At 60.4% G+C, this 42975-nt stretch carries 44 protein-coding genes and 1 tRNA gene (1 of these 45 only partly in view); 15 read left to right on the top strand and 30 right to left on the bottom strand.

Annotated elements, in window-relative coordinates:
* From ACTG4B_RS02065 to ACTG4B_RS02040, 6 genes are all read right to left on the bottom strand, one after another.
* Positions 1 to 1142, bottom strand: a 1142-nt coding sequence (locus ACTG4B_RS02065) for an NAD(P)/FAD-dependent oxidoreductase (RefSeq protein WP_439154012.1), incomplete at its 3' end; no start/stop codon positions are given.
* Positions 1142 to 2023, bottom strand: a complete 882-nt coding sequence (locus ACTG4B_RS02060) for a homocysteine S-methyltransferase family protein (RefSeq protein ID WP_439154011.1) — start codon at positions 2021 to 2023, stop codon at positions 1142 to 1144. The genes ACTG4B_RS02060 and ACTG4B_RS02065, both read right to left, overlap by 1 nt.
* Entirely contained in the window at positions 2020 to 4485 is a 2466-nt protein-coding gene (locus ACTG4B_RS02055) for a GcvT family protein (protein ID WP_439154010.1), read from the bottom strand. Before ACTG4B_RS02055 ends, ACTG4B_RS02060 begins: the two co-directional genes overlap by 4 nt.
* Before the next feature lie 13 nt (positions 4486 to 4498).
* Positions 4499 to 5068 (bottom strand): helix-turn-helix domain-containing protein, encoded by a 570-nt coding sequence (locus tag ACTG4B_RS02050; RefSeq protein WP_439154009.1) that lies wholly within the window; start codon positions 5066 to 5068, stop codon positions 4499 to 4501.
* A gap of 112 nt (positions 5069 to 5180) precedes the next feature.
* On the bottom strand, positions 5181 to 5636 hold the full coding sequence (locus ACTG4B_RS02045) for a GAF domain-containing protein (protein WP_439154008.1): 456 nt from the start codon (positions 5634 to 5636) through the stop codon (positions 5181 to 5183).
* 90 nt (positions 5637 to 5726) lie between these two features.
* Positions 5727 to 6887 carry an acetyl-CoA C-acyltransferase gene (locus ACTG4B_RS02040; RefSeq protein WP_439154007.1) on the bottom strand — a complete coding sequence of 387 codons (1161 nt, stop codon included), beginning with the start codon at positions 6885 to 6887 and terminating at the stop codon, positions 5727 to 5729.
* A gap of 142 nt (positions 6888 to 7029) precedes the next feature.
* Between ACTG4B_RS02040 and ACTG4B_RS02035 the strand changes: the two genes are divergently transcribed.
* Positions 7030 to 8607, top strand: a complete 1578-nt coding sequence (locus ACTG4B_RS02035) for a gamma-glutamyltransferase family protein (protein ID WP_439154006.1) — start codon at positions 7030 to 7032, stop codon at positions 8605 to 8607.
* 29 nt (positions 8608 to 8636) lie between these two features.
* Here the strand turns inward: ACTG4B_RS02035 and ACTG4B_RS02030 are convergent, their stop codons facing one another.
* The 7 genes from ACTG4B_RS02030 to ACTG4B_RS02000 all read right to left on the bottom strand — a co-directional run bounded on the left by ACTG4B_RS02030 (position 8637) and on the right by ACTG4B_RS02000 (position 16156).
* Positions 8637 to 9461, bottom strand: coding sequence for a bifunctional allantoicase/(S)-ureidoglycine aminohydrolase (locus ACTG4B_RS02030; RefSeq protein WP_439154005.1), 825 nt, complete (start codon positions 9459 to 9461; stop codon positions 8637 to 8639).
* 94 nt (positions 9462 to 9555) lie between these two features.
* On the bottom strand, positions 9556 to 10224 hold the full coding sequence (locus ACTG4B_RS02025; RefSeq protein ID WP_439154004.1) for a cupin domain-containing protein: 669 nt from the start codon (positions 10222 to 10224) through the stop codon (positions 9556 to 9558).
* 9 nt (positions 10225 to 10233) lie between these two features.
* Positions 10234 to 10992: a LamB/YcsF family protein gene (locus ACTG4B_RS02020; protein ID WP_439154003.1), complete on the bottom strand. Its 759-nt coding sequence runs from the start codon at positions 10990 to 10992 to the stop codon at positions 10234 to 10236.
* Position 10993: 1 nt separating this feature from the next.
* The gene (locus ACTG4B_RS02015; RefSeq protein WP_439154002.1) at positions 10994 to 12016 is read right to left on the bottom strand and encodes a biotin-dependent carboxyltransferase family protein; all 1023 of its coding nucleotides are present in this window, start codon (positions 12014 to 12016) and stop codon (positions 10994 to 10996) included.
* Positions 12013 to 12747 carry a 5-oxoprolinase subunit B family protein gene (locus ACTG4B_RS02010; RefSeq protein WP_439154001.1) on the bottom strand — a complete coding sequence of 245 codons (735 nt, stop codon included), beginning with the start codon at positions 12745 to 12747 and terminating at the stop codon, positions 12013 to 12015. Before ACTG4B_RS02010 ends, ACTG4B_RS02015 begins: the two co-directional genes overlap by 4 nt.
* Positions 12748 to 13018: 271 nt before the next feature.
* Positions 13019 to 13924 carry a LysR family transcriptional regulator gene (locus tag ACTG4B_RS02005; RefSeq protein ID WP_439154000.1) on the bottom strand — a complete coding sequence of 302 codons (906 nt, stop codon included), beginning with the start codon at positions 13922 to 13924 and terminating at the stop codon, positions 13019 to 13021.
* 207 nt (positions 13925 to 14131) lie between these two features.
* Positions 14132 to 16156 (bottom strand): FAD-dependent oxidoreductase, encoded by a 2025-nt coding sequence (locus ACTG4B_RS02000; protein WP_439153999.1) that lies wholly within the window; start codon positions 16154 to 16156, stop codon positions 14132 to 14134.
* A 407-nt stretch (positions 16157 to 16563) separates the two neighbouring features.
* Between ACTG4B_RS02000 and ACTG4B_RS01995 the strand changes: the two genes are divergently transcribed.
* A complete protein-coding gene (locus ACTG4B_RS01995; RefSeq protein WP_439153998.1) occupies positions 16564 to 17604 on the top strand; it encodes a trans-3-hydroxy-L-proline dehydratase in 1041 nt (346 codons plus the stop codon).
* Between the two features lie 47 nt (positions 17605 to 17651).
* Here ACTG4B_RS01995 and ACTG4B_RS01990 read toward each other — a convergent pair whose 3' ends face one another.
* The 4 genes from ACTG4B_RS01990 to ACTG4B_RS01975 are packed head-to-tail and all read right to left on the bottom strand — an operon-like array spanning position 17652 to position 21320.
* Entirely contained in the window at positions 17652 to 18155 is a 504-nt protein-coding gene (locus ACTG4B_RS01990) for a hypothetical protein (RefSeq protein WP_439153997.1), read from the bottom strand.
* Positions 18152 to 19393: a bifunctional folylpolyglutamate synthase/dihydrofolate synthase gene (locus ACTG4B_RS01985; RefSeq protein WP_439154086.1), complete on the bottom strand. Its 1242-nt coding sequence runs from the start codon at positions 19391 to 19393 to the stop codon at positions 18152 to 18154. Before ACTG4B_RS01985 ends, ACTG4B_RS01990 begins: the two co-directional genes overlap by 4 nt.
* Before the next feature lie 29 nt (positions 19394 to 19422).
* Positions 19423 to 20355: an acetyl-CoA carboxylase, carboxyltransferase subunit beta gene (gene accD, locus ACTG4B_RS01980; protein ID WP_439153996.1), complete on the bottom strand. Its 933-nt coding sequence runs from the start codon at positions 20353 to 20355 to the stop codon at positions 19423 to 19425.
* 56 nt (positions 20356 to 20411) lie between these two features.
* Entirely contained in the window at positions 20412 to 21320 is a 909-nt protein-coding gene (locus ACTG4B_RS01975) for a lysostaphin resistance A-like protein (protein ID WP_439153995.1), read from the bottom strand.
* A 107-nt stretch (positions 21321 to 21427) separates the two neighbouring features.
* Here ACTG4B_RS01975 and ilvD point away from each other — a divergent pair, with 107 nt between their 5' ends.
* From ilvD to ACTG4B_RS01940, 7 genes are all read left to right on the top strand, one after another.
* Complete coding sequence (gene ilvD / locus ACTG4B_RS01970; RefSeq protein WP_439153994.1) at positions 21428 to 23161, top strand: dihydroxy-acid dehydratase; 1734 nt, start codon at positions 21428 to 21430, stop codon at positions 23159 to 23161.
* A gap of 5 nt (positions 23162 to 23166) precedes the next feature.
* Entirely contained in the window at positions 23167 to 23766 is a 600-nt protein-coding gene (locus tag ACTG4B_RS01965; protein WP_439153993.1) for a dihydroxy-acid dehydratase, read from the top strand.
* Entirely contained in the window at positions 23738 to 24547 is an 810-nt protein-coding gene (locus tag ACTG4B_RS01960; RefSeq protein ID WP_439153992.1) for a DUF6478 family protein, read from the top strand. The genes ACTG4B_RS01965 and ACTG4B_RS01960 overlap by 29 nt, the downstream gene beginning before the upstream one ends.
* A gap of 19 nt (positions 24548 to 24566) precedes the next feature.
* Positions 24567 to 24941, top strand: coding sequence for a hypothetical protein (locus ACTG4B_RS01955; RefSeq protein WP_439153991.1), 375 nt, complete (start codon positions 24567 to 24569; stop codon positions 24939 to 24941).
* A gap of 127 nt (positions 24942 to 25068) precedes the next feature.
* The gene (locus ACTG4B_RS01950; RefSeq protein WP_439153990.1) at positions 25069 to 25560 is read left to right on the top strand and encodes a fasciclin domain-containing protein; all 492 of its coding nucleotides are present in this window, start codon (positions 25069 to 25071) and stop codon (positions 25558 to 25560) included.
* Between the two features lie 146 nt (positions 25561 to 25706).
* On the top strand, positions 25707 to 27404 hold the full coding sequence (locus ACTG4B_RS01945) for a tetratricopeptide repeat protein (protein WP_439153989.1): 1698 nt from the start codon (positions 25707 to 25709) through the stop codon (positions 27402 to 27404).
* Positions 27391 to 28248 carry a 4-(cytidine 5'-diphospho)-2-C-methyl-D-erythritol kinase gene (locus ACTG4B_RS01940; RefSeq protein ID WP_439153988.1) on the top strand — a complete coding sequence of 286 codons (858 nt, stop codon included), beginning with the start codon at positions 27391 to 27393 and terminating at the stop codon, positions 28246 to 28248. The genes ACTG4B_RS01945 and ACTG4B_RS01940 overlap by 14 nt, the downstream gene beginning before the upstream one ends.
* Before the next feature lie 133 nt (positions 28249 to 28381).
* Here the strand turns inward: ACTG4B_RS01940 and map are convergent, their stop codons facing one another.
* Both map and sfsA read right to left on the bottom strand, forming a co-directional pair.
* Complete coding sequence (map, locus tag ACTG4B_RS01935) at positions 28382 to 29194, bottom strand: type I methionyl aminopeptidase (protein ID WP_439153987.1); 813 nt, start codon at positions 29192 to 29194, stop codon at positions 28382 to 28384.
* 55 nt (positions 29195 to 29249) lie between these two features.
* Entirely contained in the window at positions 29250 to 29951 is a 702-nt protein-coding gene (gene sfsA, locus ACTG4B_RS01930; protein WP_439153986.1) for a DNA/RNA nuclease SfsA, read from the bottom strand.
* 42 nt (positions 29952 to 29993) lie between these two features.
* Here sfsA and ACTG4B_RS01925 point away from each other — a divergent pair, with 42 nt between their 5' ends.
* From ACTG4B_RS01925 to ACTG4B_RS01910, 4 genes are read left to right on the top strand one after another with little or no spacing between them, the layout of a single operon-like run.
* The gene (locus ACTG4B_RS01925) at positions 29994 to 30716 is read left to right on the top strand and encodes a competence/damage-inducible protein A (protein ID WP_439153985.1); all 723 of its coding nucleotides are present in this window, start codon (positions 29994 to 29996) and stop codon (positions 30714 to 30716) included.
* On the top strand, positions 30713 to 31438 hold the full coding sequence (locus ACTG4B_RS01920) for a GNAT family N-acetyltransferase (protein WP_439153984.1): 726 nt from the start codon (positions 30713 to 30715) through the stop codon (positions 31436 to 31438). The genes ACTG4B_RS01925 and ACTG4B_RS01920 overlap by 4 nt, the downstream gene beginning before the upstream one ends.
* Positions 31439 to 31442: 4 nt before the next feature.
* Positions 31443 to 32009 carry a peroxidase-related enzyme gene (locus ACTG4B_RS01915; protein ID WP_439153983.1) on the top strand — a complete coding sequence of 189 codons (567 nt, stop codon included), beginning with the start codon at positions 31443 to 31445 and terminating at the stop codon, positions 32007 to 32009.
* Entirely contained in the window at positions 32006 to 32950 is a 945-nt protein-coding gene (locus ACTG4B_RS01910; RefSeq protein WP_439153982.1) for an OmpA family protein, read from the top strand. The genes ACTG4B_RS01915 and ACTG4B_RS01910 overlap by 4 nt, the downstream gene beginning before the upstream one ends.
* On the opposite strand, the gene arsJ is transcribed toward ACTG4B_RS01910, so the two are convergent.
* The 5 genes from arsJ to ACTG4B_RS01885 form a co-directional block, all read right to left on the bottom strand.
* A complete protein-coding gene (gene arsJ / locus ACTG4B_RS01905) occupies positions 32936 to 34201 on the bottom strand; it encodes an organoarsenical effux MFS transporter ArsJ (protein ID WP_439153981.1) in 1266 nt (421 codons plus the stop codon). The genes ACTG4B_RS01910 and arsJ overlap by 15 nt on opposite strands.
* Complete coding sequence (locus tag ACTG4B_RS01900; protein WP_439153980.1) at positions 34198 to 35196, bottom strand: ArsJ-associated glyceraldehyde-3-phosphate dehydrogenase; 999 nt, start codon at positions 35194 to 35196, stop codon at positions 34198 to 34200. The genes arsJ and ACTG4B_RS01900 overlap by 4 nt, the downstream gene beginning before the upstream one ends.
* Positions 35193 to 36026 (bottom strand): helix-turn-helix domain-containing protein, encoded by an 834-nt coding sequence (locus ACTG4B_RS01895; RefSeq protein WP_439153979.1) that lies wholly within the window; start codon positions 36024 to 36026, stop codon positions 35193 to 35195. Before ACTG4B_RS01895 ends, ACTG4B_RS01900 begins: the two co-directional genes overlap by 4 nt.
* Before the next feature lie 82 nt (positions 36027 to 36108).
* A tRNA-Ala gene (locus ACTG4B_RS01890) sits at positions 36109 to 36184 on the bottom strand.
* Between the two features lie 83 nt (positions 36185 to 36267).
* Positions 36268 to 36594, bottom strand: a complete 327-nt coding sequence (locus ACTG4B_RS01885; RefSeq protein ID WP_439153978.1) for a TIGR02300 family protein — start codon at positions 36592 to 36594, stop codon at positions 36268 to 36270.
* 111 nt (positions 36595 to 36705) lie between these two features.
* Here ACTG4B_RS01885 and ACTG4B_RS01880 point away from each other — a divergent pair, with 111 nt between their 5' ends.
* Both ACTG4B_RS01880 and ACTG4B_RS01875 read left to right on the top strand, forming a co-directional pair.
* Positions 36706 to 37395: a M48 family metallopeptidase gene (locus tag ACTG4B_RS01880; RefSeq protein WP_439153977.1), complete on the top strand. Its 690-nt coding sequence runs from the start codon at positions 36706 to 36708 to the stop codon at positions 37393 to 37395.
* Positions 37396 to 37427: 32 nt separating this feature from the next.
* A complete protein-coding gene (locus ACTG4B_RS01875) occupies positions 37428 to 38078 on the top strand; it encodes a GntR family transcriptional regulator (protein ID WP_439153976.1) in 651 nt (216 codons plus the stop codon).
* Here ACTG4B_RS01875 and ACTG4B_RS01870 read toward each other — a convergent pair.
* From ACTG4B_RS01870 to ACTG4B_RS01845, 6 genes are all read right to left on the bottom strand, one after another.
* Positions 38068 to 38907, bottom strand: coding sequence for a TerB family tellurite resistance protein (locus tag ACTG4B_RS01870; protein ID WP_439153975.1), 840 nt, complete (start codon positions 38905 to 38907; stop codon positions 38068 to 38070). The two genes, ACTG4B_RS01875 and ACTG4B_RS01870, sit on opposite strands and share 11 nt — an antisense overlap.
* Before the next feature lie 169 nt (positions 38908 to 39076).
* Positions 39077 to 40465 (bottom strand): dihydrolipoyl dehydrogenase, encoded by a 1389-nt coding sequence (lpdA, locus tag ACTG4B_RS01865; protein ID WP_439153974.1) that lies wholly within the window; start codon positions 40463 to 40465, stop codon positions 39077 to 39079.
* An 18-nt stretch (positions 40466 to 40483) separates the two neighbouring features.
* Complete coding sequence (locus ACTG4B_RS01860) at positions 40484 to 40894, bottom strand: MAPEG family protein (RefSeq protein WP_439153973.1); 411 nt, start codon at positions 40892 to 40894, stop codon at positions 40484 to 40486.
* A 4-nt stretch (positions 40895 to 40898) separates the two neighbouring features.
* Positions 40899 to 41285, bottom strand: coding sequence for an MAPEG family protein (locus ACTG4B_RS01855; RefSeq protein WP_439153972.1), 387 nt, complete (start codon positions 41283 to 41285; stop codon positions 40899 to 40901).
* Between the two features lie 117 nt (positions 41286 to 41402).
* Positions 41403 to 42608 (bottom strand): 2-oxoglutarate dehydrogenase complex dihydrolipoyllysine-residue succinyltransferase, encoded by a 1206-nt coding sequence (odhB, locus tag ACTG4B_RS01850; protein WP_439153971.1) that lies wholly within the window; start codon positions 42606 to 42608, stop codon positions 41403 to 41405.
* On the bottom strand, positions 42605 to 42975 hold the 3' portion of the coding sequence (locus tag ACTG4B_RS01845; protein WP_439153970.1) for a 2-oxoglutarate dehydrogenase E1 component. The gene runs 2590 nt beyond the window's last position; 371 of the gene's 2961 nt are visible here — the last part of the coding sequence; the start codon falls outside the window, past its right edge; its stop codon occupies positions 42605 to 42607. Before ACTG4B_RS01845 ends, odhB begins: the two co-directional genes overlap by 4 nt.

The following is a 42975-nucleotide window of genomic DNA, read 5'->3' as shown; positions in this document are numbered from 1 at the left end:
ATATCCACATCGCCCAGATCAAACGGCTTTTCCCCCGCATCCATCCACTGCGACAGCGCCATGCCCGCGCCGCCTGCCGACTGTATCCCGATAGAGTTGAAGCCAGCCGCAACCCAGACGTTATCCATCTCGGGGGCGAGACCCAGATGGTAGGCGTCATCGGGGGTGAAACTTTCGGGACCATTGAAAAATGTCTGTATGCCCGCATCTGCCAGCATTGGCATCCTGTTGCACGCGGCTTCAAGGATTGGCTCGAAATGGTCGAAATCGTCGGGCAGTTGATCGAACTCGAAATCAGCAGGGATGCCATTCATCCCCCACGGTTTGGCATTGGGTTCAAACGCGCCCAGCAGGATCTTGCCCGCGTCTTCCTTGTAGTATGCGCATTCATCCGGTACGCGCAGCACCGGCAGATGCGTCAGGCCCGCGATCGGTTCGGTCACCATGTAGAAATGCTCGCAGGCGTGCAGCGGCACGTTGACACCGGCCATGCGGCCCACCTGATGCCCCCACATGCCTGCGCAATTCACGATCATGTCACAGGCGATACTGCCTTGTTCGGTGCCGCTGTGCCATTCCACCGAGGTCACGCGCCGCCCGGTGCGGTTGATCGCTGTTACTGCCGTCTGTTCGGCCACGACCGCCCCGCGCTGCCGCGCACCTTTGGCCAGCGCCAGCGCGATATTGGACGGGTCGCCTTGCCCGTCCAGCGGCAGATAGACACCGCCGGTCACACCTTTGATGTTCAAGTGTTCATAGCGGGCTTTTACCTCATCCGGCGAAATCTCTTCAACTTCGACGCCAAAGGCGCGGGCCATCGCGGCAGAGCGGTAAATCTCCTCTCGCCGCGCGTTGGTCAGGGCGACAGTGATGGACCCGCAGCGCCGAAACCCGGTGGCGACGCCAGTTTCGGCCTCCAACCTGCCATAGAGTTCCTGTGAATATTTGGCGAGCTTTGTCATGTTCGCCGTGGCGCGTAGCTGGGCGATCAGTCCGGCGGCATGCCACGTGGTGCCGGATGTCAGTTGTTTGCGTTCTAGCAAAACAACGTCCTGCCAGCCCAGTTGCGTCAGGTGATAGGCGACGGAACTGCCGACCACCCCACCACCGACAATCACCACACGTGCGCGTTCAGGTAACATCAAACCACCTTGTGTCCGGCATCGCGGATTGCGCGCGCCAATCTTGCGATATGGGCTGGCCCGACCTCGCAACAGCCGCCAACGATTGTGGCACCCTGCGCTATCCATCCCATCGCGATGGCGGCATAGGCGTCGGGGCCAAGGTCCGTGCGGGCGGTCAGGCTGTCGACAGTTGATTTGTCTTTCAGAAAATCGCCGCTGATCCGGGTGAACCCGTTGGCATAGCCCCCAAAAGGCAGATCATGCTGCGCAAGGATATCCAGCGCCGTGGTGATCGCCTCGGGGGCCGAGCAATTCACCAGCAGGGCGGCGGCCCCATCCGCCACGGCCAGCACATCGGCCAGGGGTTCACCCGATCGCAGACGCGTGCCGTCGCTGTCATCCACCGTCATTGCAAGCCAGACAGGTTTACCCGCAGTTTTTGCGCCTTCCAGCACGGCGCGGGCATGGGCCACGGATGCGATGGTTTCGCAAATGATCAGATCAACATGCGGGGCGAGTAATTGCGCGATCTCGGTATATTTCGCCACGGCGGTCGCGTGATCAGGGTGGTCACCGGGGCGATAGCTGCCCACCAATGGGCCGATTGCACCGGCAATGCGCTGGTCGGTGACGGCGGCCTTTGCCTCGGCCACGGCGGCCAGATGCAGGGCGGTGAATGCATCTGCCAGCGGCGTGCCTTTCAGCCTGTCATGGTGGATGGCATAGGTGTTCGTGGTATGCACCGTCGCACCCGCGTCGCGGTAATCGGCATGCACGGCGGTCACCAGACCGGGGTGGTCGATCATGACCTGGGTAGACCACAGCGGCGTTGGCGTATCTCCGGCGCGATGCACCAGTTCCTGCCCCATACCGCCGTCCAGCAGGGTGATTTCGGTCATGTGCGCAGCCTTTCGTTGATGGGATCCCAAAGGGGTTGATCGGCTTCTACGGTGGCGACAAAGCGATCACCATAGATTTCAACCGCGACCTTTGTGCCCGGCACGGCAAGATCGGCGCGCAACATGGCAAGTGCGATGGATTTGTTCACGCGGTATCCCCACACCCCCGATGTGGTTTCGCCGACCACTGCGCCATCGTGCCAGATCGTTGACATGTATGGCGCATCGCAGGGGCCGGGATCATCCAGCGTCAGGGTGACGAACCGTTTGGCGACACCGCGGTGCCGTTCGGCCAGCAGCGCCGCCTTGCCGGGAAAATCCTGCGGCTTGTCAAGACTGACGAACCGCGCGAGCCCACCTTCCAGCATGGAATAATCGGTGCTCAGGTCGCCTTTCCACGCGCGATACCCCTTTTCGATTCGCAGCGCGTTCAGCGCGAACATGCCAAAGGGTTTCAGCCCGTGCGGCGCACCCGCCTGCATCACGGCATCAAACACCGCTGGCGTGTCAGCGATCTTGGTGTGGATTTCCCAGCCCATTTCCCCGGCGAAACTGACCCGGACCAGCTGTGCCCATATCCCCGCGATCTTCGCTGACTGGTGGGTCAGCCATCCCTTGGTCAGATCTGCATCGGAACACGCGGCAAGAATGGCGCGGGATTTTGGGCCGGTCAGAATTTGGCATGTGAAATCGCGGGTCGCATCGGCCAAGATAAACCCGGCATCGGCGGGCATATGCGCTTGCAACCATTCCAGATCATGCCACTGGGCGGCGGCGGCGGTAATCAGGAAAAAGAAATCATCTTCCAGCCGGATCGCTGACATTTCCGTCACGATGCGGCCACGGTCATCGGCAAAGTAAACCAACCCGATCCGCCCCACCTTGGGGATGGCCCCGGTGCAAAGCCCACGCAGAAAATCAGCCGCCCCCGGACCCTGTAGCCGGTAGCGAGAGAAGCCAGGCAGATCGAGGATACCTGCCGCATCGCGCACCGCTTCGCATTCGGCCTTGATGCGCGGCTGCCACGGGCCGTTGCGTTCCCAGGTCTGGGTTGCCGCTTCGGAAGTGTCATCGCCAGCCTCGGCAAACCAGTTGGCCCGCTCCCAGCCGTTATAGGCGCCCATGACGCCGCCCATTTCGATGATCTTGTCATGCACCGGCGACAGCTTTTTATCCCGTCCTGCAGACCAGGTGTGATAGGGGAAATGCATCGCATATTCATGGCCATAGGTTTCCACTGCCTTGGCGTGGCAATAGTCCTGATCGGTGTAATCGGTAAACCGGCGCGGGTCGCAGGCCCACATGTCCCATTCAGGCCGGCCATCGACGATCCATTCCGCCGCGACCTTGCCCGCACCACCGCCTTGCGTGATGCCAAAGGTGAATACGCAAGCCTCAAACGCGTTCCTGACGCCCGGCATCGGCCCCAGCAGCGGCAGGCCATCGGGCGCATAGGGGATCGGCCCGTTGATCACACGCCCCACGCCGGCCGTCCCAAGGATCGGGACGCGCGCCATCGCATCCATCATATACCATTCCAGCCGCTCCAGATCGTCAGGGTAAAGCTGAAAGCTGAAATCGTCGGGCATCGGATCATCGGGTGTGACCCAATGCGCCTTGCAGTTGCGTTCGTACGGGCCAAGGTTCAGCCCGTTCTTGTCCTGCCGCAGGTAATAGGAACTGTCCACGTCGCGCAGCAATGGCACCTTGCGACCATTGGCGGCGGTCCATGCGGCCAGTTCCGGGATTTCCTCGGTCAGGAAAAACTGGTGCGACATGATCACCATCGGCACCGTGCGCCCGCCATAGGGCTTGAACCATTCGCCGACACGCTGTGCGTAATACCCAGCGGCATTCACCACCTTTTCACAGGCGATATCGCCTTTGTCGGTGTGGACGATCCAGCCATCCGGCGTCTGGGTCACGCCGGTCGCCGGGCAAAACCGTTCAATATGCGCCCCCATCTGGCGCGCGCCTTTGGCCAGCGCCTGTGTCAATTGCGCGGGGTCGATATCACCATCGTCGGGATCATAAAGCGCGCCGGCCAAATCGTGGATTGCCAGAAACGGATACATCGCCTTTGCCGCGTCAGGCGTCATCAGCGACAGGTTCAGTCCCTGGTAATTGCCCATACCCTTGGCGCGGGCGAATTCCTGCATCCGTTCTCTGCTGTGCGCCAGCCGGATTGACCCGGTGACGTGGTAATTCATCGGGTAATCCACCTCGGCCGCCAGCCCTTTATACAGACCCAGCGAATAACGCTGCATGTTCATCACCGCCCAGGAGGTGCTGAACGACGGGCAGTTGCCGGCGGCGTGCCATGTGGACCCGGCAGTCAGTTCGTTTTTTTCCACCAAGACGCAATCGGTCCAGCCCTTTTTGGCCAGATGGTAAAGGGTGGACACACCGACAACGCCGCCACCAATGATGACCACACGGGCAGAGTTTGGGAAATCGGACATGGCCGGCGCCTCTCTAGTAAACAGGGGGCGAAATCACCCAGATGATCTCGCAGGTTTCCGGGTAAGGGTTCGCCCAGCAAAACGGCTCTCCACGCAGGCGGAAACTGTCGCCCTGGCCCAGCTGGAACAGATCGCCGCCGATCCACAGGTTGAAACGGCCTGCCACAATATACCCGATTTCCTGTGTCGGGCGCGTGAGTGCCACATCCAGCGTGGCCCCGGAGGCGAAACGGGAATGTATCACCTCGAAATCGTCGGTCAGATCGGGCGACAACAAACCCTCGACCAGCCCGGGCGTGCGTGATCCGATCGGGCGGCGGGCACCCGCGCGCACGATCCGGCCATGTTCGCGCGGGGTCGCATCGCGTTGGATCAGGCTGGACACCGACACATCCAGCGCGCGCGCCAGATCGCGCAGATCATCAGGGGAAGCTTCGGAAATATCGCGCTCGACCTGGCTGAGCCAGCCAACAGACCGACCTAATGTATCTGCCAGATCCTGTAGGGTCAGCGCGCGCGCCTTGCGCAGGGCGCGCACATCGGCACCCAGCGTACGCGCCTCTGTCTGAAGATCATGCAGCATGACGACTCGTGTGAAAAACGACCTTTGATCTTCACCGTTGCATGCGTTCGTGAAATTTCAAAGCAAAATTTCACGTGCCTTCTTCTGTTCAAAAATACCTCCGCCGGAGGCATCAAAGTTTTGCAAAAGTGTCCGCCAGCACGGCCGCCAGACCCTCTGCGTCAGCCTGATCAAAGGCATCGGGAAGGTCGCTATCGATGTCGAACACGGCGATCAGATCGCCCGCGCGGTTCCATACTGGCAGTACCAGCTCCGACCGGGTGGAGGACGCACAGGCGATATGGCCCGGGAAGGCGTCGACATCGGCGACAAGTTGCACCTGACCGGTGCGCGCAGCAGCACCGCAGACGCCCCTGTCGAAAGGAATGACAAGGCACCCATGCCCGCCCTGATAGGGGCCGATTTTCAACAGTTCCGGCCTTACCACGCGGTAAAACCCCGTCCAGTTGAATCGGTCGTCGCTGTGATGCACCTCGCAGGTGACGGTGGCCATCAGCGCGACGGGATCGTTTTCGCCTGCGGTCAGTGCCGCGATGGTCTTTGCAAGTGTAGAATAATCAACGCGCATGTTGTGCCTATTGCGATGGTTGCAGGGGGTTTTCCACCCCCCGCCCCTGCGGGGCGTCCCCCGGAGGATATTTCTACTCGGAAGAAGCGATCAGGGCCGTTCGATGGCGATGGCCGTGCCTTCGCCGCCGCCGATGCAGATCGCAGCGATACCACGTTTCAAACCGCGCGTTTCCAGCGCGTTCAGCAGGGTCACGATGATCCGTGTGCCGGATGCGCCGATCGGATGGCCCAATGCGCAGGCACCACCGTTCACGTTAATCCTGTCGCGGGGGATATTCATTTCGCGCATGAAGGCCATAGGGACGACTGCAAAGGCTTCGTTTACTTCCCAAAGGTCCACGTCATCCACCGACCACCCGACCCGCGCCAGCAGTTTTTGCGCAGCGGGGATGGGGGCCGTCGTGAACCATGCCGGCGCCTGCGCGTGGCTGGCGTGGCCAAGGATACGTGCACGGACGTGCGTGGCGTTTTCGCCTGCGGCCAGCACCAATGCGGCCGCACCGTCCGAGATGCTGGATGCGTTCGCGGCGGTGACCGTGCCATCCTGGCGAAAGGCGGGTTTCAGTGTCGGGATTTTTTCCGGACGTGCCTTGGCGGGCTGTTCGTCGGTTGTGATAACAACCTGTCCATTGCGGCTGTGCAATGTCACGGGCGTGACTTCAGAGGCGAAAGCGCCGCTTGCTTCGGCGGCCAGCGCGTTCGACAGGGACGCCAGAGCGTATTCATCCTGATCGGCACGGGTAAACTGATACTTTTCGGCGCAATCTTCGGCGAATGTGCCCATCAGGCGGCCCTTGTCATAGGCGTCTTCCAGACCGTCAAGAAACATGCTGTCAATGGCCTGCTGATGCCCGATCCGTGCGCCGGATCGCATTTTTGGCATCAGATAAGGGGCGTTCGTCATGCTTTCCATGCCGCCGGCGACCATCACCTGTGCGCCGCCCAATGCGATCTGGTCAAAGGCCATCATTGCGGTTTTCATGCCGGATCCACACATCTTGTTCAGGGTGGTGGCAGGCACGTCTTTGCCCAGACCAGCGGCAAAACTGGCCTGGCGTGCGGGGGCCTGGCCCTGACCTGCGGGCAGCACACAGCCCATCAACACCTCGTCTACAGTTGTTACACCGGCACCATCCATCGCGGCGCGGATCGCGGCACCGCCCAGCGTCGGGGCAGATACACCGCCAAAAACCCCCTGAAATCCACCCATTGGTGTGCGCGCAGCACCTGTGATGACGACGTCGTGCATGAACATCTCCCTTTTGGTGCAAGGGTACGCTTGCGATACCGAAAGGAAAAGCCTTCATTCAGGAGGATCCCGAGATCAAAAATGGGCATTGCACGTGCCGTTTGGCACCTTAGTTTCAGCAGTGAACACAAGAGGGACAAACATGCGCGATTTTCATAAACCTGGCCGGTCGGCGGTCTTTGCCGACAACGGTATCTGTGCCACGTCACATCCCTTAGCGGCAAAGGTCGCGGTCCAGATGCTGGAGGCAGGCGGCAACGCCATGGATGCGGCCATAGCCGGGGCGGTCCTGCTGGGCATTTGCGAACCGCAGATGACAGGCATCGGTGGCGATTGCTTTGTGCTGCTGACGCCGCCGGGTGAAGATCGGGTTGTGGCGCTGAACGGGTCGGGCCGTGCGCCCGCAGGTCTGGACGCGGCGATTTTGCGTGACAAAGGGCAAATTGCGATCGCGCCCTATTCCGCAGATGCGGTCACGGTTCCGGGGGCAATTGATGCGTTTTGCAGGCTGTCGCAGGATTGGGGCAAGGTTGGGATGAAGGCCGCACTAGCCCCCGCAATCCATTATGCCGAAACTGGCGTGCCTGTCGCGCCGCGTGTGGCGTCTGACTGGGCGCAGGCGGTGGGCAACCTGTCGGGCCATGCGCGCGATCTGTTTCTGATGGGCGGTGCGGCCCCTGCGCCCGGGCAGAAATTTGCCGCCCCCGGTCAGGCCGAGGTGTTGCGCCGCATCGCGCTTGATGGGCGCGATGCATTTTATGAAGGCGAGATCGCCGAAGATATGGTTGCCAGTCTGAACGCGGCGGGTGGCACACATACGCTGGATGATTTCGCCGCGACATCCTGTGACTATACCGATCCGATCGGCGGGGGCTATGGCGGGCTGGATCTCTATGAGCATCCGCCAAACGGGCAGGGGGCCACGGCGATTCTGCTGCTGAATATCCTTAAGCATTTCGACATCGCGGGAATGGACCCCTGGGGCGCCGATCGCGCGCATATCGAGGCCGAGGCGACCAAGCTGGCCTATGATGCGCGCAACCGATTTCTGGCCGATCCCGATCACACCACGCGGGCGGGTTACATGATGGCACCGGAAACCGCCGCGAAACTGGCCGGTCTGATTGATCCGGCCAAGGCGATGCCCGGCGCCGTGCCGGGGGCCGAGGCGGTGCACAAGGACACCATCTATATCACTGTGGTTGACCGTGATCGTATGACCGTTTCGTTGATCTATTCGGTTTTCCATTCCTTTGGGTCGGGCATTGCATCTGACAAATTCGGCATCCTTTTCCAGAACCGGGGCGCTGCATTTTCCCTGACCGAAGGCCACCCGAACGAGGCGAAAGGCGGTAAACGCCCGATGCATACGATCATCCCCGGGCTGCTGAAAAAAGACGGCAAGGCCTACATGCCGTTTGGTGTGATGGGCGGGCAATACCAATCCACCGGCCACGCCAGGTTCGTCACCAACACGACCGATTTCGGCCTGTCCCCGCAGGATGCCATCGACGCACCGCGATGTTTTGCAGATGGTGATGTATTGAATGTGGAAAACGGCTATTCCGACGCGGTCAAGGTGGATCTGGCGGCGCGCGGCCATGACGTGCGCACACCAGACACAGCTATTGGCGGGGCGCAGGCGATCATGATCCACGACAGTGGCGTGCTGGAGGGCGGTAGCGATCCGCGCAAGGACGGGTGCGCGCTGGGCTATTGAAAGCGCGGCTCTGCGGTGCTGGCAAAATGTCAGCCGCGCAGGGTCATGTGCCGGTTCACATCCTTGTAAAGCAGGTAACGAAACGGCCCCGGTCCCCCTGCGTAACAGGCCTGCGGACAAAAGGCGCGCAGCCACATGAAATCGCCCGCCTCGACCTCGACCCAGTCCTGATTCAGACGGTAGACTGCCTTGCCCTGCAGCACATACAGCCCGTGTTCCATGACGTGCGTTTCGGCAAAGGGGATCACCGCGCCGGGCTGAAAGGTGACGATATTGACGTGCATGTCGTGGCGCATGTCGCCGGGGTCAACGAAACGGGTCGTGGCCCATTTGCCGTCGGTTCCGGGCATGGAGATGGTTGTCGCTGCATGTTCATCGGTGACAAAGGCATCCGGCAGGTCGATCCCTTCAACGCGCTGATAAGCCTTGCGCACCCAGTGGAAGCGTGCCGGTGCATCGCTGTTGTTGGCCAGCGACCAATCGCAACCTGGCGGCAGATAAGCATAGCCGCCCATGGCCAGTTCATGTGTTCCCGCGCCGATCCGCAGGGTCATTGTGCCATCGACCACGAACAGCACGCCTTGTGCCTTCGGGTCTGTTTCCGGCCTGGTGCTGCCGCCGCCGGGCGACACTTCCATGATGTATTGGCTAAAGGTTTCGGCAAAGCCTGACAGGGGCCGGGCCAGCACCCAGGCGCGTGTCTTGTCCCAGAACGGCAGGTTGCTGGTGACGATGTCGGTCATCGTGCCCTTGGGGATCACCGCGTAGGCGTCGGTAAACATCGCCCGGTCGGTCAGCAGTTGGGTCTGCGGGGGCAACCCGCCTGTGGGCGCGTAATATGGCGGTTTCGACATCATCTTATCCTTTGGTTGATCGCATTAGACCGCAGGTGCCGCCGCCACGAAAGGGGCGCTGCGCCGATAGGACCCATCGGTTTTCTTTGAAGGTTCAGGCGGCGGGGGCCACGGCAAAGGGCAGATGCCCGATCTTGATCCAGAATTTGGCGCCCTCCGCGCCCGCGGTCACGGACAGCCCCTTGCCATCGGGCACCCGCAGCCATGATCCTTGGCGCAACGTGTCGCCGCTTTCCTGCAACGTGCCATCAAGCACCAGCAGTTCCGCCCCGCCCGCCGCCGGATCAGACCAGACCGCACCGGGGGCCAAGTCCAGATAATGCACCGTTTCGCGACTGTCTTGATGCAGGGTCTTCAGCGCGACACCATCGGCCACGGTTTTCAGGTCGCGGGTCATGTCCATGCGAAACTGGTTGCGGTCGTCGGGGTCGAATTGCCAGAGTTTCACGAAAATCGTGCAGCCATCGGCGGCCCCGGGCGTGTGCGACGTGGTTGGCGGGTTGCGCACATAGGTTCCTGCCGGATAGTCGCCATGTTCGTCCTGAAATGTTCCTTCCAGCACGATGAATTCCTCGCCACCCGTATGCGTATGGGCGGAAAAATGGCTGCCAGGCGCATAGCGCACGATGGATGTGGCGCGCGCCACCTCATCCCCGATCCGGTCCAGCATGCGCCGGTCCACCCCTGCCATGGGCGAGGCTTTCCAAGGGATGTCGTTGGTGTGGATTAATACGCGTTGCGTGAAATCTGCATTCAGTTCCATTGTCTTACCTCATAATGGGGCAAGTGTGATGCCCGCGTCAGTCAGGTGTTTACGAATGCCGCGCGCCATGGCCACCGCATCGGGGGTGTCGCCATGCAGGCAGATCGTATCGATCCGGCAAGGGATATGCTTGCCGCTTTCGGCAATGATAGCGCCCGCGTCCAGCATGGCCAGTATCCGCGCCGCTGCCACATCGGCATCGTGCAGCACGGCACCGGGTTTTGACCGGTTGACCAGTGTCGCATCGTCCTCGTAGGCGCGGTCGGCAAAAATTTCGCCGGCCCAATTGCAGCCCAGATCGCGCGCGACGTCTTCCATCGCGGTGGCAGCCAGCACCATGATGATGATGTCAGGGTCCACATCCAGCGCGGCGGTATAGCAGGCCCGCGCAAGCCCCGCATCGACAGATGCCATGTTCGCCAGCGCCCCGTGCAGTTTCAGGTGCCGGACTTGGCCGCCCGCGCGGCGCGCCATCGCTTGTGCGGCACCCAGTTGATAGGCGACGTCATTGGCGATTTCGTCATGCGGCAACGGCAAGGGCCGTCGCCCGAAGCCTTTGAGATCGGCAAAGCCGGGGTGCGCGCCGATGCCAACGCCCTTGGCAACAGCGATTTGCATGGTCCTTGCCATCACATCGGGGTCGCCCGCGTGGAAACCGCAGGCGATATTGGCCGAAGTCACGATATCAAGCAGGGCGGCATCATCGCCCATGGACCAGGGGCCGAATGCTTCACCCATGTCCGAATTCAGATCAACGGTGCGCGTCATGTCAGGGCCTTTCAAGATCGTCACCGGGGGTCACCCCGCTGATCAGTTGGTATCCCAGCAGATCGGCAATGTCATGCGGGTCACGCACCAGTGGCTGGCAGGTCTTGCGCAGGGCGGCCAGTTGTGTGCGGGCTGTCTGCACGGTGGCATCGGCCTGCAACAGCGTCAGCATCTGGAATTGCAGCGCAGCACCCGGCATGGCCTGTGCTACGCGCGGCAGATCGGCGGGAATCACCGTGCCGATGCGGGGATAGCCGCCAATGGTCTGACATTCGGCCAGCAGCACATAGGGCACCCCGTCGCCGGTCATCTGGATATCGCCGGGCACGATAAGGTCGGACACGATGTTCAACTGGTCCGCCGCACCAAACCCCGCCCCGTCATGGTCAAGCCGCACACCCTGACGGTTGCCACGCGGACTGCGCTTGAATGTCGTCGCGGTGAAACGTTCCAGCGTTGCGGCGTCAAAGATGTCCGTTTGCGGTCCGGGCATGATACGGATCGTGCCCCCGTCCAGACGGTGACTGGCGGGCAGGCGCATGGGCCCGGCCAGCAAATCTTTGTCAGTACCCAGCGGCACGGCATCACCATCCTGCAAGGCGCGCCCGATCCCGGCAGTCAGATGGGTGGCGCGGCTGCCCATGATGGGCGCTGTCGTGATCCCACCGGCAAAGGCCAGGTAGCCGAACACACCCTGCTGCGCCCCGCCGATCCGCAGTTTCTGACCCGCGCGCAACAGCTGGCTGCTATTGTGGGGCACTGGTGCCCCGTCAATCGTGGCCTGCATCCGCGCGCCTGTCAGGGCAAAGCGGGTGTTCTGCGTCGTGCCGAACACACCACCCATGCCCATCATTTCAATCACGGCATTTGCCGGATCGGACCCAAGCAGTGCGGCGGCCTCCAGCAAGGCGAGCGGGTCTGCGGCGCCGCCGTGCGACAACCCTTGCGCCGTCCAGCCCGGACGACCCTGGTCCTGGACAGTCACAGCAGGGCCGACACTATGGATGTGCAATTCGCCTGTCATGTCAGCACCGTGCAGCGCGCGCCGCCGTTGGTATCCCTGTTCTGGCGCAGCGTGACGAATTCGCTGTCAGAGACATGGCAAAACCGGATCGCATCGCCGGGGACAAGCGGGAACGGCTGCTCTGCATCGGGCTGATAAACCCGAAAGGCTGTCTGCCCGATATGGCGCCATCCGGTGGGCGCATCGGCTGCAAAGACAATCAACTGGCGCACTGCCGTCACCAAGGCACCGTTCGGCATTTTTTCTGTCAGCGATGCCTGGCGGGGAATGTCCCAATGTGCCGGCAACATGCCCAGATAGGGCTGGCCGGGCGCAAAGCCTACGGCGATGACCCGCAGGGTCTGTGCTTCGATTTCCGCGATGGCCTGTTCCGGGGTGAGACCGGCAAGGGCTGCCGCCTCGGCCAGTTGGGGGCCATGGTCGGGGCCGAAAGCCACGGGGATATCCCAGCGGCGTCTGGGTGTTGCAACCGCATCGGCCAGACCGTTGCACACGCTGTGCACGGCGGCGGCCACGGCATCACGTGTCGTTTCGGCAGGGTCAAAGGCTATGCGCACCGACACAAGCGATGACGCAACTTCGGTGACACCTTGCAGGTGCATCTTGGCAAGCTGATCGCGAAAGGCCAATGCCCGATGATTGGCCTCTTCGGTCAAACTGCGGGAAAATCGGACAAGAACCCCATCCACGCCAAGCGGGCGAATGTCAGGGGGTGGTAAAAGTTCGGACATGGGTTTGGTCCTGTCTTGTTCCCTTACTTAGTGGAAAGCGACAGGGTGTTTGTCAATGCGCTGGGGGTAATCGGGTTTGATGGCTGTCGTCTGCGATAACGCCATTCCGCTTGCCTGTGATGCAATGCCAAGGACGGATTTGCAGCAGTTGGCGACCCTAGGCGTCTGTTCCGCCGCGCGGTATATCACCTGTCGGCCCGCCTTGTCGTGGGGTGCGGTCGCGGGCGTTGACGGGCCCCTTGCAAACGATAAAGGACACCGACCTGGCTGATTACCAGATATCGGGGCCCTTGTCGGCAAAGGCATTTACGAGAAAATCAATGAAGGCACGCACCTTTGGCTGCGTAAAGCGGCCGGGCGGATAGACGGCATAGATGCCTTGGGTTTCTTGCGGCAGATCCGGAATGGCCTCTTCGACCAGACCGTTCCGCATGGCGTCAGCATACAGAAAGCTTGGAAGGTATGCGATGCCAAGCCCGCCGATGCAGGCGTTCAGCAAGGATTGCCCGTCGTTGACGGTTAGCCAGCCTGCCGTGCGCACCTGCCGTTTTTCCCCTGATGGGGCGGTCAGTTTCCAAACGGCCGAATTGGACTGGTTTGAATAATGCAGCAGCTTATGCTCGTTCAGGTCGTCGATTTTTTCGGGCCGTCCATATTGTGCAAAGTAGCCGGGGCTTGCGATCATGCGCTTGGTGGTTTCGGTCAGTTTGCGTGCGCGCAGGGTGCTGTCTTCCAACTCACCGATGCGCACAGCCATATCGAAGCCTTCGGAAATCAGTTCCACATAGCGGTTGTTCAGAACCATGTTCACGGTGATCTCGGGAAATTCACTCAGGAATTCGCCCAACACAGGTGACAGATGATTGACGCCAAAATCGGTTGCGACACTGATCCGCAACAGGCCCGACGGCGCGGACTGCATCGAGGTCACAAGGGCGTCTGCCTCGCCTGCGTCGTTCAGCACGCGGCGGGCGCGGTCGTAATAGGCCAGACCGATTTCGGTCGGGCTGACGCGGCGGGTGGTGCGGTTCAACAGACGTGCGCCGAGGCGCGCCTCGAGTGAGGAGACATGTTTTGAAACGGCGGATTTTGAGATCCCCATTTTCTTTGCTGCGTCTGTAAACCCGCCCTGATCAACGACCGTGGCAAAGGCCTCCATTTCCGTCAGACGATCCATTGGTATCCCTCAAAACCAAACACTTGCCATTGGTCATGCGTTCCAAATCAGGCATGATTAGGACCAACGCCTGACAATACCGAGGTATCGCCATGCTTTGATCACGGTCAGGAAACATGGTCTTGTGGCGGGCAGCCCTTGTTTTCAAAGCTCTTGTGCCCGATTGCGACGGGAAAGGATGAAATGCCCCGGTTGTGCGGTTCGCGTTCAGATTATGGCAGCCAGTCGTGTGCCCTGATCAATCGCGCGTTTGGCGTCGAGTTCGGCGGCGACATCTGCGCCGCCGATGACATGCACGCGTCGTCCTGCGGCAATAAGCGCATCCGCCAGTGACCGTTCGGGCACCTGCCCCGCGCACAGCACGATTGTATCTGCCGCAATTACACTGGGGCTTTCGCGGGCCTCTCCTTTGGTGATGTGCAATCCCGCGCTATCGATCTTTTCATAGTTCACGCCGCCGATCATCTGCACGTTCTTCATCTGCAAACCGGCACGGTGAATCCAGCCTGTCGTCTTGCCCAGCCGCCTGCCCAGCTTTTCGGATTTGCGTTGCAGCAACATGACGCTGCGCACTGGCGCGTCGGGTTGCGGGCCTTCCTTGCGCAGGCCGCCGCGCATCTGTTCGGGATCACCCACGCCCCATTCCCGCAGCCATTCATCCAGGTTTTCGGTCGGGCTGTCATCTGTCACCAGATATTCGGCGACATCAAACCCTATACCGCCGGCCCCCACAATCGCGACGGTCTTGCCGACCCTCGCCTTGCCGCGCAGCACGTCGATATATGACAGCACATTTGGCCCGTCCTGTCCGGGAATGTCCGGGTCGCGGGGGGCGACACCGGTGGCAATGATGATGTCGTCAAAATCTGCCAGCGTGTCCGGCGTGGCCGTTGCCCCAAGGCGCAGTGCAATCCCGGCCTTGGCGACCATGGTCTTGTAGTAGTCCACCAGCCCCCAGAATTCTTCCTTGCCGGGGATCTGCTTGGCCATGTTCAACTGGCCGCCCAGTTCATCCGATTTGTCAAATATCGTGACGGCATGCCCACGTTCGGCGGCGGTCAGCGCTGCGGACAGGCCCGCAGGCCCCGCGCCGACCACGGCGACGTTCCTTGCGGTTTCAGCAGGCGCGATGGTCAGTTCCGTTTCATGACAGGCGCGCGGGTTCACCAGACAGGTCGATAGCTTGCCGCTGAATGTGTGGTCCAGACAGGCCTGATTGCAAGCGATGCAGGGCGCTATTTCCGCCGCCTTGCCCGCCTGCGCCTTGGCGACGAAATCGGGGTCGGCAAGGAAAGGGCGCGCCATGCTGACCATGTCGGCACAACCTTCGGCCAATACGGATTCGGCCACGGCGGGCGTGTTGATGCGGTTCGATGTGATAATCGGGATCGTGACCGCGCCCATCAGTTTTTGCGTCACCCAGGCAAAGGCGCGGCGTGGGACCGATGTGGCGATGGTGGGAATCCGCGCCTCGTGCCAGCCGATGCCGGTGTTCAGGATCGTGGCACCCGCCGCCTCGATCGCGCGGGCCAGTTGCACGACTTCTTCCCAGGTGGACCCGTTCGGCACCAGATCAATCATCGACAGCCGGTAAATCACGATGAAATCAGGGCCGACAGCTTCGCGCACGCGCCGGACGGCCGCGACGGGCAGGCGCATGCGGTTTTCGTATGATCCGCCCCAGCGATCAGTGCGTTTGTTGGTGTGGGTGACAAGGAACTGGTTCAGGAAATAACCCTCTGATCCCATGACCTCGACGCCATCATAGCCGGCCTCGCGGGCGCGGATCGCTGCGGTGACCATATCGCTGATCTGCTTTTCGATACCGTCTTCGTCCAGCTCTTTTGGCGGAAAAGGGGAAATGGGGGATTTGATTGCCGAAGGCGCCACGCAGTTGGGGCCGTAGGCATAGCGCCCGGCATGCAGGATCTGCATTGCGATCTTGCCGCCTGCATCATGCACCCTGTCTGTCACGATCCGGTGGTGGGCGATGTCATGGTCGGTATACAGCCCCGCAGCACCGGGGAAAACGCCACCTTCGGGATTGGGGGCCATCCCGCCCGTGACCATCAATGCGACACCGCCGCGCGCGCGCGCGGCGTAGAATTCAGCAACGCGGTTCCAGTCCTTCGTTTCCTCAAGCCCGGTATGCATCGACCCCATCAGCACACGGTTTTTCAGCGTGGTGAAGCCCAGATCAAGCGGGGCCAGAAGATGTGGATATCGGGTCATTGCGCGCCTCCCATATTGCCTCGAAAGCATGGCCAAAACCGTGCCCTGCGTCACCCCCAACGTGGCGTAACGGGTTGGCTTGGATGTTTCGGGAAATGCGACCGTCATTTGAAAACAAGAAGACAGGCGAAACCGCCTGCCTACTTGCCCTGCCAAGACTGCCCGGTTGCGCCTTTTTTCGGTGACGCTTCGCGTTGACCAAAACCCTATGCGATCAGATGATTCGCAGTCAATCCCCTGATTCGCGAATCAACATGTCGGCAAGCGAGCTGTGGCAGGTTCACGCAGGGATTGCGGGGGCTTTACGGTGCTCTTTATGCCTTTGGGTGCATAGCCCGATACAGTCACCGTTGCCTTGAATGCGATGCTCGGCCATCTTCAGCGGCAACAGGTGAGTAGGGTTAACAATGCGAAGTACAAAGACAATTCACGTTGTGTCATGCCACGCCGAAGGCGAAGTCGGAGATGTCATTGTCGGGGGGGTGGCGCCACCCCCCGGTGAAACCTTGTGGGAACAGCGCAACTGGATCGCCAAAGACCAGACTCTGCGTAATTTTGTTTTGAACGAACCAAGGGGCGGGGTCTTTCGCCACGTGAACCTGCTCGTCCCGCCCAAGCACCCGGATGCACAGATGGGGTGGATCATCATGGAACCGGAAGACACACCACCGATGTCGGGCTCAAACTCTATCTGTGTTGCGACGGTGTTGCTGGATAGCGGGATAATTCCAATGGTCGCGCCAGTGACCGAAATGGTTCTCGAAGCCCCGGGTGGACTGATCAGGATTCGTGCTGACTGTCGGAACGGCAAGGCGCAGAGCATTACAGTTCAAAACCTGCCCTCGTTTGCAGGAGAGTTGGGTGCGATGCTTCATGTTCCGGGCATTGGCGAAGTGATGGTTGATACAGCCTATGGCGGGGATAGTTTTGTGGTCGTCGATGCGCAGGCGCTGGGCTTTGGGCTTGATGCACCCGAGGCGGGGCATCTTGCAGAACTTGGTGTGCGCATTACCAACGCTGCAAATGAACAATTGCGCTTTCATCATCCGGAAAATGCCGAATGGGATCATTTTTCGTTTTGTCTGTTTGCAGGGCCTTTGGAACTTCAGGGCAACCACCTGAGCGCAAAAGCTGCGGTTTCAATACAGCCCGGAAAGATTGATCGTTCACCAACAGGGACTGCGGCCTCTGCGCGGATGGCGATCCTGCATGCAACCGGTCAAATGCAGGTGGGTGACACATTTACAGCACGATCAATCATCGGCTCGGAATTCCGCGGGCGAATTTCTGATACGACCTTGGTTGGCAACACACCTGCAATTATCCCAGAGATTACCGGCCGCGCATGGATTACCGGGACACACCAGCACATGCTGGATCCAGATGATCCATGGCCCGAAGGGTATCGACTGTCCGATACATGGCCCTCTTATGGGTCAGCATCCTGATGGCATCATCGTCAGGCAGGCATTGAGCGCCCGCTCGGACCCGCCACCTAACTGAGCGGCGTGATGATCCGGCAGAGTGGATCCACAGGGGTTGGGCTGACCAGAAACGCGGTTTCAGGGGGCACGCCGCTTTCTTCGATCCATGTGCCGTCCAGGCAGAAATCCTGCGCATAGTTGCCGGAATTGAACCCGAACTCGCCCGCGCCGCAGTCTTCGGCGGTGCCGTCGGCGTTCCAGCCTTGGGTGTAGCCATATCCGGGCGCGTCGCCGGGCAGGAAGCTGTAGGTTGAAGGATCGAAATTCAGCACCCATGTGTCGCCGGGATCGCGGGTGGCGATGTCCCATTTGCCCAATAGCACCCCGTCACGATAGCCCGCGATGCGGAAATCGGTGACGTCGCCTGCGGTCACCAATGGTTGGTTCATCGCAGCGTCGGGCAGGCGCATCTGGCCCAGCATCGTGTAGTCGTTTGCCCCAGTCCAGCAGAACCAGAATTCCGCCGCCTGCGCGGGGCTGGCCAAGGCGGCCCCGATCAGCAGCGCACGGATCACCCGCCGTTTTCCCGCAGGACATGCCCCGCAAGATATAGCGATCCGCAGATCAGGATGCGGGCGTGCGGGGCGGTGGCGGTGATATCGCGGATCGCGTCCTGAACGCTGTCGGCGGTGGTTGCCTGCATCCCGACCTTGCGCGCTATGGCTGCGGTCTCGGCGGCGGGGATTGTGTTTGCCTCGCCGGGGATCGACAGGGCGGTCAGGCTTTGGGCGACCTGCGCCAGTGGTGCCAGATAGCCCGCAATGTCCTTGGTGTTCAGCATCCCGCAGATCAGGTGGGTCGGCTTTGGCACCTGTTGTTGCAGCGTCGCGGCCAGCGCCTGACCGGCGGCGGGGTTGTGCCCGCCATCCAGCCAGAGTTCGGCGGGCGCCGCAAGATCGACCAGCGCACCGGTTGCCAAACGTTCCATCCGTGCGGGCCAATATGAGTTGGTCACGGCGGCCTCGCAGGCGGCCTCGTCCTTGCCAAGCAAGCGCAGGGTGGCGATGGCGATCCCGGCGTTGGTGATCTGATGCGGGCCACGCAGGGCGGGCAGCGGCAGGTCGAGCAGCCCGTTTTCATCCTGATAGATCAGACGGTCGCGTTCCACGCCGACATGCCAGTGCTGCCCATGGACCAGCAGCGGTGCGCCAAGGCGCTGCGCCACGTTTTCGATCACATCCAGTGCTGCTTCATGTTGCGGGCCGACCACGCAGGGGATTGCGCGCTTGATGATCCCGGCCTTTTCGCCCGCAATGGCCGCCAGGGTGTCACCAAGGAACGACTGATGATCAAGGTCAACAGGGGTAATCACCGTGGCGACCGGCGCACTGATCACATTGGTCGCATCCAGCCGTCCGCCAAGCCCGACCTCCAGCAAGGTATAATCTGCCGGGGTTTCGGCGAACGCCATCAGGGCGGCGACGGTCGTGATCTCGAAATAGGTAATGTTTTCGGTGCCATTGGCGGCATAGCAGCGGTCAAGCACCTGCGTCAGCGCGTCCTCGGTGATCAGGTCGCCGGCAAGTCTGATCCGTTCGTGAAACCGTGCCAGATGCGGTGACGTATAGGCATGCACCTTGTCACCCGTCTGTTCCAGTCCGGCACGGATCATCGCCTGTGTTGATCCCTTTCCGTTGGTGCCGGCGATATGGATGACGGGGGGCAGGCGTTCTTGCGGGTTGCCTGCGGCCGTCAGCAACCGCCAGACCCGATCCAGCGTCAGGTCGATCACTTTGGGGTGCAGGGCCATCATCCGGTCAAGGATAACGTCAGACCCCCCTGTCACTTGGATTTTTCCGCAGCTTCGATATCCTCGGTTGCCTCTGATCTGATTTCGGGGGCGGGCAGGTCACCTTTGACCGGCGGGTCCAGTTTCATCAGCATCCGCACGATCGTGACCAGTTCTTCCTTAAGATCGGTGCGCCGCGTCACGCGGTCCAGCATCCCGTGATCCAGCAGATATTCAGCGCGCTGGAACCCTTCGGGCAGCTTTTCACCGATGGTCTGTTCGATGACCCGCGCCCCGGCAAAGCCGATCAGCGCATTGGGTTCTGCGATCTGCACATCGCCCAGCATGGCGTAGGACGCGGTGACGCCGCCGGTGGTCGGGTGGGTCAGCACCACGATATAGGGCAACCCGGCCTCTTTCAGCATCTGCACCGCGATTGTCGTGCGCGGCATCTGCATCAGCCCCAGGATACCTTCCTGCATGCGCGCGCCACCGGCGGCCGAAAACAGGATCAGCGGGCGTTTCATGGCGATGGCGCGTTCAGCGGCAGCCACGATGGCATTGCCCACATACATCGACATTGACCCGCCCATGAACGAAAAGTCCTGCACGGCGACGACGACGGGCGTGCGCCCGATCTGGCCTTCGGCGACGACCATCGCGTCTTTTTCGCCGGTCTTCTTGCGGGCTTCCTTGATCCGGTCGGTGTATTTCTTCTGATCGCGAAAATGCAGCGGGTCGGCGACGGGTTCAGGCACCGCCACCTCCTTGAAAAGGCCGCCGTCAAAGATAGACGTCAGCCGGTCCCGCGCCTTGATTGGCATATGGTGATCGCAGTTGGTGCAGACGTTCAGGTTGTCTGCCAATTCGCGATGAAACAGCATGGTCCCGCATTCGGTGCATTTGGTCCACAGGTTGTCGGGCACCTCGCGGCGCGAAAACAGCGAATTGATGGTGGGGCGGACGTAATTTGTGATCCAGTTCATGGGGTGCCTTCTGACGGTGACGTCATTGAGATATGCCGCTGCGCTGCGAAATGCAATCAGCGCCTGATCGCCACACGTGCGGCAAGCCATAATACAAACACCACACCAATGGTGGACAGTAGCTCCAGAGCGCCGCCCGGTGTCGCCAGCGCCCGCAAGCTATAATCAAACTCGGACGGGTCAAATGCCGTGTAGACAAACAGCGCGAGCCCGCTTGACGGCCAGCCTTCTATGCCGACTATCAGCAGGGCAAAGGCATTATTCGCCAGATGCAGCCCAATGGCCGCCCCCAGCGTGCCGGTGCGTGCTGTCAGGTCTGCGCAGGCCAGCCCCAGCGCTGTTGCCCAAGCCACGTAAAGTAGTGAATCTGCCGGACCGATCCCGTTGAAGTAGTGTGACAGCCCGAAAATCAGTGACGGCAGTCCCATCCACAAGACGGGTGATGATGACCTGACCGCCAGTTGTTGTTGCAGGTAGCCGCGGAAATATATCTCCTCGGCCGTGACCTGAATGACCAGAACCACCAATGCAAGCGGCAGAAAGGCGACCCAGCGCACAACGCTACGGATTTCGGCCACTTCGGACAGGGCGATCCAGGGTGGCAATAGTTCCAGCAGCAACAGAATCAGGCCCACCGAAACCGTTGTGCGCACCAGATCTTTTGCGGCCTTGTCCGTTTGGCCGATCAGCGACAGGAAACCACGGTGATGCACCCGCCGCAGCAGACGGATGAATATCAGCGCGGTGATCCCGAAGGTGGCAAATTGCATCAGCGTGGCAAATGCACTGACACCCTCAAAATAGTCGGTGCGCAGCGGTTCGGGCAACACGAAGCCCACCAGCACCGGCGCGAACCAGAAGGCCAGTTCAAACCCGGCGACCATGACCAGCACCCGCCACATTTCGGTGTGATGTCCGGCAGGCCGGATGAAATCGGCGTGGGCGCTGTATGGGTCATGGGCCATTCCGGACCCTATGCCGCGCGGATCGGCGCGTGCAAGCGCAGTTCTGACTTGTGTCAGAACCCCCATGGAATTAGACCCGACGGCAACAGTTTTCGGGAGAGAAAAAGATGCTCAAGGGCCGCGCAGACAAGACAAACCTACCTAGCCGCCATGTGACCGAAGGGCCAAGCCGCGCGCCACACCGGTCGTATTTCTACGCGATGGGTCTGGACGAAGAAGATATCGCGCAGCCATTCGTCGGTGTGGCAACATGCTGGAACGAAGCCGCGCCTTGCAATATTTCGCTGAACCGGCAAGCGCAGGCGGTGAAACTGGGCGTCAAGGCGGCCAGCGGCACGCCGCGTGAATTCACGACGATCACCGTCACCGACGGCATCGCGATGGGTCACGAAGGCATGCGCTCCTCGCTCGCCTCGCGCGAAGCGATTGCCGACACCGTTGAACTGACGATGCGCGGTCATTGCTATGACGCGTTGGTCGGTCTGGCCGGTTGCGACAAATCACTGCCCGGCATGATGATGGCCATGGTGCGTCTGAACGTGCCGTCGGTGTTCATCTACGGCGGGTCGATCCTGCCGGGTCGGCTGAATGGCAAGGACGTGACCGTGCAGGACGTGTTCGAGGCCGTGGGCCAGCATCAGGCGGGCAACATGACCGACGCCGAACTTGAAATTCTGGAACGTGTGGCCTGCCCGTCTGCGGGTGCCTGCGGTGGACAGTTCACCGCCAACACCATGGCCTGCGTGTCCGAGGCGATTGGCCTTGCACTGATGAATTCATCGGGCGCCCCGGCCCCCTACGAATCCCGCGACCAATATGGCGAGGCATCGGGCGAGGCCGTGATGCATCTTATCGAAAAGAACATCCGCGCCCGCGATATCGTCACCCGCAAGTCGCTTGAAAACGCGGCCCGGATCGTGGCCTGCACCGGCGGGTCCACCAATGCCGGCCTGCATCTGCCGGCGATCGCCGCCGAGGCCGGAATTGATTTCGACCTTTTCGACGTCTGCGACATCTTCCGCGACACACCCTACTTCGTCGACCTGAAACCGGGCGGTCAGTATGTGGCCAAAGACCTTTACGAGGCAGGCGGCGTGCCCGTGGTGCTGAAGGAATTGCGCAAGGCCGGTCTGATCCACGACGACTGCATGACCGCATCGGGTCGCGTGATTGGCGAAGAACTGGACATGATCAAAGGCGATGCAGACGGCAAGGTAATTTACCCTGTCGAAACGCCGATCACGAAAACCGGCGGTGTTGTCGGGCTCAAGGGCAATCTGGCCCCCGAAGGTGCGATCGTAAAGGTCGCGGGCATGGGCGAGGATGAACAGGTCTTTACCGGCCCCGCCCGCGTGTTCGAATGCGAAGAAGACGCGTTCGAGGCGGTGAAGGCGCGCCAATATGAAGAGGGCGAAGTGTTGGTCATTCGCAACGAAGGCCCCGCAGGCGGCCCCGGCATGCGTGAAATGCTGTCCACGACCGCGGCGCTTTCCGGGCAGGGCATGGGCAAGAAGGTGGCGCTGATCACCGATGGCCGGTTCTCGGGCGCGACGCGCGGGTTCTGCGTTGGCCATGTTGGGCCAGAGGCCGCGCATGGCGGGCCGATCGCGCTGCTGGAAAATGGTGACGTCATCACGATCAACGCGATCAGCGGTGAATTGTCCGTCGATCTGACCGATGCCGTTCTTGAAGAACGCAAGGCAAAATGGTCCGGCCCACGCGAGACGATCTATGCCTCTGGTGCCTTGTGGAAATATGCGCAGCTTGTCGGGTCTACCCGGTTGGGGGCTTTGACCCATCCCGGCGCCAAGGGCGAAAAGCATATCTATATGGATCTGTGACGGACATGTGGCGATATGGCTGTGTGGGGCTGGCGCTGCTGGTGACAACAGCCTGTTTTGATACGCCCCCGGCGCAGTCGATGGCGCTGTTGGAGGGGGAAATCAATGCGGGCACGCCCCCCGGCTATTGTCTGGACGGAGCGGCCAGCAGGCCGGGTGACGGGTTCGCCGTGATCGCCCCTTGTGCGGCCTTCGGGACCGGCGATGCCGTGCCCCCTGTCGTCGGGGTGGCGACAGTTCAGGTCGGGCAGCCGGACAGCGGGATCGTCGTTGGCGCGGAAACCGGTTTGCGTGATCTGCTTGTGTCTGATGCCGGTGCCAGATTGCTGAGCACTGCGGGCGGTGCGAACACGATCACTGTGCTGGGATCGCAGGTGCAGGACAATCTGGTCAAGGTCCACTTTGTCGATACGGCTCCGCCGCCGATGGCGGGTCTTCAGGATGCGGAATGGCGTGCCTTTCTGGATGTGAAAGGCAGGCTGGTGACGGTTGCGGTGCGTGGACCTGCCGATGCACCGCTGACCGATGGCACAGGGGCGTGGCTGCTTGACCAGTTGGTCAATGCACTGATGCGTGATGATGGCTCTGACACCGGCGGGGCCTAGCGCAACTATGGTGGGAAAACCGAACGGTCCCATTGCGAGGTTCCTGCATCGTCGTGCTTTGGCCCGGTGGACAGAGGCGACACGCCAGGCCGTTAGCGCGGATTTGTCTGTTTTGCGCACCCAGCGCCAGCAGGCCCGACAACTGCGCAACCCGTTGCAGGAACTGTGCCATATTGCAGAAAGCCGGTTAGCGTTACCTCGCATCGGGTCGAATAATTTTCACCGGCCTGCTGGAACAGACTGGTCCTGGCGGCCACAGGCGTGGCGGGCAGGCTTGCCCCTGCGTGGCATTGCCCCGGCCCTGAACAAGACCGCGCTGGGCACAGAACTGACGCTTTTTCATGATTGCCGCGCTTCGGAAATCAGCTTGTGTCAATGTCGCAACACAAGTGATCGCGATCTGGCGCCCTATGGTGTCGCTGTCGAGGTATTTGATTTTGATGGAAGTTTTCTGTCGTTGGTTGTGGACCTGCCGCACGCCGCCTGCAAAGGGCTGCGCAAGAACCACCTGATCCGCCTCGCGGGCATGATCACGTCCGAGGTGCCCCTGACCGTTTTTGCCCGACTGAATGTCAAACACGGTGCAAATACGGATCAAAGCCTTAAGAAACTCACATCAGCGCAGCAAGAGATCGCTGTCGAATTTGATCTGGCATATGGTCAGATGAACGAAGCGCGGGTCGAACGCATCTGGGTTGATCTGATGTTCGAGAAGCCGCAGATGAACCGGGTCACAATCGGGGATCTGACCTTTTGCCGCTACCCGCGCGCCGCATTGTGACAGACCGAAAGGCATTTCGATGACCGGATTGACGCTGACAAAGACCCGCCTTGCCGCCGGTATCTGGGAAGGTGAATTGACTGGTGCCGGCGCGGATACGCCGGTTTTGCACGTGACCCATCTGGGCGAAGCAGTTGACGGGGTTGAATTGACCCATGACACCACGGCCGGGGTGTGGCGCGTCAAGGTTCCGGTTCCGTCCTGTTTGATCCACGATGGCGTGCAAACCTTTGTCATCAGCGACGCACTGGGCGATACGCTTGCCAGCTTTGCGCTTTTGTCAGGCGAAGCGCTGGCAGAGGATATCCGCGCAGAGGTCGATTTGCTGCGCGCAGAGCTGGATTTGCTCAAGCGCGCCTTTCGGCGGCATTGCCAGACAACCGGCCAAGGCTGACCGCTACGCTTGCGCGCCCCGACTGGATCACAATGCGACAGTGCATGAACAGTTTGTCATAATAGCAACCGATCACGTTTGCGCGACGTAACACCAGTGTTCATGTAACCAAGAAAGGAACCTGGAAATGAAACGTCGCTTTGCAATCAAATCATTCGTCGCCGCCGCTGGCCTTGCCGCTGTTGCTGCTTGTTCGCCGATGATGACATCCGAGCCTGATATCGTCGATATCGCTGTCTCGAACGGTAACTTCAACACGCTGGTCGCCGCCGTTACAGCCGCCGACCTGGTTGAAACGCTCAAAGGTGACGGGCCGTTTACCGTCTTCGCCCCGACTGACGACGCTTTTGCAAAGCTGCCTGCGGGCACGGTCGAGAGCCTGCTGCTGCCCGAAAACAAGGATCAGCTAGTTGCGATCCTGACCTACCACGTGGTTCCCGGTGCGGTTACCTCTGACCAGTTGGCCGGTCAGCGGTTGAACGTGGCGACGGTGCAAGGCGATACCGTGCATGTGGACGGCACCGACGGTGTGACCGTGAACGATGCCTCCGTGACGACGGCGGACATCATCGCGTCGAACGGCGTGATCCATGTGATCGACACGGTGCTGCTGCCCTGATCGGACACACCGGGTTCCGCCCTTTCACATGGCGGAACCCATCCAGCGCCCTTGCAAGAATTTGCCGCCCCGGTGACGAGCGGTTTGCAAGCCGGGTCCGCAGACTCTAGGCTCTGGCAAAACAGGCTCGAGGGGTTGTCATCGCCGTGTTCAAAAGATCCGTTTCCGCCGCGCTGTTTGCGTGTCTTGTTGCACCAAATCCCGTATTTTCCGCCGAAGTCGACGCAGGGGCCTATTTGGCTGCCCGTCAGGCCGGAATGGCGCATGATTTCGGGCATGGCGCGCGCTATTTTACCAAAGGGCTTTTGTCCGACCCCGGGAATGCCCTGTTACTTGAAAACGCGATGACCTCTTATATTGCGCTGGGGCAGGTCGAACGGGCCATTCCGATCGCACAGACGATCATTGATTTCGGATATCAAAGCCAGATTGCCAATCTGATGCACAGCATCGCGGCGGTCAAGGCCGGTGACTGGGACGCGGTGTTCGCGGCGCTAGAGCATGGCCGCAGTGTCGGGCCGCTCGTGGACGGGCTTGCGCAGGCGTGGGCCCATATGGGCAAAGGCGAGATGACCAAGGCGCTCGCGCGGTTCGATCAGGTGGTCGATACCCAGGGCATGGAAATCTATGGGTTGACCCACAAGGCCTATGCCCTTGCCGTGGCAGGGGATTTCGAAGGCGCCGAAGAGGTGTTCAGCTCGTCTGGCGAACAGGGCATGCGCTATAGCCGCCGGAGCGCCGTTGCCCATGCCCAAATCCTGAGCCAGCTTGGCAGGAATGATGACGCATTGGCCGTTATCGACGGGGTCTTGGGCCGTCAGCTTGACCCGGGGGTGGCCGCTTTACGTGCAAATCTAGCTGCCGGTGTGGCGGTCGCCTATGATGCCGTGGACAGCCCGACAGCCGGGGTGGCCGATATTTACCACGTGATCGCCGGGGCCCTGCAGGGCGAGGCGACAGATGTGTATACGCTGCTTTATGCCCGCGCCGCCACCTATCTGGCGCCGGAAAACACCCAGGCTGTTCTGATGACAGCGGGATTGCTGGATGATCTGGGGCAGTATGAACTGGCAAACGAGACCTATGCCGGCGTCGCACGCGACGATCCGGCCTTTCATGCCGCCGAACTGGGCCGTGCGGCGGCCTTGCAGGCCGCAGGCCGTCGCGATGCCGCGATCGAGGTTTTGGACGCGCTGGCACGGAGCCATGCCGATCTGCCCGTAGTCCATGCGACACGTGGCGATACGCTGCGCCAGGCCAAGCGTTTCGAAGACGCGACCGATGCCTATACCCGCGCACTGGACCTTTACGATTCGCAAGACCCTGCGCTGTGGTTCGTCCACTACACACGCGGGATCGCATATCATCAACTTGACGACTGGCCCGCCGCCGAAGCTGATTTCCGCGCATCGCTGGCGCTGCAACCGCAACAGCCGCAAGTCTTGAATTATTTGGGCTATTCGCTGGTTGAACGGAATGAAAAGCTGGACGAGGCACTGGCCATGATCGAGACGGCAGCCGCAGCCCGTCCCGACAACGGGGCGATCATCGACAGCCTTGGCTGGGTGATGTTCCAGCTTGGTCACTACGAAGAAGCCGTCGGCCATCTGGAACTTGCCGCGTCGCTTGAACCTGTCGATCCAATCATCAACGATCACCTGGGCGATGGCTATTGGGCTGTGGGCCGCAAGACAGAGGCCCGCTTCCAATGGCAACGCGCCCTGTCCCTTGCACCTGATGCCACCAACGCCGATCGCATTCGCAACAAGCTGGAACGCGGCCTAGATATGGTGCGCCGAGAAGAGGGGCTTGACCCCGTGCAAGTGGCCCGTGGCGACAATTAAGGGCACCGCGCCGGCCAAGGTGAACCTGACGCTGCACGTCACCGGACAGCGCGAAGATGGCTATCATCTGCTTGACAGCCTGGTTGTCTTTGCTGATGTGGCGGATCGTTTGGGGGCCACGATTGCACCTGATCTGCGGTTACAGGTCACGGGCCCTTTTGCGATGGGCGTGCCCACAGACGACAGCAACCTTGTGATGCGTGCGGCCAAGGCGTTGCAACAGGCCCGGGGCGTCAAACTGGGTGCGGCGTTGACCCTTGAAAAACACCTGCCGCACGCTGCGGGCATTGGCAGCGGGTCGTCTGATGCCGCGATCACGCTCACGATGCTTGCTGACCTGTGGGGTGTTGTCCCCTTGCCGCACGATGCGCCAGAGGTGCTGGCGCTTGGGGCGGATCTGCCTGTCTGTCTGCGCGCGCCCAATCCCATGCGTATGTCAGGTATCGGCGATGTGTTGTCACCGGTCGCAGGCCTGCCGGATTGTGCTTTGGTCCTTGTCCGTCCGCCTGTCGCCGTGCCCACACAGTCCGTCTTCAAGGCATTGTCGGACAAGTCCGGCACCCCGATGGAGCCATTGCCAAAAGGCTTGGATTTCGAAGGTTTCAGCCACTGGTTGGCTGGACAGCGCAATGATCTTTTGGCGCCCGCCAGCAGCATTGCGCCTGATGTGTCCGCTGCGATTGCCAGACTGAAAGCCCAACCGGGCGTCACGGTCGCAGGCATGTCGGGTTCGGGGGCGACTTGCTTTGGGTTGGTGCGGGATATGGCAACGGCCCGCCAGGTGGCAAAAGTCGTTCAAGTGTCGCAGATGAACTGGTGGGTGGCCCCCGCCGCTGTCATGTAAACGCCCTGCGTATATCTTGACGACAGCCTGCTTCTTCCGAGTATAAATATCCCCGCCGGAGGCGCAGGTCACCCAAAGGGTGTCCGGGGGTAAACAAATTTCGCGAAATTTGTTTCAGCGCCAGGGCGAACCATCATCGTGGGTAGGTTGGGTGAAACATGTTCCCGGGCGACAGCGTGAAAATCTCGGCCCCGTCGGAGGTGATTCCAATGGAATGTTCAAACTGCGCTGATAGTGATTTGTCGCGTGTCACAGCAGTCCAGTCATCGGCCAGCACTTTGGTTTCAGGACGGCCCAGGTTGATCATCGGTTCAATAGTAAAGAACATGCCTTCTTCAAGAACAGAACCGCTACCCGGGCGGCCATAGTGCAATACATTCGGCGGCGCATGAAAGACCCGGCCCAGGCCGTGCCCGCAGAAATCACGCACCACTGACATGCGGTTGCTTTCCGCAAAAAGCTGGATCGCATGGCCGATGTCGCCAAAGGTATTGCCGGGCTTTGCCGCTTCTATCCCCTTCATCAGGGCATCGTGAGTAACGTCGATCAGACGTTCGGCCTTGCGCGATGGGGTGCCTGCTACATACATCCGGCTGGTGTCGCCAAACCAGCCATCGACAATGACGGTGACGTCGATATTCAGGATATCGCCATCCTTCAGTTTCTTGTCCCCGGGGATGCCGTGACACACAACGTGGTTCACCGAAATGCAGCTGGCGTGTTGATACCCCTTGTAACCGATCGTGGCGGACGTCGCCCCTGCATCGGCAACCCATTGGGTGATCAGGCGGTCCAGTTCGCCCGTGGTCTGCCCGGGCACGACATGCGCTGCGATATCATCCAGTATCTGTGCGGCCAGCGCGCCAGCGACGCGCATGCCGGCAAAGTCGGAAGGGTCATGAATGCGGATCCCGTCTTTGGTCAGGCGGCCTGTATTGGTTTGCACGGAGCTTGTCCTTTTTCGTGGTTTGCGCCGACATAGGCCAAACGCAGGCAAAGTTCTAGGCCCTCACGTGGATCGGCGGACCAAGGTCTATCGCCTGCGGCGTGATCCGGCTGGATTGGGCCAAAACTTCTACGCCTGATGCCCGCGCAGTCGCAAAAGCCGCAGAATAGGCCGGGTCAATATCCCCGGCGAGCGCCATCGCTTCGCTGTCGGTCCGCTGGACGAGATAGAACATCACCGCCCGGTGTCCGGCCTGGACCATATTGGCCAGCTCGCGCAGGTGCTTCGCCCCGCGCGCCGTGACACTGTCGGGAAATTCGGCAAGGCCCGGCAGGCGTGAAAGTGTGACGCTTTTCACCTCGATATACGTGTCGGGACCGGGACCGCTCAGTAGGAAATCAATACGGCTGTTGGCACCGTATTTTACCTCGGGCCGGACCATATCATAGGGTGGCAGGCCGGGAACTTGATGTGCCATCAGTGCCGCCTTGAGAGCCATGTTCGGCACGGATGTATCAACCCCCGTGAAATGACCGTTTTCATGGTCCACCAGCCGCCAGCCGAATTTCAGCTTCTTCTTCGGGTCGTCGTTGGGTTCCACCCAGATTTTCATGCCCGGTTCCGCCAGCCCCAGCATTGATCCGGGGTTGGCGCAGTGTGCGGTCACCTCTTGCCCGTCCTCCAGCCGTATATCGGCCAGAAATCGTTTGTAGCGGCGGATCAGCCGGGCAGGGACAAGAGGCGTGGCAAATTCCATAACGCCCCCTATAACCTGACAGAGCAAAGAGGAGAACCACCCATGCCGAACCCCACTGCCGCCATGCTTGTCATCGGGGATGAAATCCTGTCGGGCCGCACCCGTGATGCCAACATGCACCATCTGGCCGGGCAGTTGACCGAATCGGGGATCGACCTGAAAGAGGTGCGTGTCGTCAGCGATGACGCCCCTGCAATCATTGCAGCGGTGCGCGCCTTGTCGGGTGCATTTGAACATGTCTTTACCAGCGGCGGTATCGGGCCGACACATGACGATATCACCGCCGATTGCATCGCGGCCGCGTTCGATGTGCCCATCGACGTGCGCGATGATGCCCGCGCGCTATTGCAGGCCCATTATGACCGGTCCGGGCAAGAGCTGAACACAGCCCGCCTGCGCATGGCGCGTATCCCGGACGGGGCCACGCTGATTGAAAACCCGGTCAGCACGGCCCCCGGTTTTATCCTGCGCAATGTCTATGTGATGGCTGGCGTGCCGTCTGTGTTTCAGGCCATGGTCGCAAGCGTGCTGCCAACGCTGACGGGGGGTGCGCCGCTGCTTTCGCGGACCTTGCGCGTTGTCCGGGGCGAAGGCGATATTGCCGGACCGCTGTCGGATTTCGCGCAGGAATTCACGGACCTGTCTGTCGGGTCCTATCCGTTCTTCAAGGATGGGGTGCACGGGTCCAACATCGTGGTCCGTGGCAGCGATGCCAACCGGCTCAGTGTGGCAATGGATGCGCTGGGCGCACTTTTCTCCGAATGAGCCTGCCCGACGCCAAAACGCTTTACGCCGTCGTCGAAGGCACATGGCCCGCTGCCTCCAAACGGTCGCTAGGGGCGTGGACGATCCGGCTTGGCGGCAGCGGCGGCAGCCGGGTCAGCGCCGCGACCGCAGATCAGCCTGTGACCGATGCCGACCTGCCAAAGGCCGAGGCGGCGATGCGTGACGCCGGGCAGATCCCGTTGTTCATGATCCGCGAAGGTGACGATGCGCTGGATGCGATGCTTGCGGCGCATGGATATGCCATAAAGGATCCGGTCAATATCTACGCAGCCCCAGTCGCGGCCGTCGCCACACGACGTCCCCCGCCTGTGACCACCTTTGATGTGTGGCCACCTTTGGCGGCGCAGGTCGAAATCTGGGCCGCAGGCGGCGTTGGCCCCGGAAGGATTGCCGTGATGGACCGCGCGCGCCATCCCAAGACAACGATATTGGGGCGGCTGAATGACAGGCCCGCTGGTACGGTTTTTATCGGCACGGCCGGAAACTGCGCCATGATCCACGCGCTTGAAATCGCGGCGGCGGACAGGCGGCAGGGGCTGGCGCGCTTCATGACGCAGGCTGGCGCATTCTGGGCGCAGGCACAGGGGATGGAATTTCTGACCCTTTTGACCACCCAAGCCAATGCGGGGGCAAATGCGCTCTACACTTCCCTCGGCATGACGCTTGTGGGAAAGTATCACTATCGGACCCTGACGGAGTAATCGCGTGACCGAAAAACCAACCGCACTTGACCTGCCAATGGTCGATCCGCTGCCCGCAAAGACACAGAAGTATTTTGACGTCTGCTTGGAAAAACTGGGGATGATCCCCAATGTGTTGCAGGCCTATGCCTTTGACGCCGACAAGCTGAACGCCTTTGTAGGGCTTTATAATGACGTCATGCTGGCCGACAGCGGGCTGTCGAAGCTGGAGCGCGAGATGATCGCGGTCGCAGTGTCGTCGATCAACAAATGCTACTACTGCCTGACGGCCCATGGGGCGGCGGTGCGGCAACTGTCGGGTGATCCGAAGCTGGGCGAAATGCTGGTGATGAACTGGCGCGTTGCCCCCTTGGATGCGCGGCAAAAGGCCATGCTGGAATTTGCCGAACTCATGACCGTGGCAAGCGCAAAGATCGAGGAAAAGCAACGTGATGCGCTGCGGCAGGTGGGGTTCACGGACCGCGATATCTGGGACATCGCGGCGACGGCGGGTTTTTTCAACATGAGCAACCGCATCGCATCGGCCACGGATATGCGCCCGAATGACGATTACCACGCGCAGGCGCGATGATTTTTCTACGGGTTGGCATCTTTCTTGCAATGGCGACGACTGCTGGCGCGCAAGTGCTGGACTTTCCCAGCAACGCCAGCCTTCAACAGACGGATACGCGGGCGCTGGACAGCTATGTGATGCCGATGGGCATCTGGGATCGCGGTGCGATGCCGACCGAAGTTGTCGAAGGGCAACTGACACAGCAGGCATGGCGGATCGACGCGGCAGGGCTGACGACCTTGCAGCTTTTGCGCCCCTTGCGCGAACAACTGCGCAACGCGGGCTATCAGATTATTTTCGATTGCCAGACAGAGGCCTGTGGCGGGTTCGATTTCCGATTTGCGGTCGACACGCTGCCACCGCCCGAAATGCAGATCAATATCGGTGATTTCCGGTTTCTGACGGCGCGGCGCGACGCGGAAAACGGCCCTGACTACATCAGCTTGTTTGTCAGCCGGACGGCGCAGGCCGGTTTCGTGCAGGTCACGCAGGTCACGGCGCCTGGGGCCGGGGCCCCCGAAACCGCGCCGCTGGCCATGGCTGATGCCAAGGTGCTGCAACCGCAGTCCGGCGATCAGGATGATCTGGCGGCACGGCTTGAAACGGTAGGTCATGCGGTTCTGGATGACCTGACGTTTGACACTGGATCGTCGGAACTGGCGGCAGGGGATTTTGCATCTTTACGGGCGCTGGCTGATTATCTTCAGGCTGATCCGGGCCGGGCCGTTGCACTTGTGGGACATACCGACGCCCAGGGGGCGCTGGAGACCAATATCGCGCTGTCCAAGCGTCGCGCCGGGTCGGTGCTGGAACGGTTGGTCGCCGATTACGGCGTCAACCGCCGCCAGTTGGCCGCTGAAGGCATGGGGTATCTTGCACCCATCGCCAGCAACCTGACCGAACAAGGCCGCGAGACGAACAGGCGCGTTGAGGCAATCATCACGTCAACGAACGACTGATGTGTCTTGATCGGTCAAGCGGCCTGACATCAGCGCGGCAAGGGCAACCATCGCGGTGGCCGTGCCCAGCACAAAAGCCAGCCCGCCAATCTGATAGGTCAGACCTGACAACAGTGTTCCGATCAAACGGCCCGCTGCATTCGCCATATAATAAAATCCAACGTCCATCGTCACCCGCTCTGTCTGCGTAAAAGCAAGAACGAGGTATGAATGCAGCGCGGAATTGACTGCGAAAATCGCCCCGAAAACCAACAGACCGGCAACCAGCGTGATGGTCAGCCATGTTGTCGGCCCCGGCGACAAAAACACTGCAATCGTCAACACAGCAGGCACAGCGCAGAGTGTCGTGGCCCATCCCTGTGCGGCGCGGATCAGCGCAGCTTCGGGGCGGCGGGCGGCGCGCAACAGTTTTGGCGCGATGGCCTGCACGATCCCGTAAAGGATGATCCAGACCGCCATGAACGTGCCGATCATGAAAAAGGCAGCCCTGTTGCCTTGTTCCGTGCCATCGGACAGAACGGCGTAGAAATAGATCGGAATACCCACGACAAACCAGACGTCGCGCGCACCGAACAAGAACACCCGCGCGGCTGACAGCCAGTTCAGATTGGCGGATTTCGAAAAGACCTCGGAAAACTTTGTGCCTTTGCGCCCCTTCGGCAAACCTTCTGGCATGAAGATAACAACCGCAATCAGGATCGCCGCCAGCACGATCGCCATGGCCAGCACCGCAAAGACAAACCCCAATGTGGCAAGCAACACAGTGCCCAGCAAGAACCCCACGCCCTTTACGGCGTTCTTTGAGCCGGTCATCACGGCGACCCAGCGAAACAGCCCGCCCTGCTCTGTGGGCGCCAGAAGTTTGACCGCTGATTTCGCTGACATCTTTGCAAGATCCTTGGCGACGCCGCTGGCCCCTTGCACGCACATGACAAAGACAACAGAGGCGCCGATGGCCCAGGACGGATCAAGTTGTGTCAACGCCAAAAGCGCCAGCACCTGCAACCCCAGCCCGACAAAAAGCGTTGCGGTCAGACCAAAACGCGCAGCGATCCATCCTGCCGAAAGGTTTGTCACGATCCCGGCGATTTCATAAAGGATAAATAGATATGCCAGCTGCACGGGCGAAAAGCCCAATGTGTGAAAATGCAGCAGCACCAGCATCCGCAGCGCCCCGTCTGTCAGCATAAAGGCCCAGTAGGCGGCTGTGACGGCGATATAGGCGGATAGACCGTCGGGCCTTTGGCTCACAACGTGGCCCCGACCATCAAGGCCACATCGACAAGTCGATGCGCATAACCCATTTCATTGTCATACCATGCGTAGATTTTGACCTGCGTGCCGTTGATCACCATGGTCGAGGGCGCATCGATAATGGTGGATCGGGTGTCATTGGTATAATCCGCCGATACCAGCGGGCGTGTCTCATAGCCCAATATACCCGCAAGCGGACCCTCGGCGGCGGCTTTGAAAAGGGCGTTCACGTCTTCTGCGGTGGTGGCGCGTTCGACCTCGAAAACACAATCGGTCAGCGAGGCATTCAACAGCGGCACCCGCACGGCGTGGCCGTTCAATCGCCCTTTCAGTTCGGGATAGATCAGCGTGATCGCAGTGGCCGATCCTGTGGTCGTCGGAATCAGAGAATTCAGCGCCGACCGCGCGCGCCGCAGATCCTTGGCCGGGCGGTCCACGATGGTCTGGGTGTTGGTCACGTCATGGATTGTCGTTATCGACCCGTGCCGGATGCCCAGATTTTCATGGATCACCTTGACCACCGGGGCAAGGCAGTTCGTGGTGCATGATGCGGCTGTGATGATCCGCTGCGTCGCCGGATCGTAGGTGCCGTGGTTGACGCCATACACAATATTCGCGGCGTTCCCGTCTTTGACCGGGGCCGATACAACAACCTTTTTGACGCCCGCGTCAAAGTATGGCGCGATTTTTTCGGCGCTCTTGAAAACGCCGGTGCAGTCGATCACCACGTCCACACCTTCCAGCGGCAGCTCGCCCAGGTTTCGTGTGCCAATGAAGGGCAGGCGCGCGCCGTCGATTGTCACGCTTTGTGCGTCATGTGAAAACGCCGCGTCCCAACGGCCATGAACGGTGTCAAACTCCAGCAGATGTGCGTGCATCTCAGGATCGCCCACCGCGTCGTTGATCCACGCGATCGTTGCCCCGCGGTCCAGCAGCGGTTTCAGGGCAAGTTTGCCGATACGACCAAGGCCGTTAAGTGCATAGGTGGTCATACTTGTTCCTCGGTCCGGGTGCGGCCAATTTCATCGACGGCGGATTGCAGCGATATCTGGTCCAGACTGTTCATCGGAAGCGCGGCAAACGCATCTATCCGCCGTTTCAGCGCGCCATAAGCATGTTGAAATGCAAGAGCTTTCTCGGCGTCTGTCCCAACTGCCTTGACCGGGTCAGGCATGCCCCAGTGACCGCTGAGGGCCTGGCCCTGCCATGGCGGGCATTCTTCGTTTGCGGCCTGATCGCACACCGTAAAGATGAAATCGATCTGGGGCGCATCCGGTCCGGTAAACTCGGACACGTGCTTTGCGCGCAAAACGGAAACATCATGGCCCTTGGCCGTAAGCACCTCTAGCGCGAAGGGGTTCAGTTCTGACCGGGGCGTGGTGCCCGCAGAATAGGCATTGAACAGATCGCCGGCAAATTTGCGCAGTATCGATTCTGCGAAAATCGACCGGGCGGAATTTCCGGTGCAAATAAACAGGACGCTAAATTTACGGTCTGACATGGGGATTTTTCCTGTGCTGAAAGGCAGGCAGATTTCTGGGCGGCCGCGACAACAATCGACAAGCAGGTAGCTGAACATCTGCTGAACGGTCTGCATGTGAACGGCATAGAGCCGCGACGTGCCTGCCCGTTCCTGCGCGATCAGATCCGCCTGTTCTAGGGCGGACAGATAGCTGGACATCGTGCTGGGCTTGATCCCAAGCGCGGTCGCCAGTTCGCCTGCAGGCACGTGGTCAGGATAGCGGCGCATGAGCAGCCGAAACACCGCAAGCCGTTGCGGGTGCCCAAGCACAGTGAGTTGGTCGGGAATCACTTTTTCCATAGTTCATGGATAAGTGAAATAATGGCTCTGGTAAAATGAAGCTTTTGTAACGGCACGCGTCGCGCGGAGTTTCATGAAAAAATGGTGGAGCCTAGGGGAGTCGAACCCCTGACCTCTTGCATGCCATGCAAGCGCTCTCCCAACTGAGCTAAGGCCCCATCCGGCAACGATCTGTTGCGCAGTGCTGTCTATGCAGCGCGCGGGGCGAGATCAAGTAAAAATCACGCCCGGCGCATCGAATTTATTCGTCGTCGTCCTTGGCCACGTCTGCCAGTTCGTCCAACGACACTGTATCGTCGTCATCATCTTCCAGCACATCATCGCCCAGATCGACGTCGTCTTCATCGTCGTCATCATCGTCGAGAACCAGATCGTCCTCTTCACTGGCCTCTGTCATCTTCTTGGACTGCGCGTCTTCTGCATCCGCGACCATGGTGCGGGTCTTGGATGTATCGACGGCCACTTCCTTGCCCGTGTAGGGGCTGATGATTGGTGTCGCGTTCAGGTCGTAAAAGCGTTTGCCGGTTTCAGGGCAAACACGCTTTGTGCCCCACTCTTCCTTAGGCATAGGCTATCCCTTCAAAATCTTGGTCAGTCCCTTGCGGGTGATCGATGCCAACTGCCATAAGCAGCTTATGGTGTCAAAGCCTTTGGCATCGGTGAATTACGAAAGTTGGATATGGGCCGCCACACGCTTGAAGGCAACCCCCCGATTGAGGTGACCCTGCGCCGTTCTGCGCGGGCGAAACGGTTATCGCTGCGCGTGTCGCGGCTGGATGGACGGGTAACGCTGACGCTGCCACAGCGGTCGCCCGAACGCGAGGGGATCGCGTTTCTGCAAAGTCGCGAGGATTGGCTGCGTGGACACCTGAACCAGATGGCGCCGATCAACGCCGTCAGGATCGGCGGAACCGTTCCTTTTGAAGGGCGTGATATGCCGATTCGTGCTGCCGTGGGACGGCGCGCGCAGATTGCACAGGATCACCTGCTGGTCCCGTCGGATGATACGGTGGGGGCACGCGTAAAGGCCCTGCTGAAGACGGCGGCGCGTGACAGGCTTGCTGCGGCATCAGACCATTATGCGGCCCTGTTGGGCCGACCCTATGTCCGGTTATCTCTGCGCGATACCCGATCACGTTGGGGGTCTTGTTCCAGTCACGGCACGCTGATGTATTCATGGCGCCTGATCATGGCCCCCCCCCGCGTCCTGCACTATGTCGCCGCCCACGAGGTCGCGCATCTGGCGGAGATGAACCATGCACCCGCGTTTTGGGAAACCGTTGCCCGGCTCTATCCAGATTATAAGATCTGCCGCGATTGGCTGCGTCAAAATGGTGATCAGTTGCATCGGGTGCGCTTCGATGATTGACGAACTTCGGTTTTGTGATCACATACTGTGCGATGCTAATTCAACCCCGCCCTATTGATCCATCGACGGCTGCCCACGAACGGGTTTATCGCGCGTTGCGCACCCGTATCATGCACGGAGAGATCGCCCCCGGCGCGGCCCTTACCTTGCGCGGGATCGGCAAGACCTATGATGTGTCAATGACCCCCGCGCGCGAGGCCGTGCGCCGGTTGGTCGCCGAAGGGGCGCTGTCGCTGTCTTCGTCCGGGCGGGTATCCACGCCAGCCCTGTCGAATGATCGGATCGAGGAACTCGCGACCCTGCGTGCGCTGTTGGAATCAGAGCTAGCCTCGCGTGCGCTGCCCCGTGCGCATCTGGCGCTGATTGACCGGCTTGAGACGATCAACAGCGGCGTCAGCCAGATGATCGCGCGACATGATGCGGCAGGCTATATCCGGATGAACCTTGAATTTCATCGCACGCTTTATCTGCGCGCGCAGGCCCCGGCGATGCTGGCGATGACGGAAACGGTCTGGCTTCAGCTTGGGCCGACCATGTGCGCACTTTATGGCCGGTTGAACCGCAAGGAACCCCCCTATCACCACAAGCTGATCCTGGCGGCCTTGAAGGCCGGCGATGAACCCGGTCTGCGTTTGGCCGTGCGCACAGACGCGACGCAGGGTTTGCGGATGCTCAAGGGATAGCGGTGTAGTGGTCCAGCTCGGCAAGGACCAAGTTCAGCAGACGGCGGAAATCCTGTGCCGGCATGCCAAGCCCATAGGCCAGTTCCGTCACGAATTCATATTCTGCCGGCAGCATACGCCCACTGTGCATGGTAATCAGCAGGGCCGCATAGACCATCACATCTTTTTCACGATCGCGCAGACCTGCGCCGAAACCGATATAATCCTTGGTATCAAGGTCCAGAACGGCATGGTCTGCCATATGAATGATATCGGCTGTCGGAAAGTTTCGTCGCGTCAGTCGCTTGGCGGCGCGACCGATCAGGCGCAGTTCATTTGAACCGACCAGCCCGTCGCATTTGGCAGCGTGGCACATCACGGAAACGATCCTGAGCGCGGCCTTGTTGCGCATCGGACCTTTGGGATCATACCCCAGCAGAGATCGCGACCGCCGCCAGATCACTGCAAACAACCCAAGCCCGACAGCCGCAAGCAGGCCATAAGTCTGGAGATTGCGTTCAAGGCTGTTGCGGGCGACTGCAGGAATGTCTGCCGCAATCAGGTCGAGCGACTGCGCAGTGATCATCTGATCGGTGGTCATGGGCCGATCTTCGGTCTTGCAGTTGTCATCCGAGAGCGCGTACCGCAGAACATCATTGGTCAAGGGATGACGAAACAGCCGAAAGCTGCGCGTTACATAGCAAAGCGCCAGATTTTCCCCGTTTGCCCCCGCAATCTGCGTGCTGGAGACAAATTCAAGCTGCTGCGTCAGCCCAATTTCGCCTGTCAACGCATGCGCCGGCAGGCTGGAACCAACCACCAGCAGCATCGCAAAAACAAGCTTTTTCATTATATTCTCGGATAAGTTTACTCGATACCTCGTAAGTAGAACGCTAAAAATATGGCACCGTTATGGTGTCTTGCGACGCGCACTGCATCGAATTTCGGGACAATGCGCGCCCAATTCGATGAATGTTGCGCGTCACGGAGGCAGATCTTACCTGCCCCGCCACGATAAATCACGCGTGAATGGCGCCATCACCGCAAGCAAGCGCGGCCTCGCGCACGGCTTCGGAATAGGTTGGGTGCGCGTGACAGGTGCGCGCCAGATCCTCTGCGGCGGCGCCGAATTCCATGGCGACGCAAATTTCGTGTATCAGGTCGCCCGCCATCGGCCCGATGATATGGGCACCCAATATGCGGTCGGTTTCCTTGTCAGCCAGAATTTTCACGAAACCTTCGCCCGCGAAGTTCGCCTTGGCGCGGGCATTGCCCATAAAGGGGAATTTACCAACCTTATAGGCACGCCCTTGTTCTTTCAGGGTTTCCTCGGTTTCGCCGACATTGGCGACCTCGGGGTGGGTATAGATCACGCCGGGGATCACGCCATAATTCACATGGCCATGCTGACCGGCGATAACCTCGGCGACGGCCATGCCTTCATCCTCGGCCTTATGCGCCAGCATGGGCCCTGTGATCGTGTCTCCGATGGCATAGATGCCTGCGACATTGGTCGCATATTTCCTATCGGTCTTGACCTGACCACGGTCCGTGACATCAACCCCCAGTGCATCAAGTCCCAACCCCTCGGTAAAGGGTTTGCGCCCCGTCGCGACCAGCACGGTGTCGGCCTTGAGGGCGTGTTCGCTGTCATCCTTGCGCAGCTTATACGTGACAGTCGCCTTGCTGCTTTTGACGGCGACACCTTGCACCGCGGCCCCGAGAATGAATTTCAGCCCCTGTTTGGTCAGCATCTTCTGGAATTGACGCGCGATTTCGGCATCCATTCCGGGGGTGATGCCGTCAAGGTATTCGACGACGGTCACATCCGCGCCCAGACGGGCATAAACAGACCCCAGTTCCAGCCCGATCACACCCGCGCCGATGACGACCAGTGTTTTCGGAATCTTGCCAAGTTCCAGCGCACCGGTGGATGTCACGACCGTTTTTTCATCGACCTCGACACCGGGCAGGATCGCGGCCTCTGACCCTGTGGCGACGACGATATGTTTCGCTTCGTGGACGTCATCGCCGACCTTGACCTTGCCTGCCTGGGGGATGGTGGCCCAGCCCTTGATCCAGTCTACTTTGTTCTTTTTGAACAAAAATTCGATGCCGCCGGTGTTCTGGGCAATCGTGTCGTTCTTGTAGGCCAGCATCTGTTTCCAGTCGACCGAGGGCGCCTTGCCCTTCAGCCCCATGGTGCCAAAGTTATGTTCGGCCTCATGCAGCAGATGGGTGGCGTGCAGCATTGCCTTGGACGGGATGCAGCCCACGTTCAGGCAGGTGCCGCCCAGCGTTTCGCGGCCCTCGACGCAGGCCACCTTCATGCCCAGTTGGGCGCAACGGATCGCGCAGACATAGCCGCCGGGGCCGGCACCGATTACGATGACATCATAGCTGGACATGGGTGTCTCCTTTGGGTGTCAGATCAGGGCTGACAGTAACATGAGCATGGTTGAGAGGAACCCCACAAACCAGACCAGCGATCGCCAGGGGGTGAGGCCGAAATAATAGGCGGGGATATAAAAGACGCGCGCACCCAGATAGGTCCAGGCGCAGGCTGCGGAAAACCCGGTGTTCTTGTCACCAAGGCTGATGACGACGACGGCGATGGTGAACAGGATCAGCGCCTCGAAATGGTTATTCAGCGCGCGGAACAGGCGACCCGTTTTCGGGCTGACCTGTTCGATCAGCGGTTTGCCAAGGCGATCTGGGTCACGCGGCCCGGCTGTTTTGGCGGGGCCAAGTTCGAGGTTCGCGGGCACGGACATCAGGACGAATTGGATACCTTGAAGCAGGCCCGCGAGGGTGAGGACGGTGAGTTCGGGGGTCATCAGGTCACAGCAGCGGCAAGAGCATCATCACCAGACCGGCCAAAGATGCAAAAAACGCGACGGACCGCACCAAGGGGATGCCGGACGCATAGGCCGGGATATAAGCCACCCGTGCCCAGAACCAGACAGCAGCGCCCAAGGCCGATGTGGCGTTGCCCAGTGCGGTCACGGCAAGGATTAAAGCGAGCGCGACGAAGGCAGGAAAGGTTTCCAGATAATTACGCAAGGCACGTTCTATGCGGCCTGCCATAAAGTTTTGTTCGCGTTTCTCGTCCTGCGGTCCCAGTGCCCAGCCGAGTCCCTTGCTCAGGTCGCTGAACGTGGCCTGCACCAGCACATGCACGATCAGAAGGATAACGCCGTAAACGAGATATTGGAGTTCTGGAGTCATTGCATATCCTTTCGAGGATCAATTCGGCAAACGCAAGTCAACGGCCCTTGGGGCGCGACCAAACCGGGCAGCCCCGAACCCCTTGGTTTGACGGGACGGGGGCCGCTCTGTTTGTTTCTAGAGATCCATCAGCAACCGCCGTGGATCCTCCAGCGCTTCTTTCACGCGCACAAGGAATGTTACGGCGCCCTTGCCATCGACAATCCGGTGGTCATAGGACAGGGCCAAATACATCATGGGCTTGATCACGACCTGCCCGTTGATTGCCATGGGCCGGTCCTGAATCTTGTGCATCCCCAAAATCCCCGACTGCGGGGGATTGAGGATGGGCGAGGACATGAGCGAGCCATAGACGCCGCCGTTCGAGATGGTAAAGGTGCCGCCCTGCATTTCAGCCATACTCAGCTTGCCGTCGCGGGCCTTGGCGCCCATTTCGGCAATCGCCTTTTCGATGCTGGCGAATGACATCTGGTCGGCGTCGTTGATCACCGGCACGACAAGGCCGGTGGGCGTGCCCGCCGCAATCCCCATGTTAACATAGTTTTTATAAACCACATCGGTGCCGTCGATTTCGGCGTTGACCTCTGGCACCTCGTTCAGGGCATGCACGCAGGCCTTGGTGAAAAAGGACATGAAACCCAGTTTCACGCCGTGCTTTTTCAAAAACAGGTCTTTGTATTCGTTGCGCAGGGCCATCACCTCGGTCATGTCGACCTCGTTGTAGGTGGTCAGCATGGCGGCGGTGTTCTGGCTGTCTTTCAGGCGCTTTGCGATGGTCTGGCGCAGACGGGTCATCTTCACCCGTTCTTCGCGGTCGGCTTGCGCGGCAGGAACGGGCGCGCGGGGCGCGGCGGCGGGTGCGGGGGCGCCGGATTTTTCGGACAAGGCTTTCAGCACGTCCTCTTTCATTACGCGGCCATCCTTGCCGGTGCCCTGCACATCCGTCAGATCATTTTCCGCCATCAGCTTCTTGGCTGACGGGGCGTCTTCTACATCCTTCTTCGCCTCTGCGGGGGCGGCTTCGGCTTTGGGTGCTTCCTTTGGTGCTTCCTTGGTGGCCTCTGCCTTGGGGGCTGGTGCCGCATCGCCTTCGGCGATCTGGGCCAGCAGCGCGTCAACGCCGACGGTGTCACCCTCGGCGGCGACGATTTCGGACAGGGTGCCGGCGACGGGGCTTGGCACCTCGACCGTGACCTTGTCTGTCTCAAGCTCGCACAGCATTTCATCGACGGCCACGGCATCGCCGGGCTGTTTGAACCATGTGGCGACCGTGGCCTCGGTCACGGATTCGCCAAGTGTGGGGACGCGGACTTCGGTGGTCATTGCTTTGATCCTTCGATGGTCAGGGCGTCATTCACGAGCGCCTGTTGTTGTGCTTTGTGTTGGCTGGCAAGGCCGGTTGCAGGGCTGGCTGCCGCGGCGCGCCCAGCATAGGCGGGCCGCGTGTGTTTGGCCTTGATGCGGGTCAGAACCCATTCGATGTTGGGTTCCATAAAGCTCCATGCGCCCTGGTTCTTGGGTTCTTCCTGGCACCAGACCATTTCGGCATTCTTGAACCGTTCCAGTTCGTTTACCGCCGACTGTGCGGGGAAAGGATAGAATTGTTCGAACCGCAGAATATAAACATCGTCGATGCCACGGGCGTCGCGTTCTTCCAGCAGGTCGTAATAAACCTTGCCCGAACACATCA

The sequence above is a fragment of the Yoonia sp. genome, from assembly GCF_965660735.1.
Taxonomy (GTDB): domain Bacteria; phylum Pseudomonadota; class Alphaproteobacteria; order Rhodobacterales; family Rhodobacteraceae; genus Yoonia.
This window is presented reverse-complemented; position numbering and strand designations above follow the sequence as displayed.

Bases quoted from the DNA above. Each gene is read 5' to 3' on its own strand.
- ACTG4B_RS02020 (WP_439154003.1), bottom strand. From the start codon at position 10,992: ATGACGCGCACCGTTGATCTGAATTCGGACATGGGTGAAGCATTCGGC.
- ACTG4B_RS02030 (WP_439154005.1), bottom strand. From the start codon at position 9,461: ATGTCGAAACCGCCATATTACGCGCCCACAGGCGGGTTGCCCCCGCAG.
- ACTG4B_RS01955 (WP_439153991.1), top strand. From the start codon at position 24,567: ATGACCGGATTGACGCTGACAAAGACCCGCCTTGCCGCCGGTATCTGG.
- ACTG4B_RS01875 (WP_439153976.1), top strand. From the start codon at position 37,428: ATGCTAATTCAACCCCGCCCTATTGATCCATCGACGGCTGCCCACGAA.
- ACTG4B_RS01960 (WP_439153992.1), top strand. From the start codon at position 23,738: ATGATGGCTCTGACACCGGCGGGGCCTAGCGCAACTATGGTGGGAAAA.
- ACTG4B_RS01870 (WP_439153975.1), bottom strand. From the start codon at position 38,907: ATGAAAAAGCTTGTTTTTGCGATGCTGCTGGTGGTTGGTTCCAGCCTG.
- ACTG4B_RS01950 (WP_439153990.1), top strand. From the start codon at position 25,069: ATGAAACGTCGCTTTGCAATCAAATCATTCGTCGCCGCCGCTGGCCTT.
- lpdA (WP_439153974.1), bottom strand. From the start codon at position 40,465: ATGTCCAGCTATGATGTCATCGTAATCGGTGCCGGCCCCGGCGGCTAT.
- ACTG4B_RS02015 (WP_439154002.1), bottom strand. From the start codon at position 12,016: ATGACAGGCGAATTGCACATCCATAGTGTCGGCCCTGCTGTGACTGTC.
- ACTG4B_RS02000 (WP_439153999.1), bottom strand. From the start codon at position 16,156: ATGACCCGATATCCACATCTTCTGGCCCCGCTTGATCTGGGCTTCACC.
- ACTG4B_RS01975 (WP_439153995.1), bottom strand. From the start codon at position 21,320: ATGGCCCATGACCCATACAGCGCCCACGCCGATTTCATCCGGCCTGCC.
- ACTG4B_RS01995 (WP_439153998.1), top strand. From the start codon at position 16,564: ATGCGAAGTACAAAGACAATTCACGTTGTGTCATGCCACGCCGAAGGC.
- ACTG4B_RS01900 (WP_439153980.1), bottom strand. From the start codon at position 35,196: ATGACCACCTATGCACTTAACGGCCTTGGTCGTATCGGCAAACTTGCC.
- ACTG4B_RS01925 (WP_439153985.1), top strand. From the start codon at position 29,994: ATGCCGAACCCCACTGCCGCCATGCTTGTCATCGGGGATGAAATCCTG.
- ACTG4B_RS01965 (WP_439153993.1), top strand. From the start codon at position 23,167: ATGTGGCGATATGGCTGTGTGGGGCTGGCGCTGCTGGTGACAACAGCC.
- ACTG4B_RS02035 (WP_439154006.1), top strand. From the start codon at position 7,030: ATGCGCGATTTTCATAAACCTGGCCGGTCGGCGGTCTTTGCCGACAAC.
- ACTG4B_RS02060 (WP_439154011.1), bottom strand. From the start codon at position 2,023: ATGACCGAAATCACCCTGCTGGACGGCGGTATGGGGCAGGAACTGGTG.
- ilvD (WP_439153994.1), top strand. From the start codon at position 21,428: ATGCTCAAGGGCCGCGCAGACAAGACAAACCTACCTAGCCGCCATGTG.
- ACTG4B_RS01880 (WP_439153977.1), top strand. From the start codon at position 36,706: ATGGGCCGCCACACGCTTGAAGGCAACCCCCCGATTGAGGTGACCCTG.
- ACTG4B_RS01855 (WP_439153972.1), bottom strand. From the start codon at position 41,285: ATGACTCCAGAACTCCAATATCTCGTTTACGGCGTTATCCTTCTGATC.
- ACTG4B_RS01920 (WP_439153984.1), top strand. From the start codon at position 30,713: ATGAGCCTGCCCGACGCCAAAACGCTTTACGCCGTCGTCGAAGGCACA.
- ACTG4B_RS02055 (WP_439154010.1), bottom strand. From the start codon at position 4,485: ATGTCCGATTTCCCAAACTCTGCCCGTGTGGTCATCATTGGTGGCGGC.
- ACTG4B_RS01985 (WP_439154086.1), bottom strand. From the start codon at position 19,393: ATGATGGCCCTGCACCCCAAAGTGATCGACCTGACGCTGGATCGGGTC.
- odhB (WP_439153971.1), bottom strand. From the start codon at position 42,608: ATGACCACCGAAGTCCGCGTCCCCACACTTGGCGAATCCGTGACCGAG.
- ACTG4B_RS02025 (WP_439154004.1), bottom strand. From the start codon at position 10,224: ATGGAACTGAATGCAGATTTCACGCAACGCGTATTAATCCACACCAAC.
- ACTG4B_RS02010 (WP_439154001.1), bottom strand. From the start codon at position 12,747: ATGTCCGAACTTTTACCACCCCCTGACATTCGCCCGCTTGGCGTGGAT.
- accD (WP_439153996.1), bottom strand. From the start codon at position 20,355: ATGAACTGGATCACAAATTACGTCCGCCCCACCATCAATTCGCTGTTT.
- sfsA (WP_439153986.1), bottom strand. From the start codon at position 29,951: ATGGAATTTGCCACGCCTCTTGTCCCTGCCCGGCTGATCCGCCGCTAC.
- ACTG4B_RS01895 (WP_439153979.1), bottom strand. From the start codon at position 36,026: ATGGAAAAAGTGATTCCCGACCAACTCACTGTGCTTGGGCACCCGCAA.
- ACTG4B_RS02050 (WP_439154009.1), bottom strand. From the start codon at position 5,068: ATGCTGCATGATCTTCAGACAGAGGCGCGTACGCTGGGTGCCGATGTG.
- ACTG4B_RS02005 (WP_439154000.1), bottom strand. From the start codon at position 13,924: ATGGATCGTCTGACGGAAATGGAGGCCTTTGCCACGGTCGTTGATCAG.
- ACTG4B_RS02045 (WP_439154008.1), bottom strand. From the start codon at position 5,636: ATGCGCGTTGATTATTCTACACTTGCAAAGACCATCGCGGCACTGACC.
- ACTG4B_RS01860 (WP_439153973.1), bottom strand. From the start codon at position 40,894: ATGACCCCCGAACTCACCGTCCTCACCCTCGCGGGCCTGCTTCAAGGT.
- ACTG4B_RS01910 (WP_439153982.1), top strand. From the start codon at position 32,006: ATGATTTTTCTACGGGTTGGCATCTTTCTTGCAATGGCGACGACTGCT.
- ACTG4B_RS02040 (WP_439154007.1), bottom strand. From the start codon at position 6,887: ATGCACGACGTCGTCATCACAGGTGCTGCGCGCACACCAATGGGTGGA.
- ACTG4B_RS01885 (WP_439153978.1), bottom strand. From the start codon at position 36,594: ATGCCTAAGGAAGAGTGGGGCACAAAGCGTGTTTGCCCTGAAACCGGC.